Source organism: Natronorubrum texcoconense (assembly GCF_900100335.1).
Lineage (GTDB): Archaea > Halobacteriota > Halobacteria > Halobacteriales > Natrialbaceae > Natronorubrum > Natronorubrum texcoconense.
Map to the genome: position 1 here is coordinate 396171 of NZ_FNFE01000001.1, position 54606 is coordinate 450776.

Below are 54606 nucleotides of genomic sequence, written 5' to 3' on the forward strand. Positions count from 1 at the left end.
TCCGAAATCAGTATCCCTATCACGAATCGGTACTGACGGGAGTCCATGAAGGTCGGCGCACACGTTTCAATCTCCGGCTCGCGCGTCTCGTCCGACGACGAAACACCGCCGTACGACGACATGCGGAACGCGGTTCACCGACAGCTCGCCTTCGGTGGCAACTGCGGCCAGGTCTTTACGACCTCCCCGCAGGTCTGGGCCCAGCCCGAACTCAGCGACGAGGCCGCCGAGGGCTTTCGAGAAGAAACCGAGGAACAACTCGAGGGCCCGTGGGTGATCCACTCGTCGTACCTGGTCAACCTCTGTACCCCTAAAGACGACCTCCGCCGGAAGTCCAAGGAGAGCATGCAGGCTGAGCTCGACGCGGCCGAGCGCCTCGACATTCCGTACGTCAACGTCCACCTCGGCGCGCACACCGGCGCCGGCGTCGAGGGCGGCCTCGACAACGCGGCGAGCCTGATCGACGAACTCGACGTGCCAGCGGGCGTCGAGATTCTCATCGAGTCCGACGCGGGCAGCGGGACGAAACTCGGCGGCGAGTTCGACCACCTCGCGGGCATCATCGACCGCACCGAGACCGAGATCGGGATCTGTATCGACACCGCCCACACGCTGGTCGCGGGCAACGATCTGACGACGCCCGAAGCGGTCGACGAGACCGTGGGACGGTTCGACGACGAGGTCGGCCTCGAGTACCTCAAATACATCCACCTCAACGACTCGAAACACGACGTCGGCACCCACAAGGACGAACACGCCCTCATCGGCGAGGGCTACATCGGCGAGGACGGGATTCGAGCGATCGTGAACCATCCCGACCTTCGGGACCTGCCCTTTGCGCTCGAGACGCCGACGGAGGACGGGAAGGGGTTCGCCTGGAACATCGAGAAGGTGAAGGAACTCCGAGAGGCGTAGATCCTCGAGCGCGAGCGGGAAAAATCGGTATCGTTCCTCCGAGCGGCTAGTTCTCATTCGACGGAAGATTCGCGAGGTACGTGCCAGCGAACAGGGCTCCGATTAGCGGCGGGACGATCGTCCCGACGAGAATCGGCGTGGAGATCGTCACTCCTTCCCGAAGATCCACCGCCGTAATCGCCGTCAACGCCGGCGCGACGAGTGCGGCGAAGACGAGCAACACGCCCCCGCTCACGTACCCCCACGGCCGCTTCCGCCGGAGCCAGATCGCACTGATCACGAGCGCGGGAACGAGAACGCCGAGATCGATCACGTAGGTGTGTGCGGCTTCGGCCCCGAACTGTGCGATTCCGGACGGAAGATCGCCGGTCGCGAGGGCTGGCACGATGTCCGACAGCCACATCCCAGCGAGTCCGACCGCGGCGACCGCGAGAAACCCGGCGTAGGTGCGTTCCGATAGCCCGTTACTCACGGTGGCGGCGACCGCGGATGCATCCGTGCGTACGATCCCGGAGAGCAGCGTAAACACCGAGAGGGAAAACAGCGCGATATAGCCGAGGAAGAACTCGTTGTACGCGACGACGAACGCGTAATGGGTCCACATGTACGCCATGAACGCGAGCGATCCGAGCCAGACGATGCGGCCGCGCACCGACCCGCGGGTCGCGTACCAGAGGCCGACGCCGAGGACGGGAACGCCGACGACGGCGATGACGACGTCTTGTGCCTGTATCCGCAGGAGTTCGCCTCCGGACTCGACGTAATGACCGTCTCGAAACAGTCCGAGACCACTCGAGACGGTCGCGAGACCGAGAATTGCGGCCGACGCAGCGATCTCCCAGCGGGTTGGTGATGAGGCAGTCATCGCGGATCACGTTCGACCGAAATAGGTCCCGAAGAGCAGCGGAGCGACGAGCAACGAAAGCGGGACGACGATCCACACCTGCCCACCCAGCACGTCGTACTGTGCGACGGTCTCGCTCACCGGAATTCCCTCGAGATAGCCGACGAGGAACTCGAATCCGACCGTCAACAGGACCCAGATCATCCCGACGAGCAGCAGTTCCGTTCGTACGTAGTCGATCGTCGTGTACGCGAAGTAGCCGGCCGAAAGGGCGAGAATCGCGACGACCAAGAGAGCCGTACTGATCAGATGGCCGGAATACGCTCCGACCTGCGGAATGATCACCGTTTCCCTGAAGATCCCGTTGGCGACCGCGAGGGCGGCCATCGCTACCCAGAGCCCGAGCGGGTAGACGATGGCCGCTGGTCGAACGGATTGTCGCTGTGCGGCCGGCATCCGGCTCGGCGAACTCATGTTCTCCGCGACTACGCCGAGGCTCCTGAAAAATCGACGGGGGTCCGTCGTCGGCGCTGACGTATCGGATCGAATCGCGCGACTCGAGCGAGAGCGTTGCCGCTGCGGACGGCGAAGCGCGCAACCCGTAGCCGCTTGCGCTCGCGGTCGGTATCGCATCCGCGACTGTCAGGGGAAGCTATAGGATTCGCCGTCACTAACGGTCGGGTATGAGCTCTCCTGACAGGACGCCCACACTCGGTATTGGACTCGGAATCGCCCTCGTTGCCCTGGGTATCGGTTCCTACGTGCTTTCCGACTTCGCGAGCGTCACGGCGCTCATTCCGGCCGTTTTCGGCGTCGTCATCGCTCTGCTCGGCGTCGTCGGCCGGCAAACGGCTCGTCAACGGCTCGCCGTCTACGGCATCGGGGCGCTTGCGCTGCTCGGCGTGTTAGGGTCTGCCCGTGGGATCCCGGACGTGATCGCGCTGCTAACCGGTGGGTCGGTCGAGTCGACCGTCGCCGCCGTCGCACAGGGGTCGATGATCCTCATCGGACTCGTTCTGCTCGTCGCCGTGGCTCGAGACCTGTGGAGCGATTCTCGATAACTACTCTGCGGCAGCGTCGGCCAGAACCGCGAATCGACCCGTTTTTACTCGGTCCATTCGTACCCCGATCCGTGCGCGAGTTCTCCGAATCTTACCTCGAGCGGACCCGCGAGGGGATGTGGGACGACAGCCGCGAGGCCCTCGAGCCGCTCGCCCTCGAAACCCGCTCCCGAATCCTCGACGTCGGCTGTGGCACCGGCGAACTGAGCCGCGTGCTCCGGGAGGAGGCGGCAGACGACGCCACGGTGGTCGGCTGCGACGCCGACCTCGATCTGCTCGCGGCCGCAGCCGATCGAGAATCGGCTGGCGACTCGATCCCGGTCGTCGCCGGCGACGCCCTCAAGCTACCGTTTCCCGACGACACCTTCGACCTCGTGATCTGTCAGGCGCTGCTGATCAACCTCCCTGATCCCGCCGCCGCGCTCGAGGAGTTCGCCCGCGTCTCTACGGACCTCGTCGCGGCCGTCGAACCCGACAACGCCGCCGTCGAGATCGATTCGAGCGTCGAGAGCGAGGATCGACTCGAGCGCCGGGCCCGACGGGCCTACCTCGCGGGCGTCTCGACCGACGTCGCGCTCGGTGCCGACGCTCGTGAGGCGTTCGAACGAGCGGGCCTCGAAGTGTGCGAGACCCGGCGGTACGATCATGTCCGAACGGTTGAACCACCCTACAGCGAGGGGGCGCTGCTCGCGGCCCGGCGGAAGGCGATCGGGGCGGGGCTGGCCGACGACCGCGAGACGATGCTTTCGGGGGCGTTGACCGAGTCGGGGTACGACGACCTCCGAAGCGCGTGGCGAGAGATGGGCCGAGACGTGATCGAACAGATGGAGTCGCGGGAGTATCGCCGCGAGGAAGCGGTTCCCTTTTTCGTCGTCGTCGGCCGCGTGTAGCCCGACGACTCTAGTCGGTCTCAGTCGTGATCGTCTCCGGACCGGTAGCCGACGAGCGAGACGAGGACGCCGGCGAACCCGATCGTGACGAGCAGTACGCCGGTGACGATGTCGACGACCGAAAGCAGTGCGAGCACCGACCCCGTCATCACGAGGGCGAGATTGGCGATCATCGCAGTACGCGGCGAACGGATCCGGTCGGCGAGTGACGGCGCGCTCATACCGCCGTCACTGGACGCGACGGATATAGCCGTTCTCCTCGAGGCTCGACGCTGCCGGGAGAGATGTCCGGCCCTCGGTTCGGATCGAGCCGACAGATTTTCGCGGACAGTGTCGTCGGGTTACATGTACTCCGGCGACTAACAACGCATCATGGCCGCGATCGAACTCGAGGGACTCACGAAGGACTACGGGGAGGTGCTCGCCAACGACGACGTGACGTTTACCGTCGAGCGTGGCGAGATCTTCGGCTATCTCGGCCCCAACGGGGCCGGGAAGACGACGACGATTCGGACGGTGCTCGGCCTCCTGTCGCCGACCGACGGCTCGGCCCGGCTGCTCGGCCACGACGTCACCAACGAGGGCGAACTCATCGAGGCCAAACGTCGCCTCGGGTATCTCCCCGACAGTCCCGCGTTCGACGAGACCGCGACGGGCCGGGAGATCCTCGAGTTACACGCCTCGATCAAAGGCGACGAGCGCAGCGACGAACTGCTCGAACTGTTCGATCCGCCGCTCGATCGCCCGGTTCGGGACTATTCCCACGGCAACGTCCGAAAGCTCGGCCTCGTGACGACGTTCATGCACGAACCGGAGCTGGTGATTTTGGACGAGCCGACGGGCGGGCTCGACCCGCTGATGCAACACCGGTTCGCCGAGTTCCTCCGCGACGAGCGAGAACGGGGTGTAACGGTGTTTTTCTCCTCGCACATTCTCGGCGAGGTGCGCCGGCTCTGCGACCGGGTTGGAATCATCCGCAACGGTCGGCTCGTCACGGTCGAACCCGTCGAATCCCTGCTCGACCGCAGCGGGAAGGTGGTCCGGCTGCGCGCCGCCGATCCGATTCCATACGACGCACTCGAGATCGACGGCGTCCACGACCTCGAGGCGACGCTCGACCGCGGTGCGGACTCGGAGGATTCCGCTCGTGACGATTCGAAATCGGCGTTTACGGAGTGTACGTTCACGTTCACCGGCGACGTCAACGCGTTGCTCGAACGCCTGCGAGAGTACACCTTACTCGACCTGTCAATCGAGGAAGCGCCGCTCGAGGACGTCTTCATGCGATTTTACGGCGGTGAGGTGGACGGGGAAGAGAGCACCGCGGCCGGTCGCCAGGGGACCCCCACGGAGGTGACCGACGATGTTTGAACTCACCCGCTACGACGGTCGCCACCGCCTGAAGGGAAGCGTCTACCTCTCGATCGCGATGTCGCTGCTGGCGGTCATCGTGATCTGGATCTACCCCTCGTTCAGCGGCTCCTTCGAGGACGTCGACGAGGAGTTCCTGCAAGCCTACCCCGACCAGATAATCCAGATGTTCAACATTCAGACGATGGCCTCGCTCGAGGGCTTCCTCGCGTTCGAGCTCTACGTCTTCGGCTGGATCATCCTGCTCGGGCTCTATCTGGCCTACCTCGCGGCCGGAACGATCGCCGGCGACGTCGAGCGCGGCCGGATGGATATCCTGCTCTCGATGCCGATTTCCCGGGCTCGTACCGTCGGCGAGAAGTTCGCCTCGCTCGGCGTACCGATCGTCGTCGTCAACGTCATCACGCCGGTCGTCGTCTACGTGACCGCGCTCCTGGTCGGCGAACCGCTCTCGGCCGCGGATCTAGCGGCCGTCCACCTCCTCTCGATCCCGTACCTCTTCGCCTGCGCCGGCATCGGGCTGCTCGCCTCCGTCGTCGGCGACCGGACGAGCATCGCCCAGCGGATCGCCCTCGGCGTCACGTTCGGGCTGTTCATGCTCGAGTCGCTGCTCTCGGGGACCGATTACGAGGCGATCGGGGCGATCGCGCCGATGCGGTACTTCGATCCGAACGAGATCCTGCTCGAGAGTACCTACGACCTCGTCGGTGCCGGCGTCCTGATCGCGATGACCGTCGCGTGCGTCGTGGTCAGTCAGCTCTGGTTCAGGCGGCGCGATATCCAATAACGGATTCTGCGTTGCAATCGCCGCTAACGCAGTCGAGCGACGAAAACGCGAGCTACGGCTCGTCCCGCCGGTGTTCGTCGTCGAGTTCTCCGAGTCGCTCGAGTTCCCGTTCCGCCTCCGGAGAGCGTCGGTGCTGGGGGGATGTGGTCGCCTCGCCGGAGCCCTCGATGCGCTCCTCGGGGTCTTCGACGGCGATCCACTCGCGCAGTCGGACGATCGCTCTCCGAATCATGCTGACACTTTCGTGTGATCGAGTAAAAGTGTAAGCCACGGAACGTGCGTTCGCAGGCCGGTTCCGGCCTTGATCAGACGACGTCGCCCCGCACCGTCACGCCCTCTTGCTCCTCGCGCCAGGCGTGGAGTTCCCGGGCCGCGTCCGCGGCGGCCTCCTCGTCCATCCCGAGCATCTCGAGGGCGGCAGAGAGCGTCGGCAGCGCGAGTTCGCTCTCGCGGAGCTTTCGGAACGCCTCGTCGCTGCGGGTGCCCTCGGCCCAGAGACAGACCCCGCGGGGGTCGAGCAACTGGGTGTAATCCTCGCGCATCGTCGCGCCGCGGAGCCGCTGTGTGACGTTGTCCTCGAAAGGGGCGTTACAGACCTCGAGGTGAATCGGCTCCTCGTCGCTGGTGTCGCCCAGCAGGTGGGCGGCGAGACACTTCTCGGGCGCGGCGTGACCGTTCGCGTTCGCCCGGAGGTACTCCGGATGGTCGGCGGCCCAGTCGGCGCGGACGGACTTACCGACGCCGTCGACGGCGAACGTCGCGTCCGGATCGCCGCCGTCGGCGCTGTCGTCGCGCATCAGGATGTCCTTCGTCAGGTAAACGTCGAGCCGTTCGACGGGATCGAGTCCGAGCGCGACGTCGCCGAAGGCCCAGACCTCTCGCACCGGGACGGGCATGCGTTCTTCCTCGACGGTGTCGACGAGTCGCTCGAGACGGTCGACCGCGTCGCGGCGGTCAAATCCACTCATTACTCGACCTGGGGACTCGAGTCGCAAAACGGTTTCTTCGGCGGCTCCCGCGCGGTCGATCCACCGTCGCCGCCGATCGTGTCCGTCCGTCCCACACGTGTCAAGAGAGCACCTTTTTTATCAGTTCCCGGCGAACACGAGGGTATGAGACACCGCATCTTCAACGAGGACGGCGACGAAGAGCTCGTCTTCGTCATGGGCTGGGGCAACCGCTGGACCCACGAGAACGTCAGCTGGCTCATCGGCACGCTGACCGAGGCCGACTACCGGGTGCACGCGTTCGAACTCCCCACCAACATCGACGACTTCAAAGCCGACTGGCTCGAGCCGATCGCCGAGTACGTCGTCGAGTTCGACGAGCCGTACCAGCTGCTGGGCCACAGCGCGGGCGCGCTCGTCGGACAGGCGCTCGACGGTGCGGAGAACCACGTCTACCTGAGCCCGTGGTGGGGGTACGGTGCGGACTACCCGGAGCTGCTGCTGGAGGCTGCCTCGAAACTGCCGACGACGCTCCCGTGTCTCCCGGCCGGCGAGATGGGCCGCGAGGCCCTCGGCGAACTGGCGACCGACCACCAGATCGCGACGACGCCGGACTGGGTGTCGCCCGCGTTCGTCCGGGAGACCCGTCGCGCACAGGACGACCTGCTGACGATCGACCACGACGCGGTCGTCTTCTGCTCGCTGCGCGATCCCGTCGTCAGCCTCCGTCCGATCGGCGAGCGCGTTCCCGCCGAACACGTCGTGCTCTACGACGGCGGCCACGAACTGTTCTCCTCCGCGAGCCGCGACCGTCACGTGGAGACGCTGCTCGCCGCCCTCGAGGACGGCGCCGACGCCGTCGAAGACGACGAGGACGAAGCGGACGAAGAAGAGCCGGTTCCGGCCTGAGACACGCGGTTCGGTGCTGTACGTACGGTGATTCGCTGTCGATTAGAACCCATCCACAAAATTTCATGACGTCGAAGCCAACGGACGAGAGCGCGACGAGCAGTGCCGTCGAATCGGTCACCGACCTCGAGAGCCTCCGCGACCGCCCCGGCGTTCAGTTTCACGAGGAGACGGAACGCGTCGACAGCGAACTGTTCGAAACGCTCGAGACCCTGGACGATATGGCCGTCGTCGGCGTTACGAACGGCGATGGCGACGTTTTGCTGATGCGCGTCACCGAGGAGTGTGCGTTGAAGCTTCCGACAGCCGAGGTCGGTCCCGATGAGGACTACGCTGCGGCCGCGCGGAACTGGGTCGAGTCGCAAGCGGGCCTCGAGATCACGCTCGATTCACTGGAAGGTGTGTGGTGTCACGAAGGGCGACTCGAAGGCACTGATCGGACGACGACGCGAGCCTTTGTCGTCTTCGGGGCCACGCCCGAAGTCGACGAGGACGGTACCGACGGTACGACGGACAAACGCACCGAAGCGTACACCGTCGGCTGGTACGCGGAGCTACCGACCGACGCAGCCGTGGCTCCGGGGACTCGACGCTTCTTCGACTGACGGGGACACTTCGCGCAGACGAAACCGTGATGGGGACAGCCCGTCAACGGACCGCTAATGGACTGTAACCGGTGTGACGAGGAGGCGATCATGCACGCCGCCTACTCCGGGGCACACCTCTGTACGGATCACTTTCGGGAGTCGGTCGAAAAGCGGGTCCGCCGCCGGGTCCGACGTGACGACCTCGTTCCCCACGGCGTGACGCCCGAGGACCCGCTGACGTGGGTGATCGGCCTCTCCGGGGGGAAAGACAGCGTCGTCCTCACCGAAATCCTCCACGAGACGTTCGCCGAGGACCCCCGCATCGAACTCGTCGGCCTGACGATCCACGAGGGGATCGAGGGCTACCGGGACAAGAGCCTCGAGGCCTGCGTCGAACTGACCGACGACCTCGGGATCCGCCACGAGGTCGTCAGCTACGAGGAGGAGTTCGGCGTTCGGATGGACGACGTCGTCGAGGACGACCCCGAGAACATGGCCGCCTGCGCGTACTGCGGAGTTTTCCGCCGAGATCTGCTGTCGAACTACGCCGACGAACTCGAGGCCGACCTCCTACTGACGGGCCACAATCTCGACGACGAGGCCCAGACGGCGATGATGAACTTCCTCGAGGGCGACGTCGAACAGATGGCGAAACACTTCGACGCCAGCCTCGGCCCGCTCTCCGAGCGCGACGAACAGGACGAGTTCGTCCCGCGAGCGAAACCCCTGCGCGACGTCCCGGAGAAGGAAGTCGCCCTCTACGCTCACGTCAACGACCTCCCGGCCCACATCACTGAGTGTCCCCACTCGAGCGAGGCCTACCGCGGCGAGATCCAGCAGTTGCTCTACGGGTTAGAGGAGAATCATCCCGGCACCCGCCACTCGATTCTTTCGGGCTACGAGGAGTTGGCCAGCATCATGTCCGGCGAGTTCAGCGGCGACGACGGGGCCAACCTGCAGGACTGTGCTGAGTGTGGCTCGACGACGACCCGCGAGGTCTGTCGGAAGTGCTCGCTGCTCGAGTCACTCGTCTGATTCGGAACTGCGATTCGGCGACTGTCACAACTCGCCGTCGCAGTGTGTACACGTCGTTCGATCCGGATCGTTCGGCGCGCCGCAGTCGGGACAGTTCTTCGTGCGACCGGCCGCTCCAGCAGCAGCGGTGTCGGTTCCGCGATCGGATTCCGTCGCGGACTCGAGCGGCGCGCCGCAGTCCGGACAGTATCGAACCTCCCACTGGTCGTCGTCCTCCTGCTCGCCGAAAGCATCAGTGGCGACCGCTTCGCCACAGTGTCGGCAGTAGTTCGGGCGCGCGGAGCCCGAGTCGGAGTCGCTCTCCTTAGTCTGGTTTCGATACACCTGTACGGCACCGATCGCGAGCAACGGCACGAAAACGACGAGTCCGATCGGCCCCATTGCGAGAATCGTCACGAATAGGAGGTAGCCGCCGACGAGGAGACCGAGGACTTGCAGGGCGACGTGGAGAGACATATTGAACGTTATTTACTGCTCCTGATTAAACACTTCTGTACGAACAGGTTCTTCAGCGTCGTCCTCCAGCTATCGGTCAGTCGCTTCCGCTCGCGGCCGCTACCCCGTCGAACCGTCTCGTTCGAGATACTGACGCGCTCGCTCTACGTCCGCCGGCGTGTTAACGTTCAAGTGCCAGCCCTCGAGGTCGACGCCGACGTACCGGCTGCCGTCGGCGACCAGCGATTCGAGGGCGTCCGCGAGTTCGTACTCGCCGCTGTCAGCTCGGTCGACCGCGCGACACGCCTCGAACAGCGCTCGAGCGTCGTGGGTCTGGACGCCACCGGCGATATACCCTGATTCGGGTTCGCTCGTCGAGGACTCGAGTGACCGAACCGTTCCGTCGTCGTCGAGCACGCAGCGAGCCGTCGTCTCGGCTTCGTTTCTTGCAACGCGATCGAGCAAGAGCGTTCCGTCGACGCCGGATTCGCGATGGCGCTCGACCAGTCTCGAGAGGTCGCAGTCGCTCTCGAACACGTTGTCGCCGTTGATCGTCATAACGTCGGTCGGGACCGATTCGGTTCCGATCTCGTCGATCTCTTCGGGAGCAGCAATACCGTATCCGTCCTCGAAGGCCACACAGACCGCGTGGGCGAGCCCCTCCCGATCGTCCTGAACGGCGTACCTGATCGGGACGCCGTCGATCGCGGTGCCGACGGCGTCGATCACGTCACCGGCCCGATAGCCGACGACGATGACGATTTCATCGACTCCCGCATCGACGACCGAACGCAGCGTCCGAACGAGCAGCGGTTCGCCCGCGATCTCGAGAAGCGGTTTCGGCGTTCGGTCCGTATACGGTCGTAAACGGGTTCCTCGGCCGGCGGCGAAGACGAGTGCGTGCATCGCTGATCGTAGCGAAGACTCACGCGGTACCGACTGTTGTCACTATCGGAGTTCGGTTCTCGTAGAATCCGCAAACGGCGGGACCGGCCGCCGACCGGCACGCAGGTGGTGTGTCAGTTGGTGTGTCGCGTACCGTCGGTCGTCTGCCGTAACTGCAGTGGTGTGTCAGTCGTGCCGATTACCGGATGACGTCGACGCCGTTCTGTTTGTCGAGTTCTTCGCGACCGCCGTCGCTGTGAGCGTTGAACCCGTTGTCGACGTTCTTGCTCGCGTCGAAGTCGGTGTTTTTGACGCCTTCAATGCTCTGTCGCGATTTGTCGGCCTGCTTCTGCGTCGTCGGGCCGAGCACCTGGGCGCTCTGAACGCCGGTCATGATCGCCATGACGCGGACTTTGCCCTTGTAGTTCTCCTGGATCCGGGCGCCCCAGATCACGTTCGCCGAGGCCTCGAGGCGCTCGGTGATGTTGTCTGCGATTCCTTCGGCCTCTTTGAGGGTGAGGTCGGGACCGCCGGTGATGTGGACGAGGCCACCCGACGCGCCGCGGTAGTCGACGTCCAGCAGCGGGTGGTTCATCGCGTCCTTGACGACCTCGTCGGTCTTGTTCTTGTCCTGGGTCTCACCGACCAGCATGACGGCGACGCCACCCTGGTTCATGATGGTGGACATGTCCGCGTAGTCCAGGTTGATCAACGAGGGTTGGGTGATCGTCTCCGAGATTCCCTTGACGGTCTCGGCGATGATCTGGTCCATCACCGAGAACGCCTTGCCGATCGGGAGGTTCGGGACGTAATCGAGCAGCCGGTTGTTGTCGAGGACGATGATCGAGTCGGCCTGGTCTCGTAGCTTCTCGAGACCCTCTTCGGCCTTGACCGTGCGGGCGCGCTCGACGTTGAACGGCGTCGAGACCATCCCGACGACGATCGCACCCTGCTCTTTGGCGATTTCGGAGACGACGGGGGCGGCACCGGTACCGGTCCCGCCACCCATGCCTGCGGTCACGAACACGAGGTCTGCATCCCCGAGGACCTCTTTGACCGTGCCCTGGGCCATCTCGGTCGCGCGTTCGCCCATCGAGGGATCGCCGCCGGCGCCGAGCCCGTTCGTGAGCGACTTGCCGACGAGGATCTTCGTGTCGGCCTCGATCATCTTGAGGTGCTGTTTGTCCGTGTTGATCGCGACGGTGTCAGCACCGTCGACGCCGATGTTGTACAGCCGGTTGATGGTGTTGTTACCGGCACCGCCACAGCCGACGATGACGATCCGCGGATCGCCGAACTCGTCGTCGTCCATGTCTTCCATCTCCCGGGACTCCTGTTCGGCGTTTTCGAGGGCGTCTTGTACGATATCCTGCATCGTTACACCTTAGCCCAGTTGCGTTTGCCGGTCTGTTCGCTCGGTGCGTCCTGTTGTTCGTTGATCATCTCTCGGACAGCCGACCGGATCGCCTCGCTCCGGTTCGGGAACTCGCCCGAGTCGACCAGCTGCTCTACCTCATCGATCTGCTGTTTCGGAATTCGCAGTGTCACACGCTCCATTGTTGTATTCCCTTTGGGGTAAGACGGCGCGCGCCCCTGTCAGACGCGGCGTGTCTTACACGGATTCGCCCGACATCGGGCGTTTTTCGGCGTTCGCCGACCGTTGTAAGACGACCGTCTTACGCGAATAAGTGAAATACTGGCATAGACAATAAAGCTTTCGTCGGACACGACTTTCTGTGTCTTACACCGGTCCTTAAGTATGACTGTCACGGCCGAGAACGTCAGCGGCCGGCGTCCGACGTCCACAGCCCGGGCAGAAGGCCCAGTCCGACCGAATTTCGTCACCGCAGTCGCAGAACAGTCGTCGCGAGGTTTTCTCGCCGCAGTTCGGACAGTAAACGTGGTCGTCGTCGACGTGTTCCCCACACTGGTCACACTGACTGGCTGGCTCGTCCTCGAGCGACTCCGGCTCGACGGCGTCCTCACGGGCGGGCCGTTCGGCTCCGTCGCTGTGACTGGCGTGGCCGTCTCCGCGTGCGTGCGTATCAGTCTGAACCCGCTGGTCGTCTCGAGCCGACCGCTCCGGAACCCGCCGGTCGTCCTCGAGTGAGACACTGATCGTGACGTCACCCGTACTTCGTCCGCGCGTACGGAACTCCTGCTGTCGACTCTCGTCGAGTCCGTACTCGTGGAGCCGATCGGCGAGCAGTTCGTCGACACGCGTTCGGATCAGGTCGTCGATGGCGCCGGTCGACTCCGGCTCGCTAATCGACGCGCGTTCCGCCCCTCGGTCGGCCCCCGTGGGGCCGTCGAGGTACGCTCGAAGCGCCTCACGCATCGCTTCGCTCTTCGATACGTCGAGGCGCTCGAGTTGCTCGACGAGGTCATCGTCGGCGCGGAACGTGATCTTGCTCATGTCCGAGATACACCTGTTATTGTGACTCTAGCTATATCAATCATTCTACCGTATGCCACACGTCACACGCCTCCCGTCACCGAGAATAACAACCCTTATGTTATCCAGAGCGGCTACGTTGAAATGCAACCGCCCTTAGCTCAGACTGGTAGAGCAGTCGACTGTAGATCGACTTGCCCCCCGTTCAAATCGGGGAGGGCGGACTTTTACTGCGAACAACGTGAGCAGTCAAACGTCCAACCGAGCCGATTCGAACACGTCGGTCACAGCCCGTGCGCGCAGCGAAGCGAGCACACCGGACCGTCTGACAGCTGTTCAAATCGGGGAGAACCAAATTCTCCGAAAATCTGCCCTATGTGATCCGTGCTTGCAAGTCGCCGCCCCGAAACGGCGCGTAGCGCTGCACCGTTGGAATGACTTCCGACTGTTCGAACGGGCGAGAAACAGCGTTCGAACAGCCGTTAGAGCGACTGATCCTCGAGCCACATCGCTGTGAGACACTCGTCTTACAGACCGCGCTGCCGGCTCATCGACACCGGATCACTCGTCGGTCACGTCGCCCTCGAGGTCGATATCCGAGACCGATTCGTCGACGGGTGTAAACTCCAGGCTCCCGCACTGACAGCCGTCACGTCTGCCGATGGGGCGGTAATCGTCCTCGCTGATCTCGAGAGCGGCATAGAGGGCACCGCATTCTTCACACATAGCGATACTCCGTCGGTTCTCGTCGCCGTCGGCCATAGCGTGGTGCCGAGTATCGAGAGCCCACTCAAGAGTGTAATCGGAGGACACAAGCGACAACACCGCCGTTACGACTGTCGTGACAACAGCCGTACGGGCCTCGCGTGGGTGTTCGAACACAGGCGATCGCTGGCCGGTCGCTTTTTTGTCGGCCGGAGATACCACGGGTATGAGCAACGAGGGTCCGAGCCGCGACCGCGCACAGGATCGCGCTGAGCAGCGCAAGTCCGAGCGGGCCGACGAGACCGAGTCGATCCTCGACGACGTCGAGCGCCATCTCGGCGACCTCGAGTATCCGACTACGAGCGAGGAGATCGCCGCGGAGTACGGAAACGAGCCGATCGACATGCCCAACGAGACGGAGTCGCTGGGGAGCGTTTTCGATCGGCTGGCGGGCGAGCAGTACGACACTCCCGAAGAAGTCCGCGAGGCGGTCTACGGCGAGATTACCGGCCAGGCGGGGAGTCCGAACGAGGCCAACACCGAGCGAGATCTCACCGGGCTGGACGCAGAGAGCCAGGGATCGATCAGCGAGAGCGGCGGCGACTCGCTCTGACCGGGTGAGCTATAGTAGCACTGCAAGTCAGTGCACACCTGATCGCCAGATGGTTCGGCGATCAGTATGTAAATCGTTGCAGTTGTTACTATACAGGGGCTCGAGCGACGCTACGCCCGCCCCCGATCGTGATAGCAGAACCGATTTACGTCAGCGTCGTCTGTTCTCGAGTATGGATTACGAAGCGAGTCTCGACCGAGCAATGGACGATGTTCCGGACATCGGCGGCGACGAGGAACGACTGCAGATTCCGGACGCCCAGACCCAGAAGGACGGTGCATTTACGCGGTTTACGAACCTCGGCGACATTGCCGACGTCCTCTCCCGCGAAGCCGAGCATCTTCACCGATTTATCCAGCGAGAGATGGGGACCAGCGGCAAGTTCGAGGAGGGCCGCGGCCGGTACAACGGGACGTTCTCCGAGCAGGACTTCAACGTCGCCGTCGAGGCCTACGTCGACGAGTACGTGCTCTGTTCGGAGTGTGGTCTGCCGGACACCCGTCTCGTCCGCGAGGACCGCACGCCGATGTTGCGCTGTGACGCCTGCGGTGCGTTCCGTCCCGTCACCAAGCGCTCGACGAGCAGCCAGCAACAGCAGCAGGCCGACGCCGTCGAGGAGGGGAAGACCTACACCGTCGAGATCACCGGCACCGGCCGCAAGGGCGACGGTGTCGCCGAGAAAGGCAAGTACACCATCTTCGTCCCCGGCGCCGAAGAGGGCGATGTCGTCGAAATCTACATCAAGAACATCTCCGGCAACCTCGCGTTCTCCCGACTGGCCTGATCGGTCGGACGAGTTGGTTTCGATCGGTTACTGTCGACGGATTTCTTGGGGTCCGCTCGTCTCCCGAGCGGTGGCTTTCGTTTCGGGAAGCTGCACGACTTTCTCGTGGCCGATTCGGTATCGCTCGATCACGTTTCGGTCCTCGAGATCAGAGAGAAGCCGGCTGATCGTCGAGGACGACCACCCGTACTCGTCGGTGAACCGGCACTGTTTGACTCGGCCGCCGTGTTCGGTTACCACGGCGCGGACGTACGCCGCGGGCGAGAGACCGTACTCGAGGATTTCACCGCGACTCGTGGGTCCCGTTTCGGGATCGGTGACCCCACCTGACGTCGGTCGTTCCGTTGTTCGGTGACGAGTGTCGGGTGTGGATCGGTCGTCATCGGTCCGTTCGGTTCGACCTCCCGCCTCGACTGTGAGGTCTAACGATCCGATCATCGCGAGACTCCGCCGAACGAGACGACGGAGCCTGTCGACCAGGGTGGAGGGTGGTCGTCGGTGGTCCATGTACCCGAACGAGACCATTGGAGTTTGAAAGAGCTATTCACAGAATCGTCCAATAGTCGATGGAAACGCGGCGCGCGGTGGACCGCGAAATTAAAGATAGTTTGTGCTAGTCACACGTACGTGGAAGTATCGTTCGACCTCTTCGGGACGCTCGTGACCGCCGACAGACCGTCCGATCCAGCCGCAGCCGTCGCGACTGAACTCGAGAAGCGAGACGTCGACGTACCGGACGACTGGGCCGACGCCTACGCCGAGCCACACGTCGACGCGCCCGAGGGTGCGGAGGTGCCGTTACCCGCTCACGTCTCGCACGCGCTCGCGAGCCGAGGGGTCAGCTACGAGCACAACGCGGTCCGACGGGCGGTCGTCGCCGCATTCGATCCCGACGTCGAGACCAGAGACGGCGCCAGAGCGGCCGTCGACGCCGCCAGCGAGCGGGGTCCCGTCGCGATCTGCTCGAACTGCAGCGTTCCGGAACTGGTCGGTCGAACGCTCGTCCGATCCGCGTTCGACCGCGACGAGTTCGACGCCATCGTGACGAGCGTCGGCTGTGGCTGGCGCAAACCCGCCCCCGAGATCTTCGAGCTCACCGCTGCCCAGCTCGAGGTCGACTCGGACCGACTCGTCCACGTCGGCGACGACTCTCGGACCGACGGCGGTGTCGAGGCAGTCGGCGGGACGGCACTGTTACTCGAGGAACACCCGCTCGAGACGATCCCGTCCCGGCTGGCGACGCTCGCGGAGTCGGAGAAGTCATGACCGCGCGACGGGATGGTGGGGGTCTGAGCGGAGCGCGCCACCTCGCTGAGCCCCGGGAGGGACGATCGTGATACTAACGACGATCGCACTGTTCGGACTGGCGTTCAGCTTGGATCTGCTGATCGGTGAGCCTCCGAACGCGCTCCATCCGGTGGCCTGGTTCGGCCGTCTGGTCGGCGCGCTCGATAGGGAGTGGGCCGATACTGACGGTGGCCAGCGACTGGCCGGTGTCGGGATCGCCCTGTTTGCACCGCTGATTCCGGCCGTCGTCGCGGGTGGATTCGTCGTGCTAGCGAGTGTAGCGTCTCCGCTCGCGGGTGCGATCGTCGCCGGCCTCGTGCTCTTTCTGAGCACGAGCCTGCGCTCGCTGCTCGAGTTGACACAGACGGTCGTGGTAGCAACCGACGTCGGCGACGAGTTCCGTACCGACGGGAGCGACGCATCCGGCATCGATGAAACGACTGCCGGTGCCGGCGGAACGACTGACGATACCGACGACGGCCTCGAAACGGCCCGCGATCGGGTCCGGGGCCTCGTCGGTCGTGATACCTCGACGCTCTCGCCCGCCGAAATCCGCAGTGCAGCCGTCGAGAGCGCCGGCGAGAACCTCGCAGACGGACTGGTCGCGACGTTGCTTCCGTTCGCCCTGCTCGCCCCGATTTCGCTGCCGGCGGCCGCGGCGGCCGCGGCGTGGGTCAAGGGCGTCAACACACTGGACTCGATGCTCGGCTATCCCTCGAAACCCCACGGCACCGCCAGCGCCCGACTCGACGATCTCGTAATGTGGCTTCCCGCCCGAATCGCCGCGATCGCGATCGCCGTTGCCGGAGCCGACCCGTTCGCAGTGCTTCGCGCACGCGAGTGGGCGCGTAATCCACCGTCGCCCAACTCGGGGTGGCCCATGGCGACGCTCGCCTGCGTGCTCTCGGTTCGACTCACCAAACCGGGCGTCTACGATCTGAACACCGCCGCCGATCTGCCGACCGTCGCCGACGGCGACCGAGCCGTCTCCGTGGTCGGGCTGGCCGCCGTCGTGTCGGTGCTCGTCGCTATCGCTCTCGCCGCGGGGGTAGCGATCACCGTGACGTCGCTCGAGGGAACGCAGGTAGGTGCGACGGCTCCTACCGCGGTTCTCGAGACCGGGTCTAACGTCGTTTTCGAGGCGTTTACGTGGCCTGGGGAGGCGAGTCGATGAGCTGGCTCGCCGCCGTCCGCGGTGGGCTCGGATTCCTGACGCGGCTACCAGTCGGCCACCGAGACGGTGACTGGGAGGCGTTTCGCACGCGGCCGGTGGCGTTCCCCGTTGTCGGATTCGTCGCGGGCGCGATCGCAGCAATTCCGTTACTGGCGACCGAGACGCTAGCCGCGCCGACCGTCGCTTTCGGCTATCTACTTGCCGTGTACGCCGTAATGGGGGTCCATCATCTCGACGGCGTGGCGGATCTCGGCGACGCGCTCGTCGTCCACGGCGACGCCGACCGCCGCCGCGAAGTCCTGAAGGATACGACGACGGGCGTCGGTGCGGTTCTCGCGGTGGCAATCACCGTGGCGGGGCTCGCCCTCGCCGGTCTCGGACTCGCCGGACTCCCCGTCTTCCTCGCGGTCGCCGTCGCGATCGCTGCCGAAGTCGGGACGAAACTCGGGATGGCGGCGATGGCGTGTTTCGGTCACGCGAGCCACGACGGTATGGGACGGCAGTTTACGACCGCGGCCGTCCCAACATCGTTCGTCGCACCCGCCGGCGTCGCCCTCCCGGCAGCCCTCCTTTCCTGGCCCCACCCGGTCGCTGCAGTCGCGCTCTCGGGAGCCGTTGCCGGGGTTGCCCTCCCCTGGTACTGGGCGACCCGCTACCTCGGCGGCATCAACGGCGACGTCTTCGGTGCGGCCAACGAGATCGGCCGCCTCGCCGGCGTCCACTTGGGGGTGATCGCGTGGACGCTATCGTGATGTGCGGCGGGAGGGGGACGCGACTCGAGAGCGTCCACGAAAAACCGCTCCACCCGATCGACGGCGTCGCGATGGTCGACCGGGTGCTGGCGGCGCTCGAGGCAAGCGGCGTGAACTCGATCTACGCGGCCGTCTCGCCGAACGCCCCGGAGAGCCGCGCCCACCTCGAGCGTGGCGACGGCGAAACTCCGACCGTGACCACCCTCGAGACGGCCGGCGACGGCTACGTGGCCGATCTGATGGCCCTCCTCGATCGACCCGCCATCTCGTCACCAGTGCTGACCGTCGCCGCGGACCTTCCGTTACTCGAGGCTCCCGTTATCGACCGAATTCTCACGACTCACGGCGAGTACGACGCCTCGCGGACCGTCTGCGTCCCCGTCGCGCTCAAACGCCGGCTCGGCGCGAGCGTCGACTCGACGCTCGAGCCCGAAACCCACCTCGCGCCGACCGGGGTCAACGTCGTCGGCGACGCATCCGATCCCCAGACCATGACAGACGTATACTACGACCCACGACTCGCGATCAACGTGAACCGACTCGAAGACGCTCGTCTCGCGGCGAACGAACTACCGCGTCTCGGCGCGGAGGGGCGATAACATGCGCGTGATCCTCCCCGCCGGCACGACCGAGACCGCGCTGATCGACGGTATCAGCGCCGCCGGAGCGTCCCCGGACCTGATGGAACACACGCCCTCTGCAGACGTCGAGATTCTCGCGTACGGCGAGCCGACGATGGCCCCCGTCACGCCGGTGAGTCCGAACGGCTGTCCGACGCCGGCGGCGGTGACGCGGGCCGTCCGCGAGGTGATCGACTTCGACGTCTCGGTCGTCGACGCTGGCCTCGCACAGCCGACTGGCGCACCCACGGTCGACCTCGGCGTCGAACCGGGAGCGGACATCCGCGACCCCGTCGCCGTCCCCGACACACGGGCGATCTTCGACCGCGCCCACGCCTACGGCGCGAGCCTGCCCGACGACGAACTCCTGATCGGCGAGACGGTCCCCGGCGGGACGACGACGGCGCTCGGCGTCCTCACCGCGCTCGGCGAACCGGCCGGCGTCTCCTCCTCGCTCCCGAAAAACCCCATCGAGCGTAAACGGCAGGTCGTCGACGAAGCCCTCGCCGCGAGCGACGCTTCGGCCGGGAGCTTCGACGGCCGCCCGCTCGAGGCGATCCGTGCCGTCGGCGATCCCGTACAGGCGACCGTCGCGGGGATCGCCGCCGGCGCGCTCGAGTCGGGTATCGACGTCACCCTCGCCGGCGGCACGCAGATGGTGGCCGTCGCGACCGTCTTACGCCACGCCGGCGTCGACGCACCGTTCTCGATCGCGACTACCTCGTTCGTCGAGCGCGAGCAGGGCGACCAGCTCGGCGAGGCCTGCTACCGGTTGAACTGCCAGTTGACCGTCACCGACCCCGGATTCGACGCACGCGACCACGTCTCCATGAAGCGCTACTGCGCCGGCGTGGCGAAAGAGGGCGTCGCGATGGGCGGCGCGCTCTCGCTCGTCCCAGACGAGCGGATGGAGTCGGTGCTGGATCGGTTCGAAACGGTCTGCGGCCGTCTCGGAATCGAAGACGACGGCGGGAGCGGGAGCGAAAACGGAAACACCAACGAACCCGCGAACTCGACCCCGGAGGATGATCGTGCACCCTGAGTCGATACGAACCGGGGACCGCGTCCCCCACGGCGGCGAGACCGACCGGGACGTCCTCGACTTCTCGGCAAATACCAACCCGTACACGCCCGACGGCGTCGAAGCGGTGTACGAACGCGCACTCGAGGCGTCTCGCAGGTACCCCGACGACGACTATCACGACTTCCGGACCGCCGCGGCCGCGTTCGTCGGCTGCGAGCCGGAGCGAGTAATCCCCACTCCTGGCGGGCTAGCTGCGATTCGGCTGGCGATGGAGTGTTCGCTCGAGCCCGACGACGAGGCGCTGATTCCGTACCCGAGTTTCGGCGAGTACGCTCGCGAAGTGCGTTTACAGGGGGCGTCACCTCGATTCGTTCCACACGACGAGCTACTGGCAGTGGACGACGGGCTTCTCGAGGACTGCCAGTTCGCGGTGGTCTGTACGCCGAACAACCCTACCGGCGAGGCGACCGATCCGGACGCGCTGGCGGCGTTTGCGGCCCGCTGTGGCGAGGCGGAAACGACGCTGTTGGTCGACGAGGCGTTTCTCGGCTTTACGGATCTGCCGTCTGCGGCCCGACTCGAGGCCGAGCACGTGATCGTCGCCCGTTCGTTAACCAAACTGTTCGGGCTGCCGGGACTGCGAGCGGGATTCGCGGTCGCGACAGGTGAGCGGCGAGACGCACTCGAGACGGCCCGTCGCGCGTGGTCGCTCGGCACGCCGGCCGCACGCGTCGGTGCGCACTGTCTTCGCCAGGATGCGTTCGTCCGCGAGACGCGCGAACGCGTCGAACGCGAGCGCGAGCGGATGCACGAGGCGCTCAAGCGGCGGTTCGACGTCGTGCCGTCGGACGCACCGTACCTGCTGTGTGACGTCGGCGACCGCAGCGTCGACGACGTGATCGCGTCCGCTCGTGAGAACGGTGTCGCCATCCGGGACGCGAGGACTTTCAGGGGTATCGACTCGCACGTCCGCGTCGCCGTCAAGGACCGAGAGCGAAACGACGGACTGCTCGCGGCGCTCGGGGTGCTCGAGGCTGACGAGGGCTACGGCACCGACGGGGGCGACGACATCGACGAGGGGACGAGGTCCGAATGACAGAGTCCGATCCAGCGTACGGTGCGTTCCGCCGCGACGGCGTCCTCCGGGTACGCCGGCCCGGAACGGAGTGGCTCTCGACCGGTTGGAACGGCGGCCGACGGACGGCCGACTGCGCGTACAACGTCTCGGTACCCGAGGGGTGGGATCGGACGGACCTCGGAGCGTACGTCGACGAGCGCCTCGAGCGGGCGGAATTTTCTCACGCCAGCGATGGCCCGGTTCTGCTCACCGGGGTCGATCAGGCGGACGCCCGCGGAGCCCGGTACGGTCCCGTCACGGCCTACGCGACCGCCGGCATCTCGAACCCGGCCGCGTTGCCGATGGATCCCGACGAGCAGTCGGTGAGCGACGACTCTCGTTCGGACTCGCGCTCCCACCCGGGACCCGGAACGGTCAACGTGATCGCCGGGACGACGCGGGCGCTCGCACCCGGCGCGCTGGCGAACCTGATCGCCGTCGCCGCGGAGGCGAAGGCGGCGACGTTGCTCGCCGAGACCGGGTTTCCGGGTACGACGACGGACGCCATCGTCGTCGGCCACGACCCGACGGGCGAACGCGTCGAGTTCTCCGGCAGCGGCACCGACGTCGGCGCGGCGACGCGCGCCTGCGTTCGGGAGGCCGTCTCCGCCTCGCTTCGGGCACACTACGAGGAGCGCGACGAGACCCTACCCGGCTCGGTCGCGGACGCGACGTACGGCGTCTCGACCGACGTCCGAGCGACGGTGTTCCGACCGTCGCGGTGAGCACGGTGTCCCTTCTCGGCTCGAAACGTTAACCCGTCTCGAGGCGAACATCCCGACTATGGCTGGGGAGGAAGACGACGATCCGACGGCGATCCGTTCGCTCGCGCTCTCGCCGGCGGACGCTGCCGACGCCTACGCGTACACCCGGGAGAACCCGGGCGAGGCCGTGCTCCGCGTGACGCCGCCGTTTCACGGCCGTATGCGGGCGCGTATTCACGTGTACCACCTCGACGACACCGAACTGACCGGTGCCGTCCACGTCGCCCCGCAAGTCGTCATCGCCGACGACGTCGTCGACGACTATCCCACGCTCGAGACCGAACTCGAGGACGTCGATCCGAGCGAAACGGATCGCGTTCGAAGGCGACACGGTGAGGCGGTCGAAGCATGGCAGAAACGCGCGCGGGAGGCGATCGTCGACGAGGTCACGCTCGAGACCGACGACGGCCCGCATCCGGTCGAGATCAAACGGATCGGATAGCGCGACCTGACTAAGACTCGTTCTGGTCGTGACGCTCGAGTTTCTACGGCACACGTTCGCTGTCCTGTACTTTCACTTTCACTCCGGGTGGATCGGATTAACGTACTATCCGTCTCATTGACTGGTATGGCACTGATCGTCGACCGGAGTGAGGACCGAACCGAGCAGACCGATAGCACCGACACGGCAACGACACTCGAGCCAGAGCCGGAACGGCGCCGTATCGACGTCACCGACCTGCACGCCGCCGGAATCGAGGAGTTCGTCGAGTCGAACGTCGACACAGAGTTCGTCTCGCTCGAACACCGCGGCGCGCGGACCTACCTCGTCCTCGAGGACTGAGCGAGAACCACGCCGCGAATCGGTCGGACGCACAACTGGTTCCCCCACTGTTTTCACCGGGACCGTGGGAGGTGGGCGCATGACCGACACTCGAGATCGAGAGGCGGGACACCCGCGGAGTTTGACGACGCGGCGACGCGTTCTCGGGAACGGTGCCGGTCTCGTCGGTATCGCTGGCGTCGTCGGAGTCGGCCAGTCGTCGGCAGGCGGGACGGGCCGCAGGACCGAGTCGGGCGACGACGAGACGCCCCCTCGAGTCGACACGACGCGGGACGACTCCGCTGCGGACCTGCCCCTGATCGACGCGCACACGCACCTGATACCCGAGCAAACGCTCGATCGGGATCCGTTGAGCGCCGACGAACTGGTGGCGTGGATGGACGCCCACGGCATCGATCACGCGGTCGTTCAGGCGCTCGATTCGCCCGAGAGCTATCCCGTCCAGGCGCCGAGCTGGTGGGTCCTCGAGCAGGTCGAGGCGTATCCGGACCGCCTGCTCCCCTTCTGTACGGTCGACCCCCGAACGCTGGTCTACGAGGCGGATTTCGGGGCCGTGACGGAGCTGCTCGAGCGCTACGTCGACCGCGGCGCGCGCGGCTTCGGCGAGCTCAAAGCCGGGCTCCCGATCGACGATCCGCGACTCGAGCGGCTCTACGAGCTGTGTGCCGACCACGACTTGCCGGTTCTCTTTCACACCGACGAGAAAGCGATGATGGACGAGGTCGGGCTGCCGCGACTCGAGGACGTGCTGGCTTCGTTCCCGTCGGTCGACTTCGTCGCCCACGCCCACGCGTGGTGGGCCCACATCTCCGCGGACGTGAGCCGGGAGGACCGAGGCGACTACCCGACGGGACCGATCGAACCGGGCGGGCGCGTCCCCGAACTGTTGTCCGAATACGACAACGTCTACGGCGACGTCTCCGCCGGTTCGGGCTGGAACGCGCTCACGCGCGACGAGGCGTACGCGCAGGGGTTTCTCGAGGACCACCACGAGCAGTTGGTGTTCGGAACGGACTTCCTCGCGCCGGATCAGGAAGTGCCACAGTTCGAGCTGTTCGACCGGTTCGACCTGCCCGCGGAGGCGTGGGCGAACATCCGGTATCAAAACGTTGAGGAATTACTCCGGTGAGACCGGGGGCGCAGCCGGATCAGAACAATTGGAGTCGAATCAGAACCGTTGGAGTCGGATTTCGTCCGCCGTAACCTCGTCGACGTACTCCTCGCCGAGTTGATAGTTCTCCATCCCGTCGGCGACTGCTCGATCCCGCCGGAGTCGCGATTTGATCGAGTCGGCCATCTCGGGTCCGGGCTCGACGTACGCGACACCCGCGTCGACGTCCTGAACGACGCCGATCTCCGTTCCGTTCGTGTTGACGACCGGCTTCCCCTCGTCGTCGACCGTGAAGTTGGCGCACATACTCCCCCGTTACCGAGCGACGATGGTATACGCCGGACTTACATGTGCTTGTGTTCGTCAGTCGACGTGATCGACGACGAGATGGGGCGATGGACCGATCCATCTCGAGACCGTCGCTCGATTCGACCGGAACGGGATCGAACCGATATCACTACTGTTCTGGACTCGAGACCGCCGGTAATGAAACTCGCGCGGATCGCGACGGACGACGGACCGGTCAGTGGCCAGTACGAGGACGGCGTCGTTCACGGTGAGGACGGCGTGTACGAAGTCGGCGTCGACGGGACGTTCCTGCCGCCCTGCGAACCCTCGGCGCTGTACTGCGTCGGTCGGAACTACGCGGCGACGCTCGATCAGATGGAGTACGAACGGCCCGACGAACCCGACTTCTTCATCAAGCCGCCGGCGTCGGTGCTGGGCCACCGGGATCCGATCCCTTACCCCAGCTTTACTGACGAACTCACCTACGCCGGCGAACTCGCGGCGATCATCGACGACCCCTGCCACAACCTCTCGGCAGACGAGGTGTCGGACGTCGTGCGCGGCTACACGATCATGAACGATATGGACGCGCTCGATCAACAGGGCCGAACCGCTCGCAAGGCGTTCGACGGCTCCGGTCCGCTCGGGCCGTGGATCGAAACCGCGGTCGATCCGACGGGAATCGACATGTGGACCGACGTCGCCGGCGAGCGCCGACAGGAGGCCAACACCGAACTGATGCTGTTCGACCCCCACGAGATTATCTCGTATCTCTCGCGACGATTCACCTTCCGGCCCGGCGACGTGGTTGCCTTCGGGAGCCCCGCCAATCCCGGACTGGTCGAACCCGGTGACACCGTCGAAATCACCTACGATGGTGTCGGGACGCTTCGAAACACGGTCGTGGACGGTGTGTCTGACGAGTAGGGGGACCCTCGAGCGACTCGATCGACCAGCGAAGCGGCGGCGGCGACGAGTTCGACGCGACGATCGCCAGCGAGGGTGATACGTTCGAGTGGGACGCCGAGGAAACCGGCACGCAGCCGTACTACTGTTCGCCCCACGCGGGCTTTATGTACGGCGCACTCGAGATCGAGTGACGCACCTCATCGCCGTTCGCCACGCTCCCCGCTGACGCGTACCGTCTGCGAGCAGAAACACACTTCCGCGTGCACCCCCTCCGAGCCGATGTGAGCGCTGATGCGACGCGACGCGTCGAAGTCTACCCCGACCGAGAGGTCGTCGTCGAGTTCGATCCCGACCTCACCTTCGAATGCGTCGAAGAGTGTACCTGGTGTTGCCAACACGGGGTCTTGCTCTACGACCGGGATCTGCTCGAGTTAGCCCAGCGAGCGAACCTCGCCGAGACCACGACCGACTTTCGCGGCGAAAAGTTCGTCACCCGCGAACAGAAGGATCGAGAGGACCACGTCGCAGACGACGGCTGCGCCTGTGCCTTCCTCCGCGAGGACGGACTCTGCTCGCTGCATCTCGAGGAGGACTGGAAACCGACCAGATGCTCCGTCTTCCCGCTCGGCGTCTGGCTCGAGGACGGCGACCTCCACGTCGACATTCGGGACTCGGCCCACGAGCACTGCGAAGGACTAAATGTCAGTGACAGGAGCGTCATCGACAATCTCGAGGCGTTCCTGCCGGAGGTGCTCTGGGAACTCGAGAATCCGGACTCGGACCGAGAGCTGTAGCGCTGTTTCCCGCCTTGAAGTGATACTATCCGCACAGGTTATCCGACCGGACGGTTACCATTGAGTTAGATGTTACCACGGCTCTCCAATGTTTTAAACGTCCGCCGTACGTAGTACGGGTGTGACAGAAGAATCCGGGCGTCGGAACCTCCGCATGCCCAACAGCGATGAAGTATTCGCCGTCGTAACCGAACACCTTGGTGGCAATCACGTCCAACTTCGGTGTGAAGACGGCGAGGAACGACTCGGCCGCATCCCAGGTCGCATGAAGTACCGTACCTGGATCGAACAAGACGACATCGTCGTCGCCGAACCCTGGGACTGGCAGGACGAGAAAGCGACGATCGAGTGGCGCTACACCAGCCAGGACGCAGATCAACTGCGTCGTGAAGGCCACATCGATTGAACCTCGGTAGCGACCACTAAACGAGATTTCTCCGCGCACTCCTCGATACCGAGCGACGGCGTTCGACCGTTCGAATCGATACTGCCGATCATTCCCAGCGAGACGGCTTCTGCGGCGAGTCTAATCCGTTCGAGCCTCGCCTGTCGTTCGGACGGATAAACCGATAGCTGCGATAGTAATTCACCGCGTCGCCTGCTTCCACGTTCGAAGGTCGACCACTGTTCCGTCGATCGCGTCCGATTCGGCGTCGGTCGCCGCCCAGACGAACATCCCGGCGATCGAGTCCGGATCGCGTCCCTGGCCGCCCGAGAGCGCCGTCGCGACCTGTCCGAGATCCAGACAGCCGACGGTGTACTCGGTGTCAGCGGCGAACCCTCGAGCCACCGCCTCCGCTGTCGCCTTCGATATCGCGTACGAACCGTAGCCCGATTTGGCTTCGCGAGCGACCGCTCCCGTCGGGACGAGCACGCGAGCGCCGGCGTTCAGGTGGGGGAGCGCCTCGAGAATCGCTCCGAAGACGCCGCGGGCGTTGATCCGCCAGTGGTCGTCGAACGCCGAGTACGACTCGCGGTCGGTCGGCGTACTCCCCGGATTGCCGTGATAGACGCCCGCTGCGGGAACGAGGACGTCGATACCAGCCGACGAACCGGTCCGCGAACCGGTCTCGACGAGTCGCTCGAGGTCGTACTCGTCGCGAACGTCGGTCCGGAGCCCTGCCGCGGCGGCGTCCGTGCTCTCGGACGACTCGAGTCGCTCCTCGAGCGCGTCGACCGTTTCCGTCACGTCGTCGCCGTCTCGAGCGCCGACGACGACCGTCGCACCCTCGTCGACGAACGCCTCGGCGACGGCGCGTCCGATCCCGCGGGTTCCACCGGTGACGACCGCTGTCGTTCCGTTCATACGGGCCGTACGGGTGGCCGACACAGGAATCCATCGGCGATGACTGCCGTTCTCTGTAGAGGGGCATCTCCCGCGCTCGTGCGATGGCTCGCGTTCACTGCCGAGACTCGATCTAGCGGCCCCCTACGTAGGTATGGCGTACGTTTATGACCGCGCCGACAGTCACGGTGATATATGCAATCGCTGGCCGACGAGTCCGTCGTCGTGATCGGGGCCGGCGTCGGCGGGCTCTCGACGGCCTGCTACCTCGCCGATCGGGGTGCCGACGTCCACGTCATCGAGAAAAACGAACAGCTCGGCGGCCGCGCGAGTCGACTCGAGGAGGATGGCTTCCGGTTCGACATGGGTCCATCCTGGTACCTCATGCCCGACGTCTTCGAGCGCTTTTTCGCCGAGTTCGACCGGACGCCGTCGGACTACTACGAACTGACTCATCTCGATCCGCACTACCGAATTTTCTTCAAGGACGGAGATCAGGTCGACGTCACGCCCGACCTCGAGCGAACGAAGGCCGTCTTCGAGGAGTACGAGACGGGTGCGGGCGAGGCGCTCGAGCGCTATCTCGACAAATCGCGGGAGAACTACGAAGTGGGAATGGAACACTTCGTCTACGAGGATCGAACGCGACTGCGAGACTACGTCGACCTCGACGTGGCTCGGCAGGCTCGCGGGCTCTCCCTGCTGGGATCGATGCAGGGCCACGTCGAGAACTACTTCGAACACCCGAAACTCCAGCAGATCATGCAGTACACGCTGGTGTTCCTCGGCGGCTCGCCGACGAACACGCCGGCGCTCTACAACCTGATGAGCCACGTCGATTTCAACCTCGGCGTCTGGTACCCAGAGGGCGGCATCGGCGGCGTCATCGACGCAATTGCGGACCTGGGGAGCGAACTGGGCGTCACGTACGACACCGACCGACCGGCGACGGCGATCAAGGGCCGGGAAGGCGCGTTTCTCGTCGAGACGTCCCAAGGGCCGCTCCGGCCCGATCTGGTGGTCAGCAACGCCAGCTACGCCCACACCGAGCAGGAACTGCTCCCGGCCGAGCGACGGGGCTACGACGCCGACTACTGGGAGTCGCGGACGTACGCTCCCTCCGCGTTCTTGCTCTACCTCGGCGTCGAGGGCGAGGTCGAGGAACTGGCCCACCACACGCTGGTCCTCCCGACGGACTGGCAGGAGCACTTCGACCAGATCTTCGAGGATCCGCAGTGGCCGGACGAACCCGCCTACTACTGCTGTGTCCCCTCCGAAACCGACGAGACGGTCGCTCCCGACGGCCACAGCGCCCTGTTCGTCCTCGTCCCGATCGCGCCGGGACTCGAGGACACGCCAGAGATTCGCGACGCCTATCGCGAGAAGATACTCACGGATATCGCCACAAACACCGGGGAGGAGCTTCGCGATCGGATCGTCTTCGAGGAGCAGTTCTGCGTGCGGGATTTCGCGGATCGATACAACAGCTACGACGGGACGGCGCTGGGATTAGCCCACACGCTCCGCCAGACTTCCCTCTTCCGGCCGCCCCATCGCGCGAAGGGCGTCGACGGACTCTACTTCGTCGGCGGCGACACCACGCCGGGGATCGGCGTCCCGATGTGTCTCATCAGCGGCGAACTGACCGCGGAGAAGGTACTCGAGGACTACGGACAACCGGTAGAACAGTGACCGAACCGTCGGCCAGCTTCCTATGACGATGGGATCGACGTCCGCGAACGGTGACGGTCTCGCGGGTGAGCTATCGTACTTGCTGACGCTCTCGAGGCCCCGGTTCTGGCTCTATTTGGCGGGACCGGTGCTCGTCGGCGTCGCGTACGCCGCGAGTTCGGTCGACGACCTGTTCGCACCAGCCGCGGTCGCGCTGTTCGCCTACTTCCTCGTGCCGGCGAACGTCTTCCTCTACGGGATCAACGACGTTTACGACCGCGAGATCGACGTTGCGAATCCGAAGAAGGACGAAAAGGAGACACGGTATCGGGGTCAACGATTCGTTCCGGCCGCGGTCGTCGGCTGCGTCCTGCTGGGGCTGGCGCTCGTCCCGTTCCTGTCCCGGGCGGCCTGGCCCTGGCTCACGGTCTTTCTCGTCCTCGGGGCGGCCTACAGCGCGCCGCCGGTTCGGTTCAAGACGACGCCGATCCTCGACTCGGTCTCGAACGGGCTCTACATCGCGCCGGGCGCGGCGGCCTACGCGGCCGTCGCGGGGGCCCAACCACCGCTGCTCGCCGTCCTCGGCGGCTGGCTGTGGGCGATGGGGATGCACACCTTTTCCGCGATTCCCGATATTGACCCCGACCGCGAGACCGGCATTCGGACGACGGCGACGGTGCTCGGCGAGTCGCGGACCTACGCTTACTGCGGCGCGTGCTGGTTCGCGAGCGCGCTCGCGTTCGCCGCGCTCGACGTCCGCCTCGGCGCGCTCATGCTGGTTTACCCCACACTCATCGCGGCGCTCGTCACCTCGAGCGTCGCCGTCGATCGGGCCTACTGGTGGTTCCCGGCGATCAACACGGTCGTCGGCGCGCTCCTGACGATGGGCGGACTCTGGAGGCTGGTCTGAATGGACACACCGAACGTGACGCAGTCCGACGGCACTCGCGCAACCGTTCAGCGACGGCTCGAGACCATCATCCGCGAGAATCGATTCACGATCGCGGTCGTCTTTCCGTTCGTCGGCGCGGTGACGCTGGTCGCCAGCGCGGAGGGGTTACTGCCGGAGCCGTTGGCGTACAACCCGCTGTTGATCCTCTTCGGGACGATGGTGATGCGCTCGCCGCTGGTCGTCGGTCTGCTGCCGCGTATCGGCTGGTGGGCGCTCGGTTGTCTGGGCCTGCTGACGGCGTACACGTACGCGATCGAGATCGTCGGCGTGCGAACCGACTGGCCCTACGGCGCGTTCGAGTACACCATCCAGCTCGGACCGATGCTGTTGGGGGAGGTGCCGCTGGCGCTGCCGCTCTTCTTCATCCCGCTGGTGCTGAACGCCTACCTGCTCACGCTGCTCGTCCTCGAGGACTGGAGTGCGAACCCGCTCGTCAGGATCCCGGCGGCCATCGCGGCCGTCGTCGCGATCGACCTCGTGCTCGATCCCGCCGCCGTCGCCATCGGCTTCTGGACGTTCGTCCCCCCGGGCGTCTACTACGGCGTCCCCGTCTCGAACTACGTCGGCTGGCTGCTCTCGGGTACCGTCGCCGTCGTCCTCGTTGACCTCGCCTTCGAGCGCGCGTCGCTGCTCGAGCGGGTGCGAAACTGCGAGTTCATTCTCGACGATCTGGTGAGTTTCGTCCTGCTCTGGGGGACGATCAACCTCCTCTACGGCAACTGGCTGGCCGCCGGCGTCGCCGGGCTGTTCTGTCTCGGTCTGTTCCGGACGGATCGGTACGACCGCGAGATGATTCGCCGTTCGCTTCCTTCGAGCGGCGTCGAGAGTCGGGATTCCTGATCGCTGGTTTGTGCTTTCGAACGCTTCGACGGCTGGTGCATCAACTCGATCACACGACCGATTCCTCGGGGACGAACATGCTTGCTCCAAGCTTTTGCTCGTGTCGCTACTGATGGATGTATGGCGACTATCGCACCGATCGAATGTCCGCTCTGTCACGACGAGCTAACGCGGAACCAAAACCTGGAGGACCACCTCGTCGAAACGCATTCGAAGCAGACGTTGGCGAAGTTCGTCGTCGCCGAAACCGAAGCACTGGGCGAAGAGGACGTCTCGGAGTGATGGCGCTCCTTCGGGAGCGCTCTACACGAAGATACTGGTCAACGTACTGCCGAACAAGAGCAAAAGCATCACGACGACGAACGTGATCGTCAACCAGACGCCGAGTCCGACCGCGGCGGTACGGGCGTTTCGGCGATCGATAGCGAGCGGGTCGTGTGGATCGCTGGTGGACATACGAGATCGACTACGCTCCGAGGGCTCACAACAGGAAATCCACAATATAGTGGGGGTTAATAAGCAGCCGCGCGACGGCGTCACTGCGTTGGAACGTGACCGCCGTGACCGGAGTCGTGCCGATCGGTCTCGAGGGCGGGGACGGCGGAGACACGCCGGAAGACGGCCTCCGGATCGCGGTTCCAATGCCAGTGCCAGCGGGTCTTCGCGAGACACCACAGCTTTCGAGTCGACGATAGCGCGGGGTCTCGGCTGAGGACGTCGTAGTTCTGCGAGCGAATGACGGTGTGGTGTTCCGCGTAGAGAACGGCCGCGAGCAACACGGGAAGCTGGCAGTCGTCGGGGAGATACCGGATTCCCGCAACGCCCTCCCGATATAGATCCTCCGTTCGCTTGAGTTCGGCAGCCATCGCAGCGGCGAACGAGTCCGAGTACTCGAGTCGCTCGATCTGTGCGGTCGAAACGCCGTGGGAGTCGAGCGTCTCCTGGGGGAGGTAGATCCGATCGCGCTCGAGGACGTCTTCGCGGACGTCCCGCAGGAAGTTCGTCATCTGGAACGCCTCGCCGAGTTTGACGGCGTGCGGGAGCGCGGCTTCCCGGTCCTCGGGCTCCATGATCGCGGTCATCATCACGCCGACCGCGGACGCCGACCCTCGCATGTACGACTCGAGGTCGGCGTAGCTCTCGTAGCGGTCGGTGTCGATATCCGACTGCATCGCATCGACGAAGGAGTTGATTTCGGCGTCCGAGATGTCGTACTCGCGGCGAAGTTCGCCGAACGCCTCGAGCACGGGGCCGTCGGGTTCGGTCTCGCCGAGTGCCTGGGCACGGAGACGCTCGAGTTCGGCGCGCTGTTCTTCGGGCGGGCTGCCGTTCGCGTCATCGACGACCTCGTCGGCGATCCGAAAGAACGCGTAGAGAACGTGCGTGGCGTGGCGAACCCGTTTCGGAAGGAATCTCGTCGCGAGATAGAACGTTTTCCCGGTCCGCCGCTGTATCGCCTTGCCTACGTCGATGTGTTCCTGTTGCATTCTCTCCTCGTGCCCAACTGACGGCTGTGGGGTGTAAACGGTACGACAGTAGTATATAAAACGATTAGCCCTTACTAAGCGGGTCCCCGTCGAATAGTTCGTCGAGGAGCTTTCGCTGTGCCGATCGGAGATGCTGGTGAAACGTGGATCGGGAGATGTCCATCGACTCCGCCAGATCCTCGCCCGAGACGTTCCGCGGCCACTCGAAGTAGTCCGCGTAGTAAGCCTTCCGGAGGGCCGTGAACTGGCGATCGGTGAGCGACGATTCCAGCCGCGCTGTCACGTCCTGTCGTGACCGCGGCGGCCGATCCGTCTCGCGGTAGCTGAGCAGTTCGACGCTTTCGGCGCGCTCCTCGAGCAGGTCGTACACCGACCGAGCGGACTGGCCGTTCGGAACGTCGATAGTGAGATCGACGACGGGAACGTTCGCCCCCGTTCGGTGTGCCATCTGGCCGACCGCACCGCTGGCGTCGAATCGGCGAATATCGGCGCCGTGTCCCGAGAACGTCGTTACGATCGTGTCGTCGACGGCGATTTCGAGAAGCGTCCCCTCGTCGTACGTCGACAGGATCGTACAGTCGGTTACTCCGTCGAACGCCGTCGCCGGCGGGACGTCGTCGACGGCGCGGTCGACGTGGTAGAACGCGAGCGGCGTCCCGTCCCCGTCGTAGGTCAACCCACGATAGGTGATCGTCGCTTCGAGTTCGGCCGCGAGCGCCGCGACGAACAGCGAGGAATCCTCGATTGCGATCTCGAGTTCGACGACCGTATCGGTGGTGAGCATCTGCTGGGTCTCGATCGCGTTCATCGCGGTTGCGATCGTCCCGGCGAGCGAGTCGAGGACGAGCCGCTCCCGTTCCGTGAAGGCGTCAGGCTCCGTCGCGAACAGCACGAGCACGCCGTAGGTGATGTCGCCGTAGGTAAGGGGGAGTGCGGCGAGCGACTGGACCCGTTCGACGCCCGCGGGCCACCAGCGAGACGCGCCGTCGACCGTCTCGAGGTTTTGAATCACCTGCAACTCTCCCGTTTCGAGCGCCCGAACGGCCGGATGGTCCTCGTCCGACTCGAGACAGAGGTCGTCGTCCTCGAGCGGGACGTCGCCGTCGTGGGACCACTCGTGCAGTGAGAGCCGACTGTTCGCGATGTCGGCCCGCCCGATCCAGGCGAGGCCGTACGGATCGGTGTCGGTGAGACACGAACAGACCCGCCGTTCGACTTCGTCGCGCGTCGTCGCACCGAGGACGGCATCAGTCACGTCACGGAGGAGTCCGTCGATTCGCTCGAGGAGATGCTCGAGCGCGCGGTGCTCTTCGCGGAGTTCCGCCGCGGTTTCTTCGGCGGCGATCTCGGCCAGTTTTCGCTCGGTGATCTCGAGGTGGACGACGGAGGCGCGAACCTCACCGTCGGCGGTGAACCGATTGGCTCGCATCATGAACCACTGCTTTCGTTCGGGAGTGTGACACGGATACTCCATCGCGAACGTCTCCTGTTCGCCCGCGATAACGGTCTCGATCCCCTCCACAGCGCGTCTGGCGTGTTCGTCGTCACCCATCCGGGCGGTTGCGATGTAGTTGACGCCGACGTGGTCCTCCCGGTACTCGTCGGGACCGAACTCGCGCCAGGACTGGTTGGTCAGCAGGATTTCCCCGTCGCTATCGATCACACCGACGATAACCGGGAGCGTCTCGAGGGTCGCGTCGGCGAGTGCCTTCCCGGAGTGCATTGGCTGAACGTTCGTGCTTGAACCACATAACGAAAGTGGGCGACTCGAGCGAGGATTCCATCTCGGCGAGGTCGACCCAACTGATTTCGTTCTCACATCTGAAGTTTAAATACTAACACGCGGCCACAGTGGACATGGACTGGGAGGCCCCCGCCGACGCCTGGTACGTGTGGGTAGCAGTCGCCATCGTCAGTTTTGCGATGGCTGGCATCGTGCTCGGGCTCCCGACGGCGCCACCGCCGGACGCCGATGGAACGGCGAACGCAATCGAGGAGACGTCCGGCAGTTCCTACGAGGCCGCCTCGACCTACGGCTACGATGCCGACGAGATCAAGATCGACGGGACAACCATCGAACTGCGAAACGAGGAGGGAACGGATCGCTCGAGTCTCAGGTACGAGCAGGTCGTCGTCGTCAACGGCGACGATCGGCTCGAGCGACTCGTCTACGGCGAGACGTTCGAGGCGGAGTTCGAGGACGAAATCGACGATCCGCACGAAGACGCAGCGACGGTGTTCATGGATCGCCTCGCTGCTGCCGAGGAGGACAACAGCGGCGAGTGGCTCACTGCGTCAGAGGAACTAACCGTTCGGCAGGTCGCCGTAGAGCCCAACGAGGTCCGTGATATTCACGTCGAAGCCACCGACCACCAGACCGTCGACATCATCACCGACGAGTACACCGTTCCTCGAACGATCGACGCTTCATTTTCGGGATTCGGTGACGAAAGTACTGACGTCCACTACACTGTCACCGGAACGTCGATCGTAGAGGAGGAGTACGACGGTTCCAGTTCGTTCTGGAGCGAAGTCGCGGATACGTTTTCGGACTGGGTCGACTCAGCACGCTGCTGGCTGAGCGACTGTGAGGACGAGACCGACCCGGAAGACGAACTCAACCCGCTCTACGAGACGGAGCGGGAGTGGACTCATAGAGGAACCAGTACGCAATATGTACATCTGGATTACGAATATCGTGGGGAAGACGAGGACGTCTGGGTCGGTGACTATCCACTCACCGTCACTGCCGAATTCGACGGGACCTCGTGCAGCGCAACGCTCGATTCCTCGTCGGACGATGCGCATCTCTGTCCGCTCGGTACGGACTCCGAGGAGCGCGTAGACGAACTGAACTGGATCGATCGTGACGACGAGACGGAGGACTACCATGTTACACTCGTCGTCGTCTAAGGGCCAGACGGAGCCGCTCGCGGCACTGGTCGCCGTCATCGTTCTGGGGCTGGCGATCGTCCTCTACGGCGGGTTCGTCACCGACGTGCTCACGGACCGCACCGATCGAACCTCCGACGACGTCGCGATCGATCTGATCTGGGACGATATCTCTCACGACGGCGTCTACTCGTCCGACCGCGGCACTGATCTCTCCGACATCGAGATGGCGTCGTTGCCACAGGGACAGAACGTCTACGTCGAGGTGACCATAATCGACGATGACGGCCACGAACGTGTCGTCGACGACTTACATTTCGACTCCGACGGGACGAGAGCGTCCCCACAGGAAGGCCCACCCGAGGACGGCTCCGAGATCGAAACGCAGGTCAGCGAGCGCCCCATCCCCGTCGAGACCGACGTCGCCGGTGACGTCCGCGGTGGAACCCTCCACGTCGAGGTGTGGTCACCGTGAGAGCCGACCGAGTCGTCAGCACCGAGCCGGTGACCGACGACCGCGCCGTCAGTACCGTCCTCGACATCGCGCTGGCGCTGTTGTTGATCACGGCGAGCGTGCTCGTGATCGGGCTCTACCTCACCGACGACGAGGACGATCTCGAGGTCGATCGAGCCGATCACACCGCCGAAACCATAAGCGGGTCGACCGTCTCGGTCGTCTACGACGTCGAGAACGTGACGAACAGCAGTCACTACGACGAACCCGAGGGGATCGAGAGCTACGAGCGAACGACGTACGGCCCGGCGGTCGGCACGATCGCCGAAGCGGCGGTCGTGAACGCGAAATTCGGCGGAGAGCAGTTGGTTCTGTACGCCGACTCGTTCGGCGAGAGCGTCGCCGCACACGTCGAGAGCCGCCTCGTCGGGGCCAATCACCAGGTCTACGTCACCGCTACCTGGCAGCCCTACGACGAGGCGTCGATCCACGGCAACACCACCGTCGGTAGCCAACCGCCGGTGACCGACGACATCAGTGCCGTCACGATGACAGCAGACAGCGGCATGCCAACCGTCGACGACGGCGCGTTGGCCGACGCCTACGCCAACGAGGGTGCCGACGAGGCCGCCGAACTGATAGCGGAGTCGATCGTCGAGGGCTACTTCCCCACCGAGCGATCGCAACTGGCCCTCGAGCGCCAGAACCTCGATCGGGCCCTCAAGTCCACGCACTACCTTCAGATGTCCGAGATCGTCGGGGCCGATCTCGACCGGGACGAGGCCCCGTTGGCTCGATCCGAGGCACGGGCCGACGACGCCAACGAGGAACTGGTCGACGGTCTCGCCGGCCTGATCGCCGACGATCTCGAGTCGGGCCAGACCGGCGATTACCTCGACGAGATCGGTGATGACGAGAACGAACTGGAAGCGTACTTCGACGAGACAGTCTCGCCGGGAACCGTCGAACTGACCGTTTATACGTGGAACCCATGACACGACACCGACCGCACACCATCTCGATCGACGACCGAGCACGAGTGCCGTTCGCGATCATCGGCGTTCTGATGCTCGTCAGCAGCATCATGATCGTGGGCGTACTCGAGTCGCGCGATACGCCCGAAACGAACGTCGATCAGACGCTCGCGATGGAACAGACCGAATCGGCAGCCCAGAACGAACTCCGCGGTGCGGTCGTCGACGCAACCCACCAGGCTGCAGCCCAGCCGGTGACGACGTCCGAGTTGGAGGCTCTCGACGGCGATCCGGACGACGTGTTCGAGACGTATCTCAAACTGCTGATCCATCTGCGTGCGGAACAGGCGCTACCGAACGCGGGCCAGACGATCGGCGACGCCGAAACGACAGTGTCCATCGACGGCCTCTCAGCCAATCCCAACACCGCGGTCGGCGATGCCGACGACAGCGTCGACATCGCCCACCCCGATACCGGTTCGATCGAGGTCGCGCTCGAGGAGGTGACGATCACGCTCGAGGACGACGATCGAGTCATCAGCGAGCGGACGCTCGAGGAACTTACCGTCACCGTCGGCACGCCGATCTTCGAGCTACAGGAGAAGACCCAGGAGTTCAACGAGAGCCTCAATGAGGGCTTCTTCGAAGGAAGTCCGTCCGATCTCGACAATTTCGCTCACAAGACGGCCGTGCGTCTCTACCCGATGGCGTACTTCAAGTCGGTTATCAATCGCCTGGATTCAGGTACCGGGGATGAACGGAATCCATGGACGTTCGACGAAATCCTCAAACACGATCACACGGAAGTCATGGCGAACGACGCCATCTTCGGCGTCCAGAAAGAGGTGTTCGGCGACGATGCCGTCGATCCGTACGCCGACCGCGTGATGCGTCCTGCGTGGGCGTGTTTCGCCGCAGACATGATCGACGAGATGGTCGGCGACGATGACGACGAAGACGAGTCGTTCGGGGCGGCGGTCTCTGTCTCAACGGGAAGCGGTGCAACCGTCTCAGTTGACGGAGAGAACCGGGGAACGACGGACGCCTCCGGCGACGTCTCGTTCGAACTGGACGAGCCGGGGTGGTACGACGTCGTGGTCGTGAAAGACGATCACGAGCGCCTCGAGCAGAGTGTGGAGTTCGACGAGACGGACAACCGGACGACGGTCAGTCTCACCCAGTCGACGGACCGTTCGATCGATATCTACAGTCCGACGGGGGAGCCGATCGAAGACGCTGATGTCCACCTCTGGACGGACGACGGACTCGTCTACGAGGAGGGCGTCGACGGATCGTTCGCCCTCGACGACGGACAGACGGAGTTCACCCTCGAGATCTTCGCCGAGGGCTACGAGGACTACTCGGAGATGGTCGAGGTCGACCTATCACGTTCCGTGATACTTACGCCGGAAGATGACGCGGCGCTCGACGAGCTCGAAGCGGACGCGGGGATATTCGATCACCTCGACGATCCAGATATCCAGGAGAGCATCTGTGATGACTACCGGGACTATATCTTCGGTGACAAAGACGGTGACCTCCCCGATGCGCCGTCGTTAGCCGAGATCATCGATACCATGTTCGGCGATATGGATCCGCTGACTGCGGAAGAGGAGGTCACGCCGAACGATATGGCGGATATCGCATACTACGAGCTGATCGGTGTCGACTTGCTGACCGACGAACTGGGCGAACTTCCCGGCGAAATGAACCCTGGCGAGATCGACGGCAGCGAGTCGCCGATCGGGTACGACGAGAGCTTCCCCGGGAGTTCCATGGAGGACGAGTATATCGATAGGATATACGATGTCGACGTCGAGCGAACGACGAGTACGTCGTCCTGGTCGCTTCCGACGGATCGGAGCGGGGCACCGGAGAACTACTCGTACGAGTATTCGGAGTACAGTTCCGGTGGACTCGAGGACGTCGACGTTTCGTTGTCCCAAGACTGGCAAACTACTCAGGGCGAGTACTCCGATCGTGATATCCACAGTCTCGACATCGACGTCGAGTTCGAGTATCGGGAGCGATCGGTCTTCGAAAATAGCACGGAAAACGGGAGTGACACGATATACATCCCCCGATCCCCAGAAACGCAAACGGTCTCGCTCAGTGTCGATATCGACGCCGATCTCGTGGACGATCTCGAGGTTCCCGAGAGTCGGATCCACGACGATTTCGAAGCGGGAGAGGGGTACGACGACCGTGGCGCTATTGCCGGACTTTCGGACCCCGATAACTTCGAACCCGTCGTCGTCGATTCACTCGAGGCGTTGCTCAACGTCGGCTCGCTCGATTCGGGAGACGATCTCGAAGACCAGATCCAAGCCGAAATCAACGATTCGATATCGGTCACACACATTCCGGATTCCGACGACTCTCCCGAGGACGAGGTCGAGAGCACGATCGAAAGCTCGATCAACGGTGCCAGTTTGACGAGCTACGACTTCAGTGATCTCGAGGGCGGATCCGATCTCGACACGGACGAACTCGAGACGTGGCTGAAAGACGACCTCTACGAGATAAACGCGCTCGTCAAGAAAGACGTTGAGCCGGTTACAGCTGAACGAGTCGACTTCCTGCGTGGCGACTCTCCGTTCAGGGAGTTGGAAGAAAACGTCGCAGCGTTCGAAGACGAGACCATGTCGACGGGGTCGTACGACAACGTACCGGACCTGATTCGAATGGAGGTTCGGCAGGCCTACTTCGACATACTCACCGATCGAATGGCGGAGATGGCCGAGTTCCACGAGGAGACGGTCGAGGACGTCGACGACGCGATGTCCAGCGGTGATGGGGCACTCGACGACTCTCTCGGGTTCATTCAGGATATCTTCGCCGGCGACGTCGAGGAGCGGAGCGGCCATCTCGAGGGCTCTGAGCTCATGGAGGAGATGGAGTTCGAAGTCTCCGGGTCGCCGACGTACATGGATCTCGAGACGGTCGACGATACTGAAGTGCCGTCGGTTCGTCCGCCGGGCTCTACGGTGATGGATAACGACGTCGCCGGCGAACACGCGGCGCTCGGAGCCGAATACAACCAGCGGCTTCCGACACCTGGGCTGCCGCTGATTCCGTGGCCACCGGCGCTGTACGTCTTGCAACTCAACAGCTACAATCTCGATCTCGAGGGCGAGTACTCTCGATTCGAGGTTAGTTCAACGGCGGGTGATCCGGCCGACGGCGAGAGTACGACGTACGTTCGCGATCGAATGGATGTCGAGATCGATCTTGGAAACGGTAACGAGCGGAAAATCGGCGAGGTCGAACCGATCGAGTTCGACACCTCTCTCGAGATTGTGATTATCATGCCCGGGCTCATGCCGATGCAAACAGGTGCACCGCCGAATACCGGTGATCCATCGTTTGCAGATCCTGATGAAATCGGGTTCAGTGAGTTATTGGGAGCGATCGAGGATGCTCTCGATGAAGACGAGGCAGCAGCGCTGGGTCCATCCGAAGACAGTACCGAATACGATGATATAGGGCCACAGTGATCTGTCAACTTAGATTAAATTGATCCAGCGAAGTTTTGACTCTATGCACGAAATCTCGTTCTCGCGAACGCCAGTAACTCTGTCATGCTGATCGGGTTACACACCAGCAACTATCTCACCTGCGCTACAGGAAGTCCCAACGTCGGCTGGTTACGCCCGACCGATTAAGCGAGAAAAGCTCCCTCTCCGTTTATATCGGGGTGGAGATGACTACTGGTCGTTACGGTTCAAGTGTTACGATAACTTGACCAGTATTACTGTTGATGGTTAGTACGATAGAATCCTCGAGAACCGCATACCCCTCAACCATAGATCCGTGGAGACTTGTCTCTATGTGATCGAGTGTATACGTTGTCCACTGTTCCGCTCCCGTTTCTGGATCGAGAGCATGCAGATGTGTATATCCAAGATCACGCCAGATGTAGAGCGTGTCATCTGAGACGAATGGTTGAAGTCCATTTGGGCCGTTTTCAATATTTCCAGACTTCCATTCATCGGGTTCTTCACCGGTATCTAACTCTGTGGCGTACACTGCAGGATATCTGGATGTCCCTCCAGAATAGACAAGCCCGTTTGCAATCGATGGTGGTGCAGTGCTCGCTGGGTCTGTCTCTTCTGTTTGCTCGAATTCGGTCACTGTTTCTGAATCGCCTGTTTCTGCATCGATTGCTACAACGCTGGCTGGGTCGTGAGTGTATATCGTTTTGTCCTGTACCATCAACGAAAACCCTGACCGAATATTCCCCGATGGTGAATACGTCATCAATGACTCATCTTCGAAGACATCGAAGGCCAACGCCTCGTAATCGCTTTCGTTGTTCGTACGCCGGATTACAAAGAGTGTACCATCCTCTCCAACCGCGATATCTTCTGTTCCACTGGCTTCGTCCTCCCAGATAATGTCCTCGTCGTCGGTATCGATCGCGTACAGTTCCCCATCGTTGTTGACATAGACGATCCCGTCGAAGACTCGAATATCGCCAGCGTACAACGATCCGAGTTCGATCGACCACAACTCCTCGCCTTCGTCCGGGTCAACCGCGTAGAGTTTGTCCGTTAGGAAATATACGGCGTCGTCGGTCACTGCTGGTGTCGTCGGGTCCCACTGGGGGTTCGATGGTGCTCGTGGCGGCAATTCTGCTTCAAAGGTCCATTCCACTTCGCCGCTCGCTAGATCGACTGCGTGCAGCGTTGGGGTTTCGTCGGCAACGTATACCAGTCCGTGATCGATGACAGGACCCGACAGCGTCACGTCTTCTACCTCGGTCGTCCAACGCTCCTCGAGCGGGCCGTCGGGACCGCTCCGATCGTCGGCGACCATCTGATTGTCCGCGGTGAACCGGTCCATCGGCCACGAGCCGCTGGCGGTCCCGTTGGACTCGCCGTTGTCAGTTTCACCCGTCTCGTCGTCTTCGTCATCTCCATTGTCGGTCTCCGAATCATCGTCGCTGCTCATACACCCAGCGAGCCCTGCTAGACCTGCCGTTGTCCCGCCACAGACGGCGAGCCATTGTCGACGCGTTCGATTCGATCGTCGGTTCATGGCATACGATCCGACCCACTCCAAATTAAATTATTGAAACTCCTGAGAATCAGCTTACCTGTCTCGAAAGAGAGACGGACGATCGTTACTCGAGCAACTCGTCGCGCAACATCGGAATGAACGTCCCGATGTCGGTCACCATGCCGATGGCCTGTGCGCTGCCGCGGTCGAGCAGTTGGGTGACGGTGGCTGGGTTGATGTCGACGCAGACGGTTTTGGTGGTCGAAGGGAGGCAGTTCCCGACGGCGACGGAGTGCAGCAGCGTCGAGAGCATGAGCACGATGTCGGCCTCCTGGGCCTGCTCGCGGATCGCGTTCTGGGCCTCGATCGAGTCGGTGATCGTGTCCGGAAGCGGGCCGTCGTCGCGGATCGAGCCCGCGAGGACGTAGGGAACGTCGTTTTCGATACACTCGTACATCACGCCCTCGTCGATGATGCCTTCGTCGACGGCCGCTTCGATGCCGCCAAGGCGGGCGATCTCGCTGATCGTGTAGATGTGGTGTTTGTGGCCCTTTCGCGGGTGCTCTAAGCTCTCCGTGTCGACTCCCAGCGATGTGCCGTAGAGGTCGCGCTCCAAGTCGTGGACGGCGAAGCCGTTCCCGGCGCTCAGGCCGTCGATGTAGCCCGCGCGAACGATGTCGGCCAGCGCGTTTCGCCCGCCGGAGTGGACGATCGCCGGGCCGCAGACGACGAGCACGTTGCCGTCGTTCTCGCGAACCTCACGCATCTCGTCGGCGATCTCCTCGATCAGGGATGCAGAGGGGCGTTCGCTCGAGACGCCGCCCTGCATGAACCCGAAGGAGCCGCCGCCGTTCCGGGGCCGTTCGGGCGGTTCGACGCGGATACCCGTCTCGCCGGTGACGACGAGGTCGCCCTCCTCGACGGCGTTGAGCACCTTCGTGTACACGCGCGTGCCGTCATCGCTTTCGGCGTCGTCGACTCTCTGCGGGTCCTCCGGACTCGCTCGGTCGACGATCAACGCACAGTCCATCTCGACGTCCTCGACCTCGACGTACTCGCCGTCGACGCGGACGTAGGTCGGGTGGTTCGTCGTCGAGTAGAACTCGACCGGGACGACCCCGTCCTCGGGAGCCGCCTCGAGCGTCGCGTCCCGCGGATCGGCCACGGTGGCGCCCTGCTGGTTGAGTTCGTGGAGGATGGCCCGAAGCTCCTCTTCGGTCTCGGCCATCACTCGCATCCGGCAGTACGTCTCGGCGTGTTTGTGGCGGCCGACCTCGAACTCCTCGACCTCGAACTCGCCGCCCATATCCATCACGACCCCGAAACACATGCCCATCGTCCCCGAATCGATGATGTGCCCCTCGAGTTCGACGGTTCGCGCAACTGTCATCGGTGAGTGGTTGGTGACCGGGGACCGTGAATGTGTGCGTTGTGGGCCGACGAGCCAGCGATTCGGCGTCGGTCACCGGTCGTCGCCAGCGGCGGCCGTCAGTGGGTGGTCTCCCGGCGACCGGTTGGCTATCGCGACCGGTAACCGCCCATCCTCACTCGCAGTACCGATTATCAAACTCGACTTTCCGTCGTTGTCGATTGAGACATTGGGATTCGCCACGAACGGATCGAAACGGTATTTCAGGGGTATTGATAGCTGAGACAACACTTTTGTACGTTTCTGCCGACAACCACGACAACGTGTCGAACCCTACTCCCACCCCAGCGACAGTCGAACTCTGGATCCGATCGTTCGCCCCCACGAGCGCCGGGCCGACCCAGGAGCGCGCCCTCGAGCGACTGGAGGCACTCGAGTCGAGCGACCCGATCGAGTCGATCGAGATCGGCGTCTGGGGCAAAGAAGTCGAACAGACGGCTCACACGGCTCACATTCCACAACTCCAGCGGATCGAAACACGCCTCGAGGCGTTCGAGCAGTGGGCGGCCGACACCGGTCGCCAGCTTGAGCCGTTCTTCCGGAACGTGCGCGTCGAGTCGACGATCACCGGAACGTCTCGTGACGTCTGGCGGCTCCCGACGGTCGCGCTCGCGGAGTTCGATGCGGACGACGAACTCGTCCACGTCGCCCCCTGCCGGACCGACGAACGGACTATCGACGTCTTCGATCGGTTCGACGCGCTCGTCGCGGAGACGGAGCAGGCGTTGACAACCGGCGGCGATCGACGACGGGACGAAGTGATGACCGACCGGCCGTCCGGCGGCGCGACCGGCTACGGACAGCGCCGTGTCGAACCGTTTTCGCCGAGTTCCGACTGACGACCGGCGATCGGCTGTGGGGGGATGCAGTCTTCAGTTCTTCGACGTTCACTCGTTTCGATCCAGATACACGCTGTCCGGTAGCGGCTCGGAACGTTCACGCTCGCCGTGAACAACTACTATGCCATTCTATGCCATAGTCCACATATGGTGAGCGAATCAATCACGTTCGGCCCGTCACGGTGTCGAAACTGCGGCTTCGAAGCCCCCGGCGGTGACGACGCCTGGCGGCGGATCGACGTCCCGAAGCTGGGTCGGATGACCCAGTGTCCCGACTGCGAGAGCACGGACGTTATCACGAGCCGGTAGAGACGCTGTTGGACGGGCGGGAACGAATGCGACAGGCGGGAACAAATGCGGACAGACTCTTGAGTCTCTCGCCCGTAGGATAGCCTATGGAACACGATACTGACGAGCAATCCCGAGACCACCAATCCGACACCGATCTCCCCTCGAGCGACGCCGAGTGGCGGGAGAAGCTGAGCGAAGAACAGTACCGCATCCTGCGCGAAGCCGGGACCGAGGCCCCGTTCAGCGGCGAGTACGTCGACCACAAGGACGACGGCAGCTACGCCTGTGCGGGCTGTGGGACGGAACTGTTCGACTCCGAGACGAAGTTCGAGTCCGGCTGCGGTTGGCCGAGTTTCTACGACGCCGACGACGACATCGTCGAGACTCGACCCGACAACAGCCACGGGATGCAACGCACAGAAGTCCTCTGTGCGAACTGCGGCGGCCACCTCGGCCACGTCTTCGAGGACGGTCCCGAACCCACCGGAAAACGCTACTGTATCAACTCGGCCGCGCTCGAGTTCGACGACGAGTAGTCGATCGACGATCGGTTCTCTGGAACTGGTGCTCAGTAGTTGGGCGTAGTGAGCGGGGTTGTTTTGATGGAAGGTTGGTGACGGCGAATGTGTTGCTGCCGCTGGCGGCAATGGTTTCCACGTCCTTCCCAGCCGATTTCTGCTCGCGGGCCAACGGCCCGCTCGCATGGTTCGCGGAACCGGAGATTCCGCGCTAACGCTCGCGCCAGAGGCGCTCGCTCATCCACAGGAAGACGCTTTGCGGCTTCCACGCAGTCGCTCGTATTACTCGCGACAACCTCGCACAATATCGTCGGCCGACCTCGCGTTCGTTCGGTCGACCGACAGCGCGCGCCACCGCACGTTGATTGTCAGTTCCAGCAGTATGTACGTCGTCTGAACTCCGCAGGGATCAACCTCCTGCTACTACTCTCGAGAATAGTTGATCGACCTCTCGTTCTCACCCGGCGATGGGTTCGACGACCGCCTGCTGATCGACAATCGACGAGTCGAACACCGACGCGAGTGCAGGCACTGTCCTTTTTGAGCGGACCGACTCACCACCATCTATGTCTAACGAACGACCAACCGCCGAGGAGCTGCGACAGGGCGTCACCGTCGAGATCGTCCAGGGCGACCAGGACGTCCAATCCGCGGACCAGGAGCCGATCATCGGCGAGGTCGCGACGATCTACGGCGACGAGCCCGACGGACCGGAAGTCGAACTCAAAAACGGCGTCGTCGGTCACGTGCAGTCGGTCCGGCCGGACGATTGACATCCTCCCCGCCCTAAAGGGCGAGGATTCCCGAGCGTTGGGATATTACGGTTCGCGGTTAGCAACCAGTTCTCGTGGGGCGAAACAGCCCTCACTACGGTCGAACAGGTGAACCGCTGGCTGTGCCAACCAGCCGTTATCCCTATCTCCGTCCCCAGAACGCGGAGCGTTCTGGTGTGCGGACGAGACGCTCTGCGTCTCGTCAACGCCATCCGTGGCGAGACTCGGGAGTACCTTTTGTCGAATATTCTCCGCACCATTCACGTCCGCGTTTGCAACCGTATCACACTCCTCACACACGTACAATCCGCGTTCGACACGCTGGTTGTCGTCCGCGTGACCGCACGCCGAACACGACTTCGACGTATTGCGTTCCGACACCAACTCCACGTCGATGCCCCCGGCTTCTGCCTTGTAGTCGAGTAGTGTCGTAAAGCGGTCGAACGCCCACCCGTGCAAGTCGAGATTCCCGTGGTCGCCCCAATTTCGGAGCTCACTCCTCTCGTCGTCCTCTCGGATGCCACCGAGGTCGCCAACAACAAGTGTCCCGACACCTCGCTGAACGCACTCCTCTACGAGTGCTTTCGAGAGTGCGTGCAAGAAGTGCGTTCGACGACCCGTTCGTTTGCGGTCGAGACGGGTTGCCTCTCGGGATGACGAGTCGTCGCACTTGGCTTTCTTCTTGGTGAAGTAGTATTCGTCCTCCTTGAGTGCGCTACCGGGATACAACACGGATTCACCGCCGAACGAGACCGCGGCGAAGTTGCAAATCCCAAGGTCAACACCGGCCACTTCTTCACCCGGCGGTTCCGGGTCAATGACGGTGCGACAGACGAATTGAAGTCGCCACTCGTCGCGTTTGTAGACGGCGCGAACCTGTTGAATGTCCCACTCAGCCAAGTCAACATCCGGGCGAGTCTGGTATTCACACAGGATGAAGTCCGAACGGTGTTCTTTGAGGTTTCGACCTTTCGAGAGTCGAACGCGGGTGAACTGTGCGTCGTGCTTGAAGCCAGCCGCTTTGAACGACACAGTTGAACGTGGGTGGGAGTCTCCGTTTTTGCGGTAGCCGGGCGGTCGGGCACGGTCGTTACCGTTCTGACGCTTACCGAACCAGCCGTTGAACGCTTCAGCGAGTTCTTCGAGAACGCGCTGACTGGATTGAGAATGTAAGTCCGTGTAGCGTTCGTGGCTTTTGAGTTCGGCTTTGAAGTCCCCGTCATCGGGAATCTTGCCCGTTTCGTCCCACTGTTCTTGTGCATAGTAGCGACCGACATTCCAGAGTTTTGAGGCGGCCCATCCGAGTTGGTTGAGGTCGTCACGAACCTGTCGCTGGTTCGCTATCGTCGCCTCGAAGGTTCGGATGGTCCGACTCATTTTCTGGCTTCATAACTGGTTATGAACGCCGTTCCGTTAATAGTGTCGGTTGGCGTGGAATATCCAGCAATGCTGGTGTCGGTTGTTTGTATCATCCAGTGACGGCGCGTATCCCGCCGTAAACGGCGAGGTTTTGCGCCTGTTCATCCCATAACACGCCTCGAGCCGCTCGTTTTCATCGCTGTCGTATCGCGCCGAGACGCGTCCCAACCCGCCTGCCAGCCCAATCGATATCCGGCATGCCGTCGATATCGAGATATGGCCGACTCGAGTCTTCCCTCGCTCGCTCGCGACGTCGCCGCGGTCGCCCGGGAACGGCAGATCAGCGTCAAATCCGCGGGGTTGGCCTACCACGGGTTCAACACCCTCGTCCCGCTGGTCATTCTGGCGCTCGTCGCCGTGACGCTCGTCGACGCCCTCGAGCCGCTGGTGACCGCGATGGAGTCGGCGGCGGGTCTCGAGGGCGTCGTGACCGACGACGGCATCGAGGAACTGGCCGGAAACGGCGCGGATCGGACGCGAGCGGCGCTGCTCGCGCTGATCATCTTGCTGTGGAGCGCAGTCCGTTTGTTTCAGGCAGTCAACAGCGCGTTTACGGACGTCTACGGCTCTCGGAAGCGCGAATCGTACATGAACACGGCCGCGACGGTCACGCTCGTGACGGCGCTCAACGTCGTGCTCGTGACGGCGACGCTCGCGGTCGGCGTGACGCTGGTCAGCGTCGTCGGGATCAGTCTCTCGATACTGGTGGGCGGGATCCTGGCGACGGCCGCTAGCGCCGTCGTTCTCGCGGGCCTCTTGTTGGCCGTCTTCCTGCCGATGTACTACTTCTTCCCTCAGCCCGACGTCTCGGTCGTCGAAATCCTGCCGGGAACGGCGTTCGCCGCCCTCTCGTGGACCGTCCTGGCGGTCAGCTTCAGAATCTACGTTGCGACCTCCGAGAGCATCGCGCTCTTCGGGATCGCCGGCGCGATCCTGATCATCCTGACGTGGGTCTACCTCGGCGGGCTCTGTCTCCTGTTGGGAGCCGTTCTCAACGCCGTTCTCGCGGATCACGTCGACCCCGAAGACGGGTGGGTGCCGATGCGAGAGGTGTGGCAGAAGTACGCCTGATGGACCAACCGTTTGGCGAATCGATGGGTTCTATCACCTCGCGTCCGTATACGCGACGAATGGCTTCCGAAGGGATCGTCGACGACGCGCGAGTACTCGCCGTCGGATTCGACGCCGAGCACGCGGGAACGGCCACGGGCTGGTGGACGGACCGAACGGAAACCACGAGCGATCGCATCGGCGACATCGAGACGGTTTCCGGCGCAGCCGCGGCGCTCGAGGCGCTCGAGGAACGCCCCGTCGACTGCGTCCTGACCGCTCAGCCGCCGTCGAACGGGAACGGAATCGATCTCGTCGAGCGGATTCGCGAGCGCGACCCCGATCTGCCGATCGTTTACGCCGCACGTGACGGTGACGAATCGCTCGCCGCCGAGACCGTCGCGGCTGGCGTCACGGAGTACGTCCCGAGCGGGTGGTCGGGGACGGCCCTCACAGGGGCGCTCGAGCGAGCGATCGAACGCGGTGTGAACCGACGGGACTGTCGAGCGCGAGCGCGCCAGTTCGGCGCGGTGTTCGACGACCCGGAGACGTACGCGTGGGTGTTGGACCCCGACGGACGCGTTCGACGGGCCAACGAGCCCGCGCTCGAGACGATCGACGCGACCGAAGCCGACGTGCACGGACGGCCGTTTCCGGAACTAGCGTGGTGGCAGCGTGCCGAAGCCGGGCCAGCGATACTCCGGAGCGCAGTCGAACGGGCGGCGAACGGGACGGTCGTCCACCGGGAAATCCGGGTGCACGTTGGTGAGGCGAACGAAAGTGGTAACGAATCGGACGTGAACACCGTCGGTCTCGACGGTGGCTCGGAGTCGGAGTCGCGGTCGCTCGAGGTGACGATTCGTCCGGTTCGAGACGATTCGGGGGCCGTCGTCTCGCTGCTCGCACGGGCGAGCGACGTCACCGAACGCGCCGAACTCGAGCGGGAGCTCCGCGAGTCGGAGGAGCTCCACCGGGTGACGCTGAACAACATGACCGACACGGTCCTCATCACGAACGATGCGGGCGAGTTCACCTACGTCTGCCCGAACGTCCACTTCATCTTCGGCTACGACGACGACGCGATCCACGAGATGGGGACGATCGACGAACTGCTCGGGCCGGAGCTGTACGACCGCGAAGCGCTCGAGGAAGACGGTGTGTTGACGAACATCGAGTGTACGGCGACCGACCGGGCGGGTCGGGAGCACACGCTGTTGGTCAACGTCCGCGAGGTCTCGATTCAGGAGGGGACGATCCTCTACAGCTGCCGGGACGTGACGAAACGAAAGCGGCGCGAGGAGGCGCTGACGGCGCTCCACCGTACGGCACGGGAACTGCTCTACGCCGAGAGCGAGCGCGAGATTGCCAACATCGTCGTCGACGACGCGACCGACGTCCTCGACCTCGAGGCGAGCGGCGCGTACCTGTTCGATACGGACGAGAACGTCCTCGAGCCGGTCGCCGCGTCCCCCGGTTTGAACCGCCTCAACGGCCCGCTCGCGCCGCGACGGGCAAACGCCGACAGCATTTCGGGGCGAGTCTTCGTCGAGGGAGACGCCGAGTTCTTCGCGGACGTCGCCGATTCGGCGGCACTAGCGAATCCGGCGACCGACGTCAGGAGTGCCGGCGTCGTCCCGTTGGGCGATCACGGCGTCTTCCTCGTCGGCTCGTCCGAGATCGACGCCTTCGACGACGTTACGCGCGAACTGACCGATCTGCTCGCCGCGACGGCCGAAGCGGCGCTCGACCGCGTCGCGCGGGAGCGAACCCTCCGCGAACGCGACCGGGAGCTTCAGCGGCAGAACCGCAAACTCACCAGGCTCGACCGGGTGAACGAGATCATCCGCGAGATCGACGCGGCGCTGGTCCGGGCCGAAACCCGCGAGGAGATCGAGGCGGCCGTCTGCGAGCGACTCACCTCGGCCGACCGATTCTCGTTCGCCTGGATCGGCACGACCGACGTTGCAGACGAACGACTCGAGGCGAACACCCACGGCGGCACGGGCCGCGGACGGGACTACCTCGATAGCGTCTCGCTCTCGCTGTCGGAGGCGACCGAACCCGCGGCTCGGACGGCAGCCAACCGCGAGGTGACGGTGGTTTCGAACGTCGTCGACCGGCTCCGCGAGGAACCGTGGCGTTCCGAAGCCTTGTCGCGGGAGTACCAGTCCGTCGCCGGCGTTCCGCTGGCGTACGACGAGTTTACCTACGGCGTGTTGACCGTCTACGCCGACCAGCCCGACGCGTTCGACGGGGTCACGCGAACGGTTCTGGCAGAACTCGGCGAGACGATCGCCTCCGCCATCGCCGCCGTCGAGCGCAAACAGGCGCTGTTGACCGACTCCCGGACTCGCCTCGAGTTCGACGTCCGCGACGAGGGCTTCGTCTTCTCGCGGCTCGCCCGTCGAGCCGACTGCATCCTCTCGTTCGACGGCGGCGTTCGGCTCCACGAGAACGGCGCGTCGGTGTTTACCACGGTCGAGGGCGGCTCCCCGGAGGCCGTCGTGGACGCCGCCGCCGATCTCGTCGCCGTCGAGGGAGTGCAAGTGATCGACGGCGATGACGTCAGCAACGGCGACCGCCGTGACAGCGACAACGAGCGCGACGGCGACGGAAACGGCGGTGGCGGTTCTGCCGAGACGGTTGGTGGGACGGTACTTCTCGAACTGTCGCCGCCGTTTCTGGCGCTGCAACTCGCCGATCACGGCGTCCTGTTGCGCAGCGTCGAGGCGACGCCGGAGGCGACCCGCGTCGTCGTCGACGTCCCGCGGACAGTCGACGCAGGCGGCAGCGTCGACGTCGTCTCGAGTGCGTTCGCCGACGTCGACCTGCACGCGAAACGAAGCGTCGATCGGACGACGGCACGCGATCTCCGAGCCGAACTGCTCGAGCGACTCACGGAGCGACAGCTCGAGGTCGTGCAGTTGGCGTACTACAGCGGTTACTTCACCTCGCCTCGGGAACGGTCGGGCGAGGACGTCGCCGACGCGTTAGGAATCTCGCCGGCCGCGTTCTACCGCCACATTCGGACCGTTCAGCGCAAACTCTTCACGATCCTGTTCGACGAGATCGGACTTCCGGCAAATGCTGCACCGGCAGTTGAATAGTGAACCCTGATCTCTCGCAGGGGCTAGCTATCTGACGAATATATCTATCCTAATATCCTTATTATTCCTAAATGCAATTCCCATCTCCCCCATGAAAGACGTCCAGTTCAACCCAGACGAGGTATCGAGCTACGAGTGTTTCGACTGCGGCACCGTCGTCCGTGCGACGACGGCCGCGTGCTGTCCCGACTGCGGCGCAGACATGCGCAATCGTCGAACACCGATCGAATAATCTACTATCGATTCTCATGGCTTCACACCAACAGTCCGCAGTGTCTACCGAGGAGCAGCAGGCGACCGATACGGCCGAACCCGAAACCGCTCTCGAGACCGCGCGCAGACAACTCGAGCGCGCCGCGGCCCACCTCGAGATCGACGACTCCGTTTTGGAGCGCCTCGAGCACCCGGCGAAAGTCCACGAGGTGACCGTCCCGCTCGAGCGAGACGACGGGAGCGTCGAGGTCTTCACGGGCTACCGCGCCCAGCACGACAGCGTCCGCGGGCCGTACAAGGGCGGCCTGCGCTACCACCCCGAGGTTACGCGCGACGAGTGCGTCGGCCTCTCGATGTGGATGACCTGGAAGTGCGCCGTCATGGATCTCCCCTTCGGCGGCGCGAAAGGTGGCGTCGTCGTCAACCCCAAATCGCTGAGCGACAGCGAAAAAGAACGGCTCACGCGGCGGTTCACGCAGGAGATCCGATCGGTGATCGGTCCGACGACGGACATCCCCGCCCCCGACATGGGGACCGATCCCGAGACGATGGCCTGGATCATGGACGCCTACTCGATGCAGGAGGGCGAGACCATCCCCGGAGTCGTCACCGGTAAACCGCCCGTCGTCGGCGGCTCCTACGGCCGCGAAGAGGCGCCCGGTCGGAGCGTCGCCATCGTCACGCGCGAGACCTGCGACTACTACGACTACCCGCTCTCCGACACCACGGTCGCCGTCCAGGGCTTCGGGAGCGTCGGCGCGAACGCCGCTCGCCTGCTCGAGGAGTGGGGCGCGACCGTCGTCGCCGTCTCGGACGTCAACGGCGCGATCTACGATTCCGACGGAATCGAGGTCGGAGCGATTCCTTCCCACGACGAGGAACCGGAGGCGGTGACCGCGTACGCGACCGAGACCCCCGATATAACGCAGATATCGAACGAGAGACTGCTCGAACTCGACGTCGACGTTCTCGTCCCCGCCGCCGTCGGCAACGTCCTCACCGCGGACAACGCAGCGGACGTCGCGGCCGACATCGTCGTCGAAGGCGCGAACGGGCCGACGACGTTCCCCGCTGCTGCCATCCTCGAGGAACGCGGCGTCCACGTGATTCCCGACATCCTCGCCAACGCCGGCGGGGTGACGGTGAGCTACTTCGAGTGGCTCCAGGATATCAACCGCCGCAAGTGGTCGCTCGAGCGCGTCCACGAGGAACTCGAGTCCGAGATGGTCGGCGCCTGGTCGGCCGTGCGAGACGAGGTCGAGGCGAAGAACGTGACCTGGCGCGACGCCGCCTACGTCGTCGCGCTGTCGCGGGTCGCCGGTGCCCACGAAGTTCGCGGGTTGTGGCCCTGAAACGCGCGATTTCCGTCGCTATTTCTATTTCGCGTCACAATTACCGGTCGCGGCGTACGACGTCCCGCTCTCTGCTGTGAGGGAGGGTGATAACTTTACTATTCGTTCCGTCTTCCGTTGATTGATGGACCCAAAAATCACGCTCGTCACGCTCGGCGTCGAGGACGTCGAGGAGTCGATCCGGTTTTATCGAGATGGTCTCGGGTTTCCGATGCAGGACCGCGAGGAGAACAGCGACGTCGCTTTCTTCGAACTCGAAGGTACGTGGCTTTCACTCTACCCGAGAGCCTCGCTTGCTGAGGACGCCACGGTTTCGAGCGACGGATCCGGATTTTCCGGGATTACGCTTGCACACAACGTCTCGATGGAGGCTGAAGTCGATACGATTCTCGAAGAAGCGAAAGCGGCTGGCGGCCGTCTCGTCAAACCGGCACAGGACGTCTTTTGGGGCGGCTACTCCGGCTGCTTCGCCGATCCCGACGGCCACCTGTGGGAAGTGGCGTCTCCGGATCTCACTGCCGAATAGCTCCGCACCGACACTCGAGAAACGGAACTCGATGGGTTCGCAGCAGCGACGAACGACTGTTCCACCGAAGTGCCTTCGAAAACGAACTCTTTCGGTGTAGTTTCAGAGAGCCGTCAGTACGGTAGCTCGGTTCGCTTCCCGTCGCGTCGAAGCGTTTTCGATCCCCACCCGACGAGTACGACGACCGCGACGACTACGAACAGCAGACTCTGGACAGTCCGCGTCTCGGCTGCCGGGTCGAAGAACTGGCCGGTGAAGTTCTGCGAGAAGTGAAAGACGATCGCCGCGAGGACGCTTCGGCTCGCGTTGTTGTACAGCCACGTGTAGAAGACCGATGCGACGACGATCCCGATCGCAAATCCGAACGGCTCCGGCGGGCCGCCCGCGGCCGCGAAGTAGCCGACCATCGCGAACAGCGGCAGGTGCCAGGTCAACCAAGCGACGCCGACGAGCAGGCTCGAGACGAGCGCGCTCCACCGCTGCTGGCACCGGTCGAGCAGAAAGCCGCGCCAGCCGATCTCCTCCGGAATCGGCCCGAGGACGAGGACGAACGCAGCGTAGGCGAGCAACGCCGTCGGGCTGGCGAGCAGTACTCGAGCGCCCGCGAGGTCGACCGGCTGGCTCGAGAGACCGAAGGCGACCACCAGCGCGGCCGCGAGGGCCGTGAGCGTCGGCACGAACAGTATCGCGACGAGCCACCAGCGAGCGGGGACGAGCCTGGGGTCGACGATTCGCCGTCCCAGATCACGCAGACCTGTGCGGCCGCCGACGAGACCACTCATCACCACGCCGCCGAGTAGCGGCCCCGTCCCGCCGAGTATCAGAAAGATAACGCCCGGATAGGCGAACGCTTCCCAGCCCGCTGCGACGACGATTCCCCAGAAGAACCAGCTCCAGCCGTGGGAGAACAGCAGGAATCCCCAGAGGTCCGCGTTGGGCCGATCGAGTAGGCGGTTCACGTCGTGTCTCCCTGCTATCGATCACCGCGTTCGAGGTACTCGAGCGCCTCCGCGTCGGTCACCTGCCCGAACGTCCGGTAGAACTGCCCGACCGCGCGGAACGACTGAGGCTGCTCGAGTGCGATCACCTCGTCGGCTTCGGCCTCGAGATCCGCGAGACCGCGCGGCGAGCCGACCGGAACCGCGAGCGTGACGTGTGCAGCGCCGGCCTCGCGGATCTGCCGGAGACAGGCCCTCGCGGTCGCGCCCGTCGCGACCCCGTCGTCGACGACTACCACGCGTTTGCCCTCGAGATCGGGCAGTCCGGGCATCTCGCGGTATCGATCCGCCTTCCGGCTGGCGTTGTTCGCTTCCGACGCCCGAACCTCCTCGAGGTAGTCCTCGGAGACGCCGAGTCGATCGATGAGGCTCTCGTTGTACCAGACGCTACCGTCGCTGGCGACCGCTCCCAGCGCCAGTTCGGGGTTCTTCGGCGCGCCCATCTTCCGGGCGACCACCACGTCGAGGTCGGCGTCGAGCGCGTCCGCGACCGGGCGCGCGACGGGAAGCGCCCCGCGGGGAATCCCGAGCACGATCTCGGCCTCGAGGCCGCGGCTCTCGAGATCGGCGGCGAGTCGGTTGCCGGCGTGGGTTCTGTCGTCGAACATGGCTCTAGCTACGACGGCTACGGCCTATGCTTTGGTGTGGCACACGACGGGGACGAGTCGCCCTCGTCGACGCACGTGTTCGAACAGGGTTGGTCAGCGACGTCGCGGTGGCGCGCTGTCGTGTGCTCGATCGATTCTGC

At 64.0% G+C, this 54606-nt stretch carries 63 protein-coding genes and 1 tRNA gene; 42 read left to right on the forward strand and 22 right to left on the reverse strand.

Annotation, left to right across the window (positions count from 1 at the left end; all coding sequences use genetic code 11):
• The first annotated feature begins 45 nt into the window (after positions 1–45).
• Positions 46–915: a deoxyribonuclease IV gene (locus BLT08_RS01830; protein ID WP_090303087.1), complete on the forward strand. Its 870-nt coding sequence runs from the start codon at positions 46–48 to the stop codon at positions 913–915.
• A 46-nt stretch (positions 916–961) separates the two neighbouring features.
• On the opposite strand, the gene BLT08_RS01835 is transcribed toward BLT08_RS01830, so the two are convergent.
• Both BLT08_RS01835 and BLT08_RS01840 read right to left on the reverse strand, forming a co-directional pair.
• On the reverse strand, positions 962–1780 hold the full coding sequence (locus BLT08_RS01835; RefSeq protein WP_090303088.1) for a hypothetical protein: 819 nt from the start codon (positions 1778–1780) through the stop codon (positions 962–964).
• Positions 1781–1786: 6 nt separating this feature from the next.
• On the reverse strand, positions 1787–2233 hold the full coding sequence (locus tag BLT08_RS01840) for a hypothetical protein (RefSeq protein ID WP_090303089.1): 447 nt from the start codon (positions 2231–2233) through the stop codon (positions 1787–1789).
• Between the two features lie 209 nt (positions 2234–2442).
• Between BLT08_RS01840 and BLT08_RS01845 the strand changes: the two genes are divergently transcribed.
• On the forward strand, positions 2443–2820 hold the full coding sequence (locus tag BLT08_RS01845; RefSeq protein WP_090303090.1) for a hypothetical protein: 378 nt from the start codon (positions 2443–2445) through the stop codon (positions 2818–2820).
• Positions 2821–2891: 71 nt separating this feature from the next.
• Entirely contained in the window at positions 2892–3710 is an 819-nt protein-coding gene (locus BLT08_RS01850; protein WP_090303091.1) for a class I SAM-dependent methyltransferase, read from the forward strand.
• Positions 3711–3730: 20 nt separating this feature from the next.
• On the opposite strand, the gene BLT08_RS01855 is transcribed toward BLT08_RS01850, so the two are convergent.
• Entirely contained in the window at positions 3731–3931 is a 201-nt protein-coding gene (locus BLT08_RS01855) for a hypothetical protein (RefSeq protein ID WP_090303092.1), read from the reverse strand.
• Positions 3932–4082: 151 nt separating this feature from the next.
• On the opposite strand from BLT08_RS01855, the gene BLT08_RS01860 reads away from it, so the two are divergent.
• The gene (locus tag BLT08_RS01860) at positions 4083–5081 is read left to right on the forward strand and encodes an ABC transporter ATP-binding protein (protein ID WP_090303093.1); all 999 of its coding nucleotides are present in this window, start codon (positions 4083–4085) and stop codon (positions 5079–5081) included.
• Positions 5074–5868, forward strand: coding sequence for an ABC transporter permease subunit (locus BLT08_RS01865; RefSeq protein ID WP_090303094.1), 795 nt, complete (start codon positions 5074–5076; stop codon positions 5866–5868). The genes BLT08_RS01860 and BLT08_RS01865 overlap by 8 nt, the downstream gene beginning before the upstream one ends.
• A 52-nt stretch (positions 5869–5920) precedes the next feature.
• Here the strand turns inward: BLT08_RS01865 and BLT08_RS01870 are convergent, their stop codons facing one another.
• Together BLT08_RS01870 and BLT08_RS01875 are read right to left on the reverse strand one after the other, a co-directional pair.
• Positions 5921–6100, reverse strand: coding sequence for a hypothetical protein (locus BLT08_RS01870; RefSeq protein ID WP_090303095.1), 180 nt, complete (start codon positions 6098–6100; stop codon positions 5921–5923).
• 73 nt (positions 6101–6173) lie between these two features.
• On the reverse strand, positions 6174–6836 hold the full coding sequence (locus tag BLT08_RS01875) for a DUF7095 family protein (RefSeq protein ID WP_090303096.1): 663 nt from the start codon (positions 6834–6836) through the stop codon (positions 6174–6176).
• 144 nt (positions 6837–6980) lie between these two features.
• Here BLT08_RS01875 and BLT08_RS01880 point away from each other — a divergent pair, with 144 nt between their 5' ends.
• From BLT08_RS01880 to ncsA, 3 genes are all read left to right on the forward strand, one after another.
• The gene (locus tag BLT08_RS01880; protein WP_090303097.1) at positions 6981–7724 is read left to right on the forward strand and encodes an alpha/beta fold hydrolase; all 744 of its coding nucleotides are present in this window, start codon (positions 6981–6983) and stop codon (positions 7722–7724) included.
• 65 nt (positions 7725–7789) lie between these two features.
• Positions 7790–8329, forward strand: coding sequence for a hypothetical protein (locus BLT08_RS01885; RefSeq protein WP_090303098.1), 540 nt, complete (start codon positions 7790–7792; stop codon positions 8327–8329).
• Between the two features lie 57 nt (positions 8330–8386).
• Positions 8387–9346, forward strand: coding sequence for a tRNA 2-thiolation protein NcsA (gene ncsA, locus BLT08_RS01890; RefSeq protein WP_090303099.1), 960 nt, complete (start codon positions 8387–8389; stop codon positions 9344–9346).
• 24 nt (positions 9347–9370) lie between these two features.
• On the opposite strand, the gene BLT08_RS01895 is transcribed toward ncsA, so the two are convergent.
• The 5 genes from BLT08_RS01895 to BLT08_RS01915 form a co-directional block, all read right to left on the reverse strand.
• Positions 9371–9802 (reverse strand): hypothetical protein, encoded by a 432-nt coding sequence (locus BLT08_RS01895; RefSeq protein ID WP_090303100.1) that lies wholly within the window; start codon positions 9800–9802, stop codon positions 9371–9373.
• A gap of 99 nt (positions 9803–9901) precedes the next feature.
• Positions 9902–10687, reverse strand: coding sequence for a nucleotidyltransferase family protein (locus tag BLT08_RS01900; protein WP_090303101.1), 786 nt, complete (start codon positions 10685–10687; stop codon positions 9902–9904).
• Positions 10688–10865: 178 nt separating this feature from the next.
• Positions 10866–12041, reverse strand: a complete 1176-nt coding sequence (gene ftsZ, locus BLT08_RS01905) for a cell division protein FtsZ (RefSeq protein ID WP_090303102.1) — start codon at positions 12039–12041, stop codon at positions 10866–10868.
• Between the two features lie 2 nt (positions 12042–12043).
• Positions 12044–12223: a ribbon-helix-helix domain-containing protein gene (locus BLT08_RS01910; protein WP_006090142.1), complete on the reverse strand. Its 180-nt coding sequence runs from the start codon at positions 12221–12223 to the stop codon at positions 12044–12046.
• Between the two features lie 196 nt (positions 12224–12419).
• Positions 12420–13082, reverse strand: a complete 663-nt coding sequence (locus tag BLT08_RS01915; RefSeq protein ID WP_090303103.1) for a double zinc ribbon domain-containing protein — start codon at positions 13080–13082, stop codon at positions 12420–12422.
• 129 nt (positions 13083–13211) lie between these two features.
• Between BLT08_RS01915 and BLT08_RS01920 the strand changes: the two genes are divergently transcribed.
• A tRNA-Tyr gene (locus BLT08_RS01920) sits at positions 13212–13285 on the forward strand.
• 337 nt (positions 13286–13622) lie between these two features.
• On the opposite strand, the gene BLT08_RS01925 is transcribed toward BLT08_RS01920, so the two are convergent.
• Positions 13623–13787: a hypothetical protein gene (locus tag BLT08_RS01925; RefSeq protein WP_342707624.1), complete on the reverse strand. Its 165-nt coding sequence runs from the start codon at positions 13785–13787 to the stop codon at positions 13623–13625.
• A gap of 205 nt (positions 13788–13992) precedes the next feature.
• On the opposite strand from BLT08_RS01925, the gene BLT08_RS01930 reads away from it, so the two are divergent.
• Positions 13993–14379, forward strand: coding sequence for a DUF5789 family protein (locus BLT08_RS01930; RefSeq protein WP_090303105.1), 387 nt, complete (start codon positions 13993–13995; stop codon positions 14377–14379).
• A 172-nt stretch (positions 14380–14551) separates the two neighbouring features.
• Complete coding sequence (locus BLT08_RS01935) at positions 14552–15163, forward strand: translation initiation factor IF-2 subunit beta (RefSeq protein ID WP_090303106.1); 612 nt, start codon at positions 14552–14554, stop codon at positions 15161–15163.
• A 27-nt stretch (positions 15164–15190) separates the two neighbouring features.
• Here BLT08_RS01935 and BLT08_RS01940 read toward each other — a convergent pair whose 3' ends face one another.
• Entirely contained in the window at positions 15191–15601 is a 411-nt protein-coding gene (locus tag BLT08_RS01940; RefSeq protein ID WP_245724130.1) for a helix-turn-helix transcriptional regulator, read from the reverse strand.
• Between the two features lie 189 nt (positions 15602–15790).
• On the opposite strand from BLT08_RS01940, the gene BLT08_RS01945 reads away from it, so the two are divergent.
• The 10 genes from BLT08_RS01945 (at position 15791) to BLT08_RS01995 (ending at position 23814) form a co-directional block, all read left to right on the forward strand.
• Entirely contained in the window at positions 15791–16429 is a 639-nt protein-coding gene (locus BLT08_RS01945; protein WP_090303107.1) for an HAD family hydrolase, read from the forward strand.
• A gap of 67 nt (positions 16430–16496) precedes the next feature.
• Positions 16497–17624, forward strand: a complete 1128-nt coding sequence (locus BLT08_RS01950) for a CobD/CbiB family cobalamin biosynthesis protein (protein ID WP_245724131.1) — start codon at positions 16497–16499, stop codon at positions 17622–17624.
• Positions 17621–18376 (forward strand): adenosylcobinamide-GDP ribazoletransferase, encoded by a 756-nt coding sequence (gene cobS / locus BLT08_RS01955; protein ID WP_090303905.1) that lies wholly within the window; start codon positions 17621–17623, stop codon positions 18374–18376. Before BLT08_RS01950 ends, cobS begins: the two co-directional genes overlap by 4 nt.
• A complete protein-coding gene (locus BLT08_RS01960; protein WP_090303906.1) occupies positions 18376–18975 on the forward strand; it encodes an NTP transferase domain-containing protein in 600 nt (199 codons plus the stop codon). Before cobS ends, BLT08_RS01960 begins: the two co-directional genes overlap by 1 nt.
• 1 nt (position 18976) lies before the next feature.
• Positions 18977–20038 (forward strand): nicotinate mononucleotide-dependent phosphoribosyltransferase CobT, encoded by a 1062-nt coding sequence (cobT, locus tag BLT08_RS01965; protein ID WP_090303108.1) that lies wholly within the window; start codon positions 18977–18979, stop codon positions 20036–20038.
• Positions 20022–21116 carry a threonine-phosphate decarboxylase CobD gene (gene cobD, locus BLT08_RS01970; protein WP_090303109.1) on the forward strand — a complete coding sequence of 365 codons (1095 nt, stop codon included), beginning with the start codon at positions 20022–20024 and terminating at the stop codon, positions 21114–21116. The genes cobT and cobD overlap by 17 nt, the downstream gene beginning before the upstream one ends.
• A complete protein-coding gene (locus tag BLT08_RS01975; protein ID WP_090303110.1) occupies positions 21113–21862 on the forward strand; it encodes an adenosylcobinamide amidohydrolase in 750 nt (249 codons plus the stop codon). Before cobD ends, BLT08_RS01975 begins: the two co-directional genes overlap by 4 nt.
• A gap of 58 nt (positions 21863–21920) precedes the next feature.
• Entirely contained in the window at positions 21921–22343 is a 423-nt protein-coding gene (locus BLT08_RS01980; protein WP_090303111.1) for a DUF8009 family protein, read from the forward strand.
• Positions 22344–22469: 126 nt separating this feature from the next.
• Positions 22470–22685 carry a hypothetical protein gene (locus BLT08_RS01985; protein ID WP_090303112.1) on the forward strand — a complete coding sequence of 72 codons (216 nt, stop codon included), beginning with the start codon at positions 22470–22472 and terminating at the stop codon, positions 22683–22685.
• Between the two features lie 79 nt (positions 22686–22764).
• On the forward strand, positions 22765–23814 hold the full coding sequence (locus tag BLT08_RS01995) for an amidohydrolase family protein (RefSeq protein WP_175529212.1): 1050 nt from the start codon (positions 22765–22767) through the stop codon (positions 23812–23814).
• 39 nt (positions 23815–23853) lie between these two features.
• Here the strand turns inward: BLT08_RS01995 and BLT08_RS02000 are convergent, their stop codons facing one another.
• Entirely contained in the window at positions 23854–24102 is a 249-nt protein-coding gene (locus BLT08_RS02000) for a hypothetical protein (protein ID WP_090303114.1), read from the reverse strand.
• A gap of 180 nt (positions 24103–24282) precedes the next feature.
• Between BLT08_RS02000 and BLT08_RS02005 the strand changes: the two genes are divergently transcribed.
• From BLT08_RS02005 to BLT08_RS02020, 4 genes are all read left to right on the forward strand, one after another.
• Complete coding sequence (locus tag BLT08_RS02005; RefSeq protein WP_090303907.1) at positions 24283–25011, forward strand: fumarylacetoacetate hydrolase family protein; 729 nt, start codon at positions 24283–24285, stop codon at positions 25009–25011.
• Between the two features lie 62 nt (positions 25012–25073).
• Positions 25074–25184, forward strand: a complete 111-nt coding sequence (locus BLT08_RS02010; protein ID WP_245724161.1) for a cupredoxin domain-containing protein — start codon at positions 25074–25076, stop codon at positions 25182–25184.
• Between the two features lie 90 nt (positions 25185–25274).
• The gene (locus BLT08_RS02015) at positions 25275–25787 is read left to right on the forward strand and encodes a hypothetical protein (protein ID WP_090303115.1); all 513 of its coding nucleotides are present in this window, start codon (positions 25275–25277) and stop codon (positions 25785–25787) included.
• Positions 25788–25908: 121 nt separating this feature from the next.
• The gene (locus BLT08_RS02020; RefSeq protein WP_076609512.1) at positions 25909–26193 is read left to right on the forward strand and encodes a translation initiation factor eIF-1A; all 285 of its coding nucleotides are present in this window, start codon (positions 25909–25911) and stop codon (positions 26191–26193) included.
• A 180-nt stretch (positions 26194–26373) separates the two neighbouring features.
• Here the strand turns inward: BLT08_RS02020 and BLT08_RS02025 are convergent, their stop codons facing one another.
• On the reverse strand, positions 26374–27093 hold the full coding sequence (locus tag BLT08_RS02025) for an SDR family NAD(P)-dependent oxidoreductase (RefSeq protein WP_090303116.1): 720 nt from the start codon (positions 27091–27093) through the stop codon (positions 26374–26376).
• A 174-nt stretch (positions 27094–27267) separates the two neighbouring features.
• Between BLT08_RS02025 and BLT08_RS02030 the strand changes: the two genes are divergently transcribed.
• From BLT08_RS02030 to BLT08_RS22815, 4 genes are all read left to right on the forward strand, one after another.
• Complete coding sequence (locus tag BLT08_RS02030; protein WP_090303117.1) at positions 27268–28764, forward strand: phytoene desaturase family protein; 1497 nt, start codon at positions 27268–27270, stop codon at positions 28762–28764.
• Positions 28765–28786: 22 nt separating this feature from the next.
• Entirely contained in the window at positions 28787–29653 is an 867-nt protein-coding gene (locus BLT08_RS02035; protein ID WP_090303118.1) for a prenyltransferase, read from the forward strand.
• Positions 29654–30535 carry a bisanhydrobacterioruberin hydratase gene (cruF, locus tag BLT08_RS02040; RefSeq protein WP_090303119.1) on the forward strand — a complete coding sequence of 294 codons (882 nt, stop codon included), beginning with the start codon at positions 29654–29656 and terminating at the stop codon, positions 30533–30535.
• Positions 30536–30655: 120 nt separating this feature from the next.
• Positions 30656–30817, forward strand: a complete 162-nt coding sequence (locus BLT08_RS22815; RefSeq protein WP_175529213.1) for a hypothetical protein — start codon at positions 30656–30658, stop codon at positions 30815–30817.
• Between the two features lie 21 nt (positions 30818–30838).
• Here BLT08_RS22815 and BLT08_RS22820 read toward each other — a convergent pair whose 3' ends face one another.
• From BLT08_RS22820 to BLT08_RS02050, 3 genes are all read right to left on the reverse strand, one after another.
• Positions 30839–30991, reverse strand: coding sequence for a hypothetical protein (locus BLT08_RS22820; RefSeq protein ID WP_175529214.1), 153 nt, complete (start codon positions 30989–30991; stop codon positions 30839–30841).
• 80 nt (positions 30992–31071) lie between these two features.
• On the reverse strand, positions 31072–32022 hold the full coding sequence (locus tag BLT08_RS02045; RefSeq protein WP_090303120.1) for a phytoene/squalene synthase family protein: 951 nt from the start codon (positions 32020–32022) through the stop codon (positions 31072–31074).
• A gap of 64 nt (positions 32023–32086) precedes the next feature.
• On the reverse strand, positions 32087–33745 hold the full coding sequence (locus tag BLT08_RS02050; RefSeq protein WP_090303121.1) for a bacterio-opsin activator domain-containing protein: 1659 nt from the start codon (positions 33743–33745) through the stop codon (positions 32087–32089).
• Between the two features lie 134 nt (positions 33746–33879).
• On the opposite strand from BLT08_RS02050, the gene BLT08_RS02055 reads away from it, so the two are divergent.
• The 4 genes from BLT08_RS02055 to BLT08_RS02070 are packed head-to-tail and all read left to right on the forward strand — an operon-like array spanning position 33880 to position 39839.
• Positions 33880–34935 (forward strand): DUF7283 family protein, encoded by a 1056-nt coding sequence (locus tag BLT08_RS02055; protein ID WP_090303122.1) that lies wholly within the window; start codon positions 33880–33882, stop codon positions 34933–34935.
• Positions 34913–35389: a DUF7285 family protein gene (locus BLT08_RS02060; RefSeq protein ID WP_090303123.1), complete on the forward strand. Its 477-nt coding sequence runs from the start codon at positions 34913–34915 to the stop codon at positions 35387–35389. The genes BLT08_RS02055 and BLT08_RS02060 overlap by 23 nt, the downstream gene beginning before the upstream one ends.
• On the forward strand, positions 35386–36363 hold the full coding sequence (locus tag BLT08_RS02065; protein WP_245724132.1) for a DUF7284 family protein: 978 nt from the start codon (positions 35386–35388) through the stop codon (positions 36361–36363). Before BLT08_RS02060 ends, BLT08_RS02065 begins: the two co-directional genes overlap by 4 nt.
• Positions 36360–39839, forward strand: coding sequence for a DUF7286 family protein (locus BLT08_RS02070; RefSeq protein WP_090303125.1), 3480 nt, complete (start codon positions 36360–36362; stop codon positions 39837–39839). Before BLT08_RS02065 ends, BLT08_RS02070 begins: the two co-directional genes overlap by 4 nt.
• 220 nt (positions 39840–40059) lie before the next feature.
• On the opposite strand, the gene BLT08_RS02075 is transcribed toward BLT08_RS02070, so the two are convergent.
• Positions 40060–41295 carry a PQQ-binding-like beta-propeller repeat protein gene (locus BLT08_RS02075; protein WP_245724133.1) on the reverse strand — a complete coding sequence of 412 codons (1236 nt, stop codon included), beginning with the start codon at positions 41293–41295 and terminating at the stop codon, positions 40060–40062.
• Positions 41296–41467: 172 nt separating this feature from the next.
• A complete protein-coding gene (locus BLT08_RS02080) occupies positions 41468–42733 on the reverse strand; it encodes an ornithine cyclodeaminase, nickel-pincer nucleotide-dependent (protein WP_090303127.1) in 1266 nt (421 codons plus the stop codon).
• Between the two features lie 302 nt (positions 42734–43035).
• Between BLT08_RS02080 and BLT08_RS02085 the strand changes: the two genes are divergently transcribed.
• From BLT08_RS02085 to BLT08_RS02095, 4 genes are all read left to right on the forward strand, one after another.
• Entirely contained in the window at positions 43036–43611 is a 576-nt protein-coding gene (locus BLT08_RS02085; protein WP_175529215.1) for an HTH domain-containing protein, read from the forward strand.
• 147 nt (positions 43612–43758) lie between these two features.
• The gene (locus BLT08_RS22825; protein ID WP_175529216.1) at positions 43759–43920 is read left to right on the forward strand and encodes a hypothetical protein; all 162 of its coding nucleotides are present in this window, start codon (positions 43759–43761) and stop codon (positions 43918–43920) included.
• Positions 43921–44006: 86 nt separating this feature from the next.
• Positions 44007–44438: a peptide-methionine (R)-S-oxide reductase MsrB gene (gene msrB / locus BLT08_RS02090; protein ID WP_090303129.1), complete on the forward strand. Its 432-nt coding sequence runs from the start codon at positions 44007–44009 to the stop codon at positions 44436–44438.
• A 548-nt stretch (positions 44439–44986) separates the two neighbouring features.
• Positions 44987–45193 (forward strand): DUF2196 domain-containing protein, encoded by a 207-nt coding sequence (locus BLT08_RS02095; RefSeq protein WP_090303130.1) that lies wholly within the window; start codon positions 44987–44989, stop codon positions 45191–45193.
• A 45-nt stretch (positions 45194–45238) separates the two neighbouring features.
• Here the strand turns inward: BLT08_RS02095 and BLT08_RS02100 are convergent, their stop codons facing one another.
• On the reverse strand, positions 45239–46570 hold the full coding sequence (locus BLT08_RS02100; protein ID WP_090303131.1) for an RNA-guided endonuclease InsQ/TnpB family protein: 1332 nt from the start codon (positions 46568–46570) through the stop codon (positions 45239–45241).
• Between the two features lie 258 nt (positions 46571–46828).
• Between BLT08_RS02100 and BLT08_RS02105 the strand changes: the two genes are divergently transcribed.
• The 5 genes from BLT08_RS02105 (at position 46829) to BLT08_RS02120 (ending at position 52860) form a co-directional block, all read left to right on the forward strand.
• Complete coding sequence (locus tag BLT08_RS02105; RefSeq protein WP_090303132.1) at positions 46829–47683, forward strand: YihY/virulence factor BrkB family protein; 855 nt, start codon at positions 46829–46831, stop codon at positions 47681–47683.
• A gap of 59 nt (positions 47684–47742) precedes the next feature.
• Entirely contained in the window at positions 47743–50769 is a 3027-nt protein-coding gene (locus BLT08_RS02110) for a bacterio-opsin activator domain-containing protein (RefSeq protein ID WP_090303133.1), read from the forward strand.
• Positions 50770–50860: 91 nt separating this feature from the next.
• The gene (locus tag BLT08_RS22420) at positions 50861–51001 is read left to right on the forward strand and encodes a rubrerythrin-like domain-containing protein (protein ID WP_139171254.1); all 141 of its coding nucleotides are present in this window, start codon (positions 50861–50863) and stop codon (positions 50999–51001) included.
• A 16-nt stretch (positions 51002–51017) separates the two neighbouring features.
• Positions 51018–52334 carry a glutamate dehydrogenase GdhB gene (gene gdhB, locus BLT08_RS02115; protein ID WP_090303134.1) on the forward strand — a complete coding sequence of 439 codons (1317 nt, stop codon included), beginning with the start codon at positions 51018–51020 and terminating at the stop codon, positions 52332–52334.
• A 124-nt stretch (positions 52335–52458) separates the two neighbouring features.
• Positions 52459–52860: a VOC family protein gene (locus tag BLT08_RS02120; RefSeq protein ID WP_090303135.1), complete on the forward strand. Its 402-nt coding sequence runs from the start codon at positions 52459–52461 to the stop codon at positions 52858–52860.
• Between the two features lie 113 nt (positions 52861–52973).
• On the opposite strand, the gene BLT08_RS02125 is transcribed toward BLT08_RS02120, so the two are convergent.
• Together BLT08_RS02125 and BLT08_RS02130 are read right to left on the reverse strand one after the other, a co-directional pair.
• A complete protein-coding gene (locus BLT08_RS02125) occupies positions 52974–53819 on the reverse strand; it encodes a CPBP family intramembrane glutamic endopeptidase (protein WP_090303136.1) in 846 nt (281 codons plus the stop codon).
• Positions 53820–53833: 14 nt separating this feature from the next.
• Entirely contained in the window at positions 53834–54466 is a 633-nt protein-coding gene (locus tag BLT08_RS02130) for a phosphoribosyltransferase (RefSeq protein WP_090303137.1), read from the reverse strand.
• Positions 54467–54606 lie beyond the last annotated feature (140 nt).

Excerpts from the sequence above, each read along its gene's own strand:
- BLT08_RS02060 (WP_090303123.1), top strand. The coding sequence starts at position 34,913 with ATGTTACACTCGTCGTCGTCTAAGGGCCAGACGGAGCCGCTCGCGGCA.
- BLT08_RS22420 (WP_139171254.1), top strand. The coding sequence starts at position 50,861 with ATGAAAGACGTCCAGTTCAACCCAGACGAGGTATCGAGCTACGAGTGT.
- ncsA (WP_090303099.1), top strand. The coding sequence starts at position 8,387 with ATGGACTGTAACCGGTGTGACGAGGAGGCGATCATGCACGCCGCCTAC.
- BLT08_RS02080 (WP_090303127.1), bottom strand. The coding sequence starts at position 42,733 with ATGACAGTTGCGCGAACCGTCGAACTCGAGGGGCACATCATCGATTCG.
- BLT08_RS01860 (WP_090303093.1), top strand. The coding sequence starts at position 4,083 with ATGGCCGCGATCGAACTCGAGGGACTCACGAAGGACTACGGGGAGGTG.
- BLT08_RS01855 (WP_090303092.1), bottom strand. The coding sequence starts at position 3,931 with ATGAGCGCGCCGTCACTCGCCGACCGGATCCGTTCGCCGCGTACTGCG.
- BLT08_RS01985 (WP_090303112.1), top strand. The coding sequence starts at position 22,470 with ATGGCACTGATCGTCGACCGGAGTGAGGACCGAACCGAGCAGACCGAT.
- BLT08_RS22820 (WP_175529214.1), bottom strand. The coding sequence starts at position 30,991 with ATGTCCACCAGCGATCCACACGACCCGCTCGCTATCGATCGCCGAAAC.
- cruF (WP_090303119.1), top strand. The coding sequence starts at position 29,654 with ATGGACACACCGAACGTGACGCAGTCCGACGGCACTCGCGCAACCGTT.
- BLT08_RS22815 (WP_175529213.1), top strand. The coding sequence starts at position 30,656 with ATGGCGACTATCGCACCGATCGAATGTCCGCTCTGTCACGACGAGCTA.
- BLT08_RS01940 (WP_245724130.1), bottom strand. The coding sequence starts at position 15,601 with ATGATCGGATCGTTAGACCTCACAGTCGAGGCGGGAGGTCGAACCGAA.
- cobD (WP_090303109.1), top strand. The coding sequence starts at position 20,022 with ATGATCGTGCACCCTGAGTCGATACGAACCGGGGACCGCGTCCCCCAC.
- BLT08_RS01960 (WP_090303906.1), top strand. The coding sequence starts at position 18,376 with ATGTGCGGCGGGAGGGGGACGCGACTCGAGAGCGTCCACGAAAAACCG.
- BLT08_RS01995 (WP_175529212.1), top strand. The coding sequence starts at position 22,765 with ATGACCGACACTCGAGATCGAGAGGCGGGACACCCGCGGAGTTTGACG.
- gdhB (WP_090303134.1), top strand. The coding sequence starts at position 51,018 with ATGGCTTCACACCAACAGTCCGCAGTGTCTACCGAGGAGCAGCAGGCG.
- msrB (WP_090303129.1), top strand. The coding sequence starts at position 44,007 with ATGGAACACGATACTGACGAGCAATCCCGAGACCACCAATCCGACACC.
- BLT08_RS22825 (WP_175529216.1), top strand. The coding sequence starts at position 43,759 with ATGGTGAGCGAATCAATCACGTTCGGCCCGTCACGGTGTCGAAACTGC.
- BLT08_RS02075 (WP_245724133.1), bottom strand. The coding sequence starts at position 41,295 with ATGAGCAGCGACGATGATTCGGAGACCGACAATGGAGATGACGAAGAC.
- BLT08_RS02050 (WP_090303121.1), bottom strand. The coding sequence starts at position 33,745 with ATGCACTCCGGGAAGGCACTCGCCGACGCGACCCTCGAGACGCTCCCG.
- BLT08_RS02105 (WP_090303132.1), top strand. The coding sequence starts at position 46,829 with ATGGCCGACTCGAGTCTTCCCTCGCTCGCTCGCGACGTCGCCGCGGTC.
- BLT08_RS01915 (WP_090303103.1), bottom strand. The coding sequence starts at position 13,082 with ATGAGCAAGATCACGTTCCGCGCCGACGATGACCTCGTCGAGCAACTC.
- BLT08_RS02110 (WP_090303133.1), top strand. The coding sequence starts at position 47,743 with ATGGCTTCCGAAGGGATCGTCGACGACGCGCGAGTACTCGCCGTCGGA.
- BLT08_RS02035 (WP_090303118.1), top strand. The coding sequence starts at position 28,787 with ATGACGATGGGATCGACGTCCGCGAACGGTGACGGTCTCGCGGGTGAG.
- BLT08_RS02100 (WP_090303131.1), bottom strand. The coding sequence starts at position 46,570 with ATGAGTCGGACCATCCGAACCTTCGAGGCGACGATAGCGAACCAGCGA.
- BLT08_RS02095 (WP_090303130.1), top strand. The coding sequence starts at position 44,987 with ATGTCTAACGAACGACCAACCGCCGAGGAGCTGCGACAGGGCGTCACC.
- BLT08_RS02130 (WP_090303137.1), bottom strand. The coding sequence starts at position 54,466 with ATGTTCGACGACAGAACCCACGCCGGCAACCGACTCGCCGCCGATCTC.
- BLT08_RS01975 (WP_090303110.1), top strand. The coding sequence starts at position 21,113 with ATGACAGAGTCCGATCCAGCGTACGGTGCGTTCCGCCGCGACGGCGTC.
- BLT08_RS01870 (WP_090303095.1), bottom strand. The coding sequence starts at position 6,100 with ATGATTCGGAGAGCGATCGTCCGACTGCGCGAGTGGATCGCCGTCGAA.
- BLT08_RS01875 (WP_090303096.1), bottom strand. The coding sequence starts at position 6,836 with ATGAGTGGATTTGACCGCCGCGACGCGGTCGACCGTCTCGAGCGACTC.
- BLT08_RS02005 (WP_090303907.1), top strand. The coding sequence starts at position 24,283 with ATGAAACTCGCGCGGATCGCGACGGACGACGGACCGGTCAGTGGCCAG.
- BLT08_RS02070 (WP_090303125.1), top strand. The coding sequence starts at position 36,360 with ATGACACGACACCGACCGCACACCATCTCGATCGACGACCGAGCACGA.
- BLT08_RS01895 (WP_090303100.1), bottom strand. The coding sequence starts at position 9,802 with ATGTCTCTCCACGTCGCCCTGCAAGTCCTCGGTCTCCTCGTCGGCGGC.
- BLT08_RS01830 (WP_090303087.1), top strand. The coding sequence starts at position 46 with ATGAAGGTCGGCGCACACGTTTCAATCTCCGGCTCGCGCGTCTCGTCC.
- BLT08_RS01835 (WP_090303088.1), bottom strand. The coding sequence starts at position 1,780 with ATGACTGCCTCATCACCAACCCGCTGGGAGATCGCTGCGTCGGCCGCA.
- BLT08_RS01980 (WP_090303111.1), top strand. The coding sequence starts at position 21,921 with ATGGCTGGGGAGGAAGACGACGATCCGACGGCGATCCGTTCGCTCGCG.
- cobT (WP_090303108.1), top strand. The coding sequence starts at position 18,977 with ATGCGCGTGATCCTCCCCGCCGGCACGACCGAGACCGCGCTGATCGAC.
- BLT08_RS01900 (WP_090303101.1), bottom strand. The coding sequence starts at position 10,687 with ATGCACGCACTCGTCTTCGCCGCCGGCCGAGGAACCCGTTTACGACCG.
- BLT08_RS01910 (WP_006090142.1), bottom strand. The coding sequence starts at position 12,223 with ATGGAGCGTGTGACACTGCGAATTCCGAAACAGCAGATCGATGAGGTA.
- BLT08_RS02025 (WP_090303116.1), bottom strand. The coding sequence starts at position 27,093 with ATGAACGGAACGACAGCGGTCGTCACCGGTGGAACCCGCGGGATCGGA.
- BLT08_RS01935 (WP_090303106.1), top strand. The coding sequence starts at position 14,552 with ATGGATTACGAAGCGAGTCTCGACCGAGCAATGGACGATGTTCCGGAC.
- BLT08_RS02000 (WP_090303114.1), bottom strand. The coding sequence starts at position 24,102 with ATGTGCGCCAACTTCACGGTCGACGACGAGGGGAAGCCGGTCGTCAAC.
- BLT08_RS01840 (WP_090303089.1), bottom strand. The coding sequence starts at position 2,233 with ATGAGTTCGCCGAGCCGGATGCCGGCCGCACAGCGACAATCCGTTCGA.
- ftsZ (WP_090303102.1), bottom strand. The coding sequence starts at position 12,041 with ATGCAGGATATCGTACAAGACGCCCTCGAAAACGCCGAACAGGAGTCC.
- cobS (WP_090303905.1), top strand. The coding sequence starts at position 17,621 with ATGAGCTGGCTCGCCGCCGTCCGCGGTGGGCTCGGATTCCTGACGCGG.
- BLT08_RS02120 (WP_090303135.1), top strand. The coding sequence starts at position 52,459 with ATGGACCCAAAAATCACGCTCGTCACGCTCGGCGTCGAGGACGTCGAG.
- BLT08_RS01885 (WP_090303098.1), top strand. The coding sequence starts at position 7,790 with ATGACGTCGAAGCCAACGGACGAGAGCGCGACGAGCAGTGCCGTCGAA.
- BLT08_RS01880 (WP_090303097.1), top strand. The coding sequence starts at position 6,981 with ATGAGACACCGCATCTTCAACGAGGACGGCGACGAAGAGCTCGTCTTC.
- BLT08_RS02055 (WP_090303122.1), top strand. The coding sequence starts at position 33,880 with ATGGACTGGGAGGCCCCCGCCGACGCCTGGTACGTGTGGGTAGCAGTC.
- BLT08_RS01930 (WP_090303105.1), top strand. The coding sequence starts at position 13,993 with ATGAGCAACGAGGGTCCGAGCCGCGACCGCGCACAGGATCGCGCTGAG.
- BLT08_RS01865 (WP_090303094.1), top strand. The coding sequence starts at position 5,074 with ATGTTTGAACTCACCCGCTACGACGGTCGCCACCGCCTGAAGGGAAGC.
- BLT08_RS01845 (WP_090303090.1), top strand. The coding sequence starts at position 2,443 with ATGAGCTCTCCTGACAGGACGCCCACACTCGGTATTGGACTCGGAATC.
- BLT08_RS02030 (WP_090303117.1), top strand. The coding sequence starts at position 27,268 with ATGCAATCGCTGGCCGACGAGTCCGTCGTCGTGATCGGGGCCGGCGTC.
- BLT08_RS01925 (WP_342707624.1), bottom strand. The coding sequence starts at position 13,787 with ATGTGTGAAGAATGCGGTGCCCTCTATGCCGCTCTCGAGATCAGCGAG.
- BLT08_RS02045 (WP_090303120.1), bottom strand. The coding sequence starts at position 32,022 with ATGCAACAGGAACACATCGACGTAGGCAAGGCGATACAGCGGCGGACC.